The sequence below is a fragment of the Lysinibacillus sp. HST-98 genome, assembly GCF_016757845.1.
In the GTDB taxonomy this organism is placed as follows: Bacteria; Bacillota; Bacilli; order Bacillales_A; family Planococcaceae; genus Lysinibacillus; species Lysinibacillus capsici.
In genome coordinates, this window is sequence record NZ_JAENHX010000002.1 from 115,344 (window position 1) to 173,014 (window position 57,671).

A 57,671-nucleotide genomic window follows, 5' to 3' on the forward strand; every position below is an offset into this window, starting at 1 on the left:
CCAGCCATCCATCAAGCGTACTGCACGAGCAGGAAATGCTGAGGTAATATCTGGCGTTGTTGAAATGAGGATTGATGCGATATCATCAATGTCCACATTATTTGCTGCCACAACCTCACGCACTAATCTTGCTGTCTCATCCCATACAAGCTCTGGCTTGTCAGATTCAATTGTTATTGCTCCTCTAAGTCCACGAATCATACAAGCACCTCCGCTAATAACTGTCTATATTCAGCATCTATTTCTTGACATTCTTCTATATCAATAGCTTTGACGAAAGGATTTCCAATTTTCTCCAAAAGGATAAACTGTAAAATGCCATATTCCGCTTTTTTATCTTTCATTAGGTAGCTAGATAATTGTTCAAATGAATAATCACCCACAGCCTCAAAAGGATAGCCGTTTTTTATCGCAAACTCTAAAAAGGATCGGGTGAACGTTCGATCAAGTTCTCCATATCGTTCACTCAATAGAAGACAATAGACGAGTCCAATCATAACTGCCTCACCATGAGCCACTTTGCCATAACCCGCAGCTGCTTCAATGGCATGTCCATATGTATGGCCTAGGTTTAAAAATTTTCGAACGGATTGCTCTGTTTCGTCCTCAGCAACAATTTGTGCTTTCACTTCAATCCCTTTTTTTAGTTGCTTTGCTAGTTCATTTTGATTAAAATGGATCACCGAATCTCCTGCCATTAATTCCTCCAGCCAGTTCGGGTCAGAAATCATGGCATGCTTAATTAACTCTGCTGTTCCTGAACGTACCTCACGCTCTGATAAACTTTCTAAAAGAGCTGTATCATATATCACGCCTTCTGGCTGATAAAATGCACCAATCATATTTTTTCCTAGTGGATGATTAATGGCAGTTTTTCCACCAACTGCGGAATCATGCGCTAGAATAGTCGTTGGAATTTGAATAAACGGAATCCCTCGCATATAGGTTGCCGCAACAAAACCTGTTAAATCGCCAACTGCTCCTCCTCCAAAAGCAAAAATGAAGGATTTTCGGGAGCATTTTTGCTCTAATAAAAATGTTTGAGCAGCGTTGTATTGATCAAAGGTTTTGCATGCTTCTCCACCTGGCAAAATAAAGGCCTCAAAATGGTACGGGAAATTTGCTTTGAAATACTCTCCCTGTGCTGCCCAAACATTGACATCTGTAAACACAAAGAGCTTATCCGCTTTTTGAAGTTTATCAGCAAATGCCTCCACAGCTTCAGTTAGAAATTGATGCCCAAGAACAACTTCATATTGATGCGATTTTGTTGCTACTGGTACACGCATAACTTAGAACCCCTTTGTATATTGACGATGCTCGTCAATTTGAGCTTGTAATTGTGGTAGTTGATCACTATGGAATTGCTCTAAAATTGCATTCGCTATTTCCCAGGCAATAACATGTTCTGCAACTACAGACGCTGCTGGTACTGCACAGCTATCAGAGCGCTCAACACTCGCTTTAAACGGCTCTTTTGTTTCAATATCTACACTTTGTAATGGTTTATATAAAGTAGGAATTGGCTTCATCACACCACGTACAACAATTGGCATACCTGTTGACATACCGCCTTCTAAGCCACCAAGTCGATTGGTTGCACGAGTATAACCTTCTTCTTCAGACCAGATGATTTCATCGTGTACTTCAGAACCTTTTCGACGTGCCATTTCAAAGCCAAGTCCAAATTCTACTCCTTTAAATGCATTAATGGATAGCATAGCAGCAGCAAGTTTCGCATCCAACTTGCGATCATAATGTACATAAGACCCTACACCTGCTGGCATGCCTTCTACAATGACTTCTACAACACCACCGATCGAATCGCCGGCTTTTTTCGCTTCATCAATTGCCTCAACCATTTTCGCAGAGGCGATTGGATCTACACAGTAGCAAGGATCCGCTTCGACAATTGCACGAATTTCTTCCGTTGTTTTTCCTTCTATTAAAGATGTATCAGCTTTAATTCCCACTATCTCTGTAACATGCGCAACAATGGAAATGCCTAGTTCATTAAGTAACGCCTTTGCTACAGACCCAACTGCTACACGAACAGTTGTTTCACGCGCAGAGGAGCGCTCTAATACATTCCTTAAATCTCGGTGACCATATTTCATGCCTCCGACTAAATCTGCATGACCTGGTCGAGGACGTGAGATTTGACGCTTAATATCTTCAGGGTTGATATCATCAGCTAATGGCTCTGCTCCCATAATTTTAGTCCAGTGCTTCCAGTCATCATTTGTGACAACGAGTGCAACAGGAGATCCAAGTGTCTGACCATGACGAACACCAGCTACAATCTCCACAGTATCTGTTTCGATTTGCATGCGGCGCCCACGTCCATGACCTCCTTGGCGACGTTTTAAATCGTGATTAATTTTTTCTGCTGTAATGGGTAAGAGTGACGGTAAACCCTCAATAATTGTCGTTAATTGAGGTCCGTGTGACTCACCTGCTGTTAAGTAACGCATAAACACTTTCTCCCTTCAACTCGCTAAAGTATGTATTTTTCACTATAACATATATTCTTTAAAAAAACAGTCCTTTTACGAATGTCTTTTAAGTAGTTACCATTTTCATAGATCTAAATGTGAATATTCTGAATGAAAGTTATAAAAAACACCTCGCTAAATTTTATAAAAAATACGCCTTTGCTTATGATAAGCGAAAAGCGTATGAATTATCTATGTTTAATGCTTGGTCAACTTTATGTACAATTGTGTCATTTGTACAAAGCTTTTCATCCATATTATTAATTATTTTTACGATAGAAGAATGTGTCTTCTACATCAAATTCATAACGTGCTGGATTAAAAATTTGCTCTGTCGATCCAACAAATAAAACGCCATCCTTACGCAGTGCTTTACTAAAATTATTATAAATTTGATCTTTCGCTTCTTCTGTAAAATAAATCATGACATTGCGACAAACAATTAAATCATAATTGCTGTCATAAGAGTCATTCAATAAATTATGTTTCTTAAAGGTTACACAACGCTTAATCTCATCCTTCACGCGATAGAAGGAGCCTTCTTGTTCAAAATACTTTGCTTTAATATCACTTGGCACCTCTGCTAAAGAGCGTTCAGGGTAGACACCTAACTTCGCCTTTTGTATTACATTCTCATCTAAATCAGTGGCAATAATTTGAATTTGAGATAAAGGCACCAATTGAGATAATACCATTACTAATGAATATGGTTCTTCTCCTGTCGAACAAGCAGCACTCCAAATTTTTAAGCGCTTATTAGTTTGTAAAAGTTTCGGAAATATTTTCTTTTGTAATACTTCCCAGCGCTTTCCGTTGCGATAAAATTCAGAAACATTGATCGTCATACGATCTAAGAATTCATTCATTAAATCTCGATCTTGTTCGAGTGCCTTTAGAAAGTCTACAAAATTACGATAGCCCTTTTTCTCATAAAGAGAGGTTAATCGTCTTTTCATTTGCGCTTCTTTATATAACGCTAAATCTATTCCTGTTTTGCGCTTAATACCTTCTATAAACTGTTCATAATCAGACATATGGTCATCTTCCCCTCTAGCGTCGTATTACCATTATAGCGGAAAAGTCCCAATCCTGAAATAGTCTTTCTCCTGTATGCAAATCTACTTGCTTGCGTTTTGTTTTTCCTCTAAAAGTAATACTTTCGACTGTTCTAATTCAAGTCTCATTTTTTCTGTTTCAATCGTATAAGTTTCTAACCTAAGCTTTTCTAATTCTACTTCTTTTTCAACAGCTTTCAGTTTTATTTTTTGTTGTCTAGTATGAGCGTCTGTAAAAATTCCAGCTAGAGAAATAATGACGCCTCCAATTATCGCTACAATGGCAATTGACAATCCGTTCACTTCCTTTCGTTATTACGATTATACGGCAAAATGGAAAAAATAGTTTCATTTTTCAGGAATTTATTCCAATAAAAAATGAAGGTAGTTTTCACCACCCTCATTCTATCCATTATCGTTAGACTTGTATGCGATACTCTTTTAAATCTTCTCGTAATTTAGCCTTTAAGAATTTACCTACAGACGTTTTTGGTACTTCGTCAATGAAGACAATATCATCAGGAACCCATGTTTTATGGAATTGGTGCTGTAGACTCTCTAGTAACTCTTCTTTAGTAATCGAATCCTTAAACTCTGTCTTTGCTACGACACAAGCTAATGGTCGCTCCAACCACTTTTCATGTGGAATGGCAATAACAGCTGCCTCAAAGACCTTTGGATGGGACATTAATGCATTTTCAAGCTCTACTGAAGAAATCCATTCGCCACCACTCTTAATTAAATCCTTTGTACGGTCGGTGATTTTTATATAGCCATCTGTTGTCATCACAGCAATATCGCCTGTATAGAGCCAGCCGTCTTTAAAGGCCTCTTCCGTTCGTTCATCCTGATAATACTCGTTGGCAATCCATGGGCCTCTAATGGTAAGCTCTCCCATCGTTTTGCCATCCCAAGGTACTTCACCATTTTCATTGACAATCCTTGTATCAATAAGAGGCATTGTCATACCTTGTGTAATCCGAACATTCATTTTTTCATCAGCCGTATAGTCCTGCATATGTGTTAAATACGTGGATAGGCTTACAAGAGGTGAGGTTTCTGTCATACCGTAACCTGTCATGTATGGGATATTAAGTTCTTGCTCAAAGCCTCGAACAAGACCAATTGGTGAAGCAGAACCTCCACAAACAATTAATCGCATAGACGATAGGTCACGAGGGTTTTGACGCTGCTCCTGTAGAACGCCTAGCCATATAGTCGGTACCCCTGCTGTCAATGTAACTTTATATACATCAAATAATTCAAGCAATAGCTGTGGTGTAAACATAGGTCCCGGTAAGACCTGTGTAGAACCAAATGCGACACTGGCAAATGGTAATCCCCATGCATTCGCATGGAACATTGGTACAACAGGTAACACCACATCCGACTCACAAATCGCAATACTGTCAGCGAGACCAGCTGTTAAACTATGAAGTACAATACTGCGATGTGTATAGACTACTCCCTTTGGCATGCCCGTGGTTGCACTTGTATAGCACATGCCTGCGGGTGTATTTTCATCTAGATCTTCTGGGAATGTGAAATGTTCATCTGCCTCCGCAAGTAGCGATTCATAGGAAAGAGCATTTGGAATCGGTAAAGTTTCTACTGCAACAGCATCACCCATAATGATATAATGCTTTACCGTTTTCAGCTGAGAGACGATCGGTGCAATTAATGGCACCAGATTATCATCTATTAATAATATTTCATCCTCGGCATGATTGATGACATAGGCAATATGCTCGGGGGATAATCGAATATTAATCATATGCAATACTGCTCCTGCACATGGTACAGCAAAATAGGCTTCCAAATGGCGATGGTGATTCCAAGCAAATGTGCCCACCTTCATTCCTCGATCCATCCCTAGTTTCGTCAAAGCATCGGCTAATTGGCGAGTCCGTTTCACATATTCTTTATACGTAAATTCGTGAATAGTAGTGGGACTTGTTCGAGAATAGATTTTCTTTGAGTGAAAAAATCGTTCTGCACGATTCAAAAAACTTGTTAATAATAAAGGTGTATCCATCATATGCATGATACCGCTTCCCTTCATCTACGATTTTAGAAACAATCAAAACAAAAACTATTTGAACTAGATTTTGCCTTTACCTCGGTTGCATGCGAATGGCACCATCTAGTCGAATGACCTCTCCATTTAACAAGCCATTGTGGATAATACTTTCAACCAAAAGAGCATATTCCGAAGGTTTACCAAGTCGTTTAGGGAATGGTGTCATTTGAGCAAGAGCTGTTCGTGCAGGCTCAGGTAACGAAGCAAACATTGGTGTTTCAATTAATCCTGGCGCTATGGTCATCACTCGGACACCGATTTCCGCAAGCTCCCTTGCAATGGGCAACGTCATTGCTGCTACGCCACCTTTTGACGCGCTATAAGCAGCTTGTCCGATTTGCCCATCAAATGCAGCCACAGACGCGGTATTAATAATGACACCACGCTGTCCATCCTCATTTGGCTCATTATGTTGCATTTTTTCTGCCACTAGACGGATGACATTAAACGTGCCAACTAAATTAACAGCAATCACTTTTTCAAATAACGCAAGGGCATGTATACCACGCTTCGAAATAACTTTACTCGCATCTGCTATCCCAGCACAGTTCACTGCGACATTGATCTTGCCAAAAGCTGCAATAGCCTGCTCAAGGCCCGTCGCCACGTCCTCTTCCTTTGTGACGTCCACTCGTGCATAAAGGACATTTTGACCTAATTCCTCCACTAGAGCTTGTCCACGCTCATCATTGACATCAAAAATAATTGCTTTGCCACCCTGTCCTATTAATTTCCGAACGGTTGCCTCTCCTAAACCAGAGGCACCCCCTGTTACGACTGCCACCACTTCATGTTCTTTCATCAGACATATCCCCTTTTACATTTTTTCAATGATCGTGGCATTGGCCATTCCCATTCCCTCACAAATCGCCAACAAGCCGTAACGATAATTCTCTCGCTCCATTCGATAGAGCATAGTCGTTAACAATTTCGTACCTGTTGCCCCTAATGGATGTCCCAGCGCAATTGCTCCTCCATCAGGATTGAGCTTCTGTGGGTCTCCTCCTATTTCATGCAGCCATACAAGCGGCACAGGTGCAAAGGCTTCATTTACCTCATATGTGTCGATATCCTCTATGTTGAGACCTGACCGTTCTAATGCTTTTCTAGTAGCTTCGATTGGCCCTGTCAGCATTAATGTCGGATCAGAACCCACGACCACTCTTGTCACAATTTTAGCGAGTGGTTGAATGCCTAGTTCTCTTGCTTTATCCAATGCCATCACGACTACAGCTGAGGCCCCATCGCTCATTTGGCTCGCATTGCCTGCAGTAATCGCGCCATTCTCTTGAAAGACGGTTTTTAATCCATTTAAAATATCAACGGTAGTTTCTGCACGAGGACCCTCATCAACCGCAAATGTTGTCACTGAGCCATCCTCATGCGGAACTTGAATAGGTAGTATTTCAGCTTGGAAATGACCCGCTCTAATGGCGGAAATTGCTCGTTGATGGCTTTGATAAGCATAGCTATTTAGCTGTTCTTTCGATAAAGACCATTGGGAAGCGATTTTCTCTGCTGATAATCCTTGATGGATAATATCATAATTTTCCTGTAAGCGGTTACTAGTATGTGCATGTTGCATGTTTGAGCCCATTGGTACTCTTGACATGCTTTCTACCCCACCAGCAATGACAATGTCCATATCCCCCGCTAAAATTGCCTGTGCTGCAAAGTGCACGGCTTGTTGGCTTGAACCACACTGACGATCAATGGTTACTCCTGGCACACTCTCTGGGAAACCAGCCATTAATAATGAGGTCCTCGCAATATTTGCCCCTTGTTCAGCTGTTTGGGTCACACACCCCAAAATGACATCGTCTACTTGTTCCTTGCCAATGCCTGCACGCTTTACAACCTCCTGTAATACATCAGCTGCTAAATCATCTGCTCGAACTTGACTTAATGCGCCCTTACTTCTACCTACAGCAGTTCTCACAGCTGCTACAATCACCACTTCTCTCATGTCCATAACCCCTTTTCCTCGTCATCCTCATAGTTTATTGACGAGTCTACTAAACTATTCCTAACTTAATTATCAGAATATTACATTATTTATTGTACATGAGTAAGAAGTTTTTAACAATTCTATATGTATCTAGTAAGAAATTATTCGTCAGAATGATCCCTCCCTTTTTTTGCGCAATAAAAAAGCAATCTCAAAAATTGAGATTGCTTGATCTATTCGAAATTAAACTAAATCTTCACCGAAGAATAAGCCGATTTCGCGCTCTGCAGATGCAAGAGGTACTATGCTTTTACCTTCTTAGAACCAAAACATATAAAACTTCCGCAAATATTTAAACGATAAATCTCGTCTTATCCATCTAAATATTTTTTCTTTTTGTTACAGAAAGCGCTCCTATACATGGTCACCTTAAGGCAACAGGTCAATGCTAGTTTTCTGTATCTTCTGTCTCTTCCTCTTCTTTGTTCTTATTTTTATCAACATATGTTTCATATTCTTCTTTTACATCTGCTGGCATTGTGATTAAATATTCTTCAAATAGACTATTAAATTTAGAATATAAATCATTTGTTTTGCTGTTAAAAGATAATAGTGAACCTGTTGGTGACTGAGCTTGATCAGCAAATTCAACATATACTCCATACATTTCTTTTAAAACTCCGTATACCTCTTCATAACCTTCTGGAACGTCTTGTAGATACTTCATGCTATGTTGGATTTCGGTTTGAGTATCTGTTAATTCTTGCAATATGCCTTTTTCTTTATATGCATCTTTTAAATTGGCTAATTCAACATTAAAATCGTTACCATTATCAATCGCATCACTCCATGTTTCTGAGTACATAGAGATAACAATCGCATTTTCTAAGACTTCTAAATACATGTTAAAAGAGTTAATCGCCATTTCTTCAACATACTCTTGAACTCTTTTTTCTTCTTGTTTTTTCTGATAAACAAAAAAGGCTCCTATGCCACCAATTACTAATAATAATCCTAAAATAGTGCTAATAATTAATTTCTTTTTTGAACCTTTTTTTTCAGAAATATTTTTTTCATCTTCCTTTGTTCCAGTATCAGTAACTAAAGAACCTCCACACCCCGAACAAAACTTACTATCCTCGGGATTTTCACGTCCACATTGATTACAAAACAACTAATCACCTCATAATATAATAGTACTAATATAATACCATAGTAGACTATCTTACAGTTCTTATTTTTTACATTCTTCTACCAACATAGCCAAATACTATATTTTCACGGCCAAGTCTGAACGTCCTAGTGCTTTAGAAAATTACTGCAATACTTGCTCTTCTAACAGTTCAATTGTTTCGATATTGCCCGGTTTGATGATTTATTTGTATTCATTTATAAACGATTTTGCATGATAAAGAAATTAAAATATACATGAGGTCAATTCCCAGAAATAATTTGCCTCTTCATATTTTGGATGAGCAACCTCCATAGATTTCTACCTCTACATCCAGTGTAGTCTGTCAAAGATTCTTTTCGCTGTGACTGACTACACTGGATGTGGAACACTCCATAAATGGTGGTTGCCACAAAACAAAAACTAAACTATTATGTGTCTCAAGACGTGTTAACTTAATTGAATGATTTTGACAAATAAAAAACCCCCTAACATTTTTTGTTAGAAGGTAAAAGTTACATCGGAAAAATAGATGATTTTTTTATTGAGTTCTATTCGTAGTTATTTTCGCTACGCTTCTTAGATTCGAAATTAAACTAAATCTTCACCGAAGAATAAGCCGATTTCGCGCTCTGCAGAAGCAAGAGAGTCAGAACCGTGGATGATGTTGTGAGAAACAGTTGTTGCGTAGTCACCACGGATTGTACCTGGGTTAGATTCTTCAGGTTTTGTTGCACCCATCATTGTACGAGCAAGCTTGATTACGTTCTCGCCTTCCCATACCATAGCGAATACAGGACCAGAAGTGATGAAATCAACTAATTCACCAAAGAATGGACGCTCAGCATGCTCAGCATAGTGCTTTTCTGCTAATTCTTTAGGAATTACCATTAATTTAGCACCTTTCATTACAAAACCGCGACGTTCGAAACGATCAACGATGTCTCCAATTACTTGACGTTCAACGCCGTCAGGCTTAACCATTAAAAAAGTTTGTTCAATTGCCATGTTTAAAACACTCCTTAAATTCGTCTAACAGGTTTTACACCTACCGATAAATATTAACAAAAAATGAGCTTTTGTACAACAAAAAGCTAGAATTTGCGCTTACCCATGAACAATGCTACATCACGTAATTTTTTCTTAACGGGATGTTTTGGTAAAGCATCAATTTCCTGTAAGGCTTTTTTCAAATATTTATCACTCATACGATTAGCTTGCTCAATTGCATGAGATTTACGCACATATTGCAACATATTTTGACGTTCCGATTCTGTTAACGTGCCTGCAAACACTTTAACTAAGTATGGTTGCATCTCGGGATCATCTTTCAATAATAAAATCGGTAAAGTAATATTCCCCTGTAGTAAGTCACTACCTGCTGGCTTCCCTAGTTCTTTATCGGTTGCCATAATATCTAAAACATCATCGATAATTTGGAAGCTCATGCCTACAAAGTAGCCGAAGCGCTTTAAATGCCGAACTGTTTTAGTATCAACCCCCGCTGCCACAGCTCCAAGCTCACAGCTTGAGGAAATAAGTAATGCTGTTTTGCGTTTGATTCTTCTAAAATAATCTTTTAAACCTTGATCTAATCTAAATTTATCTTCAATTTGAATGACTTCACCGTTACAAATCTCCACCATCGTACGGGCTAAAATTTGATGTACAAGTGGGTCTTCTAACTTTGTTATATATTCCAGCGCACGTGCGAAAATAAAATCGCCTGTGTACATTGCTACCCTGTTATTCCACTGTGATTTGACAGTCGGGCGCCCTCTTCGCATATTGGAGTCGTCAATGACATCATCATGTACAAGCGATGCCATATGAATGAGTTCTAAAGGTACTGCTACATCCTTCATCTTCTCAATGTCATAATCACCAAATTTTGCGCCTAGTAACACAAAAATTGGTCTTATCCGTTTGCCACCAGCTTGTAATAAATGGAGAGAAGCATCGTTGATCAAATATGAAGACGAGTCCACCGCTTTTTCTAACTCTTGTTCAATGATTTCGATATCTGATTTCAAATCGGAATAGAGTAGTTTTAACTTCATCTTTTCCACGTGTGAAAACCTTCCCCCATTAACGTATCTTTTTAAAGCCCATATGCATTGCCGCAGCCCCGCCACTGTATGCTTTGTACGTTACTTTTTCTAATCCTGCCTGCTCAAACAATGCCGCTAACCTTTTCATACCTGGGAAATCATTCGCAGATTCCTGAAGCCAAGAATACTCCTTATAGCTTTTCGCAAATATTTTACCAAATATCGGCATTATATATTTAAAATAAAAACGGAACAGCTGACGATAACCAGGAATTTCAGATTGAGATGTTTCTAAACAAACAACCATTCCGCCTGGTTTAACAACGCGATGCATTTCCTTCAAAACTTGTAAATAATCAGGTACATTGCGAAGACCAAAGCCGATTGTCACATAATCAAACGTATCATCTGGAAAAGGCAACTCCATCGCATTTCCATGAACTAGTTCAATTTGTGGGTATGGCTCTACCTTTTTTTCGCCAACTTTCAGCATGTTTTGACTAAAGTCTAGCCCTTTTACTTCTCCACTTTCACCAACAGCCTCTGCCAGTGCGATTGTCCAGTCTGCGGTGCCACAGCATACATCAAGTGCTTTTGATCCAGGTTTTACAGCCATGTGCTTCATTGTATCGTTACGCCAGCCAACATGCATCTGGAAACTAATTACACCATTCATTTTATCGTAGTTTTCCGAAATACTTTCAAATACTTCGTGAACGTGTTCTTCTTTCGTTTTAGCCATTTTGAAAAACCTCTCTTATCCGTTAGTAGAAGCAATGGATGCCTCTACATGTGCATGTAAAGCTTGTTTGATATCACGTTGTAAAAAGGATGCCTGATTAATGATCTGTGATAGTTCTGTTTTTAAATGCACAATTTTCCCTTGGATGACGCTATTAAAGGTTGCGCCATTACGTCTGACACTTTCTTCTAGTGCCTTACCCATTAAAGACATTTGCCCACGTTGATAAGCTGTCCATTCTTTTTCTAAACGCAAGATTAATAAGCTTTTTTCTATAAGTGGTATATATTCACTGAAAGAATAAAGATCAAAAAATTGAGCAATTAACCCAGATTCTATCGTACTCATCGACGTATACCACTGTTCCATTGTTCGTTGTTTATTTTCATAAACTTTAATTTGGTTTTCACATCGTGCCACAATACCTTGTGACAAGTTTCGAATCAATGCGACATTCCCTGACATTGCTAAAATTTCATAATAACGACCACTATAAAAATCCCCAGCTAAAACGGTAAGCTGCTGTTCTTTTGATGTTGCGTCTAATTCTTTTATATGATCGTGAGCCGCTAATGCTGCGTACACTATGCCAACAGAAATTGCAGCCTCTTGTTGCTCTTGTTGCCACTCTTCACCATTCAAAAACGGGATTAACAAATAAAACAGTTGATTTTCATCTAGCACAGGTACACCTGTGTATTTTTGCAAAGTTCTATGACGAACATCCATGAAAATCTCTGTTTTTAACTGTGCAATTGAATTTTGAATGTATGTTGCATTCATAGACCTTACTCCATTTCACTTTCAGATACGTTAGCCCTGTACAAGGCTAAACGCTTGCTTACTGAGTCATTATAGCATACGCAACGATGCGGAATAAAAAAAATTTGCTTTCTTCATAGCACAGGCAGTAAAGCTCTCCCAAAATTAAATGTTGGAATGCTAACTGCCCATAGACCTTATACTAAGTTTTTCACATCTAGTGTTTTTATATGTGCTGTAGAACGTTGAACAGCATTAAAACTTATCGTAAGAAACAAAATCTCTTATTTTTTCGCTTCGCTATTGATCACGCCATGTGCTGTATGAATTTGCGCTTTACCGCGTATTTTCATGGCAGACGTATGTTCTGTAAATTGAGCAATCATTACTTCGCCGGCATCTAATTTCTCTGAATGATGGAATTTCGTATCTGTTCCACGTGTTAATCCAATGACATGTACACCATCTTCTTCTGCTTGAATAACAATATAATCTTGTGACATCTTTGTACACTCCTTAAATCCGACAAATTCTTAGTTCATCATAACATAATTAGACACGCAATTTAAGACATTTGAATAAATGACAGCACTTCTCTACGTTTCACTTCATCTTTCTCATAAATACCTCGTGCAACAGATGTCACCGTTTTGGAACCAGGTTTTTTCAATCCACGCATTGTCATACACATATGCTCTGCCTCGATCACAACATAAACACCTTTTGGCGAAAGCATCTCCATAATTGTGTCCGCTACTGAAGAGGTAATACGCTCTTGTAGTTGTGGTCTGCGGGCAATCGTCTCCACTGCACGTCCTAACTTACTCAGTCCTGCAACAACGCCGTCATTTGGTATGTATGCAACATGTGCTTTGCCATAGAAAGGTACCAGATGATGCTCACACATCGAATAAAAAGGTATATCTTTGACAAGCACTAGTTCTTCATGATCCTCATGAAACACCGTTTTAAAATAATCTTTAGCATCCTCATGCAAGCCGCTGAACATTTCTGCATACATTTTTGCTACACGCTTCGGCGTATCCAATAAACCTTCACGATTAACATCTTCACCTACCGCTTCTAAAATCATTTTTACCGCTTCCTCTATTTTCAATAAATCAATATTCGACATCAAAAAACCTCCTGCATATCAAAACATTACACATTTCCCTATGCATCGTAGCACATCCAAAAGGTAAGCGCAAAATGACTTACCTGATTCATCAGAAATTCGCTTCTAGATAAGCAAATCACTGTATATTATTATGTAAAATACAGAATTTGAAGCTGAAAAGAGCAGCCTTCATGTTCGTTAACATGAAGACTGCTCTATGTAACTACTAGACGTGTATTATTTTACCGCGTCTTTAAGCGCTTTACCTGGTTTGAAAGCAGGCACCTTGCTAGCAGCGATTTCGATTTCTTTACCAGTTTGTGGGTTACGACCTTTACGAGCCGCACGTTCACGTACTTCAAAGTTACCAAAACCAATTAATTGTACTTTGTCACCCTTTGCAAGAGCATCTTGAATTGTATCAAATACAGCTTCAACTGCTTTAGAAGCGTCTTTCTTAGAAAGACCTGCAGCTTCAGCAACAGAGTTTACTAATTCTGTTTTATTCACACCATTCACCTCCTCTCAAAGGGTCATGAACCAATTCTGTAAAAAGAGTAACACATAGAAAACCGCTACGCAACTGTATTCATACATGATTATAACCAAAAAATCAGTTTTTCACCCAAAAAACAAAAATAAAAGGACTTTTCGCATAAAAACGAAAAGCCCTGCGTATATTTTTTGCATTTTTTCTGAATTTTATCACTATAAAATAAATGTTACTAAACCACGATCCCCTTCATTAACCATACGTTCAATCGTCTGACGCATACGTTTTTTAGCAGTATGTGGAACTGCATCCATTTTGTAGCGAATCCCCTCTTTTAATACTTCGTGCAATGGTGTGCCAAATAATTGTGTATTCCATAATGCATCACGATCATGTAAATAAGCATGATTTAAATCTTTTAAAAGTTGCTGACTATGGAACTCTGAGCCAATTAACGGTGCAAATTCTGACTCCATATCAACTCGGATAATATGATAGGATGGTGCTTTTGCCTTCATTCGTACACCAAAGAAATTATTCTGTTTAATAAGCTCTGGGGCTGTTGGCTCAAATTCCTGCATCATTGGCAATGTCACCCCATAGCCTGTCGTATCAGCATCGTGAATAGCACTTTTAAAGCGTTTTTGGGCCTCTTTTGCCTCTGCCGCCTCTTTGATAAAGAGTAACCAATCTTTTTTCGTTTCAATTGGTTCTTCTAGCCATTCATTACAAACTGATTTATACAATTCACCCTGTAGGGACACCCGGATTACAGCTGTTCCTACACCTGCATCTACATGAACAACCTCACTTTGGTCAATAAAGTCAATCGCTTTGAAGGCATCTGATGCCTGTTGCACATCTCGAATTTTCATCACAGAAGAAAGGACTTCCTCCATCGAATCAATTAATGCAACGTTTAATGGATGTGTAGCATCTAATACATCCAGCCAGTCTGGTTTTTCCACTTCAATGGTACGAATTGGGAATTCAAATAACGCCTCTTGTAAAATATATTGAATATCCGCTTCTCTCATTTGATCAATGGACATCGCAATAACAGGTACATTGTAACGTTCAAACAATTCATTGCGAAGCTGAACTGTTTCTTCTCTCGCAGGCATTTGGCAATTGAGTAAGATGACAAATGGTTTGCCGATTTCTTTTAATTGCTCTACAATTTCCTCTTCTGCCTTCTCTGCTGCTCTTCGACTGATTCCGTTCACTGTACCATCAGTCGTTACGACAATACCAATATTCGCATGATCGCGAATCACCTTATCTGTGCCAATTTTAGCGGCTTCCTGAAACGGAATTGGCTCCGTATGCCAAGGAGTATGAACAAATTTAGGTCCATTTTCATCTTCATAGCCTTTTGTCCCATCGATAATATAACCCACACAATCTGCTAATCGAATTTGAAATGGCATTTCATCGTCACCGACCACAATACGGGTTGCTTGGGCAGGCACAAACTTCGGCTCAGCAGTCATAATGACTGGCCCCGGAGAACTTTGTGGCAACTCATCTTGTGCTCGCATTCTTTCCGTTTCATCCACAATGTTTGGTAACACGACTGATTCCATTACCTTTTTTACAAATGTTGATTTACCTACACGTACTGGACCGACAACACCAATATAAACATCGCCATTTGTGCGCTCTGCAATTTCTCTAAATACTGCTTCACTCAAGGTTTCTGCCTCCTTTATCTACGCTTTTTCACTATATGCGAGCCTGTAGACAAATATGAAAAAGCCCCTCACAAATGTAAGGAGCTTGTTTGCTAGTTTTCTTTTTTCTCGGCGGCTTCTGCCTCTTGTTTTTGTTGTTCTTTCGCCTTTTTAACATCCGCATTATATGTTTTCATATCATAGATAGGCTCTCCATTCTCGTCCACTGTATAGGGAATAGAATAGGCAGGGACCACTGGAAATTTGTCGACAAGCAGTTGGCGAATATCATCGCCTGGCTTTACATTTGGCTTATCTTCTTTTAATAGTTGTCCTAAATCCACAGCATAGTCTACATGTAATTCACCATCACCAGTCATGAAAAGCGGTAACTCGACGCCAGAATAGGGACTTTTTACAGTTACCTCTGTTTTATAACCCAAATCTTTATAGTTGATCTGATAAACATTATCTGATATTGACCCTTTTATTGGTAAATATTGTGTAGATAGTTTACGAATACCTATTTCACGTATACGCTCTGCCGCATTTAAATCTACTAATTTGACGGATGCCTCATTTTCAGGGTCCCAAATGATATATTGATATATACCACCTTTTTCATAGGCATTTCCAGGGATTGTCGCCAAATACTTCGGCATAAGTTTTTCAAAATCGATTAAATATTTGATATAGATATCCGTATCTAGCTCGCTATTTTTAATTGGTACTAGTCCACCTGTTGCTTCACGATATTCATCCACGGCACGTTGAACTGCAGCTAGTTGATCGACATCAGGCGTAACCTTAGCCCTTTTTTCGTCTTCTGGGTACGCACATCCTACTAACAGTATGGCGGTTGCAAATACCAACAGCAAAGCACTTAGTTTTTTCATGTTACTGACACCTCATTATTTTTTATGCTGGCCAAGTGGCAACTACAAGTACCATTAAAAATGTGCCAAGTCCAAACAGTATGTATGCACATAAATTTACGACTGTTCGTAAAAATACATTTGAAATCTTATTTCGCGCTAAATAAATTAAGCCGACTGATATAATCATAAATGCGATGCAATAAAACGACACCCACATTACATCAAGCGCAGGCATATGAGCTAACGGGCCCATTTCAAAAAACCACCTTTCTTTGAATGTCAAGACACAATCAAAGTATATTATACTATGTGCTTTTGCTAAAAAGAAATAGTTGTCCTATAACTATCAAGAAATGGACAACTCTTTTAGCATGTATTTCTATTCAACTAGTGGCACACAATAAGGCGTCTCAACAGATTCGCTGAGACACCTTATTTATGTCCATTTTATGACAAGTCTAATCAAAAAATTAATATTAATGCTTCATATCGTCTATTTCTCGTTTTTTCATACGCATCATTAAGGCATCTACTGCTACTTTCGGTTCAACATCATTAAATAGCACACTATAGAGCTCTGTGGAAATCGGCATGGCGACACCATATTTCTCTGCTAATTGATAGGCTGCCTTCGTGGTACGGACACCTTCAACGACCATGCCCATTTGATCCAGCACTTCTTGTAGCTTCATACCTTGCCCTAACATATTTCCTGCACGCCAGTTCCGCGAGTGAACACTTGTACAGGTTACAATTAAATCCCCCATACCTGTAAGCCCTGAGAACGTAAATGGATTACCGCCCATTTTTACTCCTAACCGTGAAATTTCTGCAAGACCTCGCGTGATAAGTGCCGCTTTCGCATTGTCTCCATAATTTAAGCCATCAGTAATACCTGCTGCTAAAGCGATAACGTTTTTCAACGCTCCTCCTATTTCCACACCAATGATATCTTCATTTGTATAGACGCGGAAGAACTGATTCATAAATAAATCCTGTACCTTTTCAGCAGCATCAATATTGGCACAAGCTGCAGTAACCGTTGTAGGATGATGCAGCACCACTTCTTCTGCATGACTTGGCCCAGAAAGAACAACAATTTCTTCCACATACATAGCTGGTAAGCTCTCTGCTAAAATTTCAGATATTCGTTTTAATGAGTCAGGCTCAATTCCTTTCGAAACATGGACAAACAACACTTTTTTTGTTAATTCAGCCGTTAGTTTCTCGCATACTTCACGAATCGCTTTTGTTGGAACAGCCACAACAATGGTTTCTGCATGAGTAGCTACCTTCGCCATATCACTCGTCGCATGTAAATTTTCAGGTAGAATGGTTTCTGGTAAATATTTTTTATTTGTATGCAGTTGATTGATTTCTTCTGCCTGTTCAGCTCTATGTGTCCATACAAGCGTATCATGTCCATTTTCCGCTAGTACCATTGCCAGTGCAGTACCCCATGAGCCTGCCCCTAACACACAAACTTTTTCCATAACAAAATCCTCCCTTTGCTGGGTTGTCTATTAAGTAAGTTCTTTTTTGTAAAAAGACGCCACCCAACAATAATGTCGGGTTGGCGTATTGTATGTGTATAGCTATTGCCTTAAGCACGCGCACGTGTAATTAAACGAATTGGCGTCCCTTCAAAGTCAAATGTTTCACGAATACGATTTTCTAAGAAGCGTTCGTATGAGAAATGCATAAGCTCAGGTTCATTCACAAAAATAACGAATGTTGGTGGCTTAATCGCTACCTGAGTAGCATAGTAAATACGTAAGCGACGACCTTTATCTGTCGGTGCAGGATTACGAGCCACTGAGTCCTCAATCACTTCATTTAAAATAGAGGATTGAATACGCATCGCATGATTCTCGCTGACACGTTGGATAATCGGTAAAATCTGATGCACACGCTGTTTTGTATTCGCCGACACAAATATGATTGGGGCATAATCTAAAAATAGGAAATGCTCACGAATTTGCTGTGTAAAGACATTCATTGTTTTTTCATCTTTTTCAATGGCATCCCATTTATTCACAACAATGATCACAGCTTTTCCAGCTTCATGTGCATAGCCAGCGATTTTTTTATCTTGCTCTTGAATACCTTCTTCTGCATTCAGCACTACTAAAACAACGTCTGAGCGTTCAATAGCACGTAGCGCACGTAACACAGAATATTTCTCGGTTGTTTCATAGATCTTTCCTTTTTTACGCATACCTGCCGTATCAATAATGACATATTCCTGTCCATCATATGCATAAGGCGTATCAATCGCATCACGTGTTGTCCCTGCAATATTACTAACAATAACACGTTCTTGCCCTAGGAAAGCATTCACTAAAGAGGATTTCCCAACATTCGGACGACCAATTAAAGAGAATTTAATGACATCATCACCATATTGTTCTTCATCTTCTTTCGGGAAATGTTTTGCACATTCGTCCAATAAATCCCCTAAACCTAAACCGTGGGAACCTGAGATTGGCCAAGGTTCACCGAAGCCAAGTGCATAAAAATCATAAATCATTTCACGCATATCAGGATTATCAATTTTATTAACCGCTAATACGACTGGTTTTTTTGTTTTGTATAGAATTTTAGCAACTTGCTCATCTGCTGCCGTTACCCCTTCACGACCATTTGTCATGAAAATAATAACGTCCGCTTCATCAATGGCAATTTCAGCTTGTTGACGAATCTGTTCTAAAAACGGCTCGTCCCCTATTTCAATGCCACCTGTATCAATAATATTAAAATCGTGTGTTAACCACTCTGCCGAACTATAAATACGGTCCCGTGTTACGCCTGGGATATCCTCCACAATCGAAACGCGTTCTCCAACGATACGATTAAAAATCGTCGACTTACCTACGTTCGGACGACCTACGATGGCTACTACTGGTTTCGTCATCTGTACTTCATCCTTCCAACTTCTTGTCTTTCGCTATTATACACGAAAAATGCCATTATATCATATCATATCCATAATGTAGAATGCTATGTATGGTGATAAACGGTGTTACCTCATTTTTTAAGCGTGCTATCAGATGTCATAAAGGTTTTATCGCCTTTTTAATTAACTATCCTTTATTTTAAGAATCTTACCCGCTGCTGCTAAAATCTTATCCTTTAATTCAAAGATTTTACATTCTTTAGTTGCTATCCTTCACTTTAGGATTCTTATCCGCTACTTTTAGAGTTTTATCCTTCATTTCAAAGATTTTATCCATTTCTTAATTGTTATCCTTCACTTTCATAATCCTATCAACCACAAAAATAGCGAGGATACATTTATGCATCCTCGCTGTATACATTATTTAAAGTTTTTTAGTTTATCGCCAATGACATCACCGAATGAGAAGCCTGTATTCTCTTCAGGTAATTCATAGTCGATTACTTCTTCTGCTTCTGGATTTTCTAGTAATTCTTTAATACTTAGGGCTAGACGGCCTTCGTCAGCATTGACATCAAGGACCTTCACCTGTACTTCTTGTCCCTCTTTCAATGCTTCATGAGGCGTGTTAATGTGCTTATGCGCAATTTGCGATATATGCACTAAACCCTCCACGCCCGGGAATACTTCCACAAATGCGCCGAATGAAGTAAGTCGCTTCACTCTACCGTCTAAAATAGTGCCTTTTGCGGCACGTTCTTCAATATTGGACCATGGTCCAGGAATAGTTTCCTTAATAGATAAAGAAATACGTTCATTTTCTGGGTCCACTGATAGTACTTTTACTTTTACATCTTGTCCTTCAGCTAAAACCTCACTCACATCACTCACATGCTCATGTGATACTTGCGAGATGTGTACAAGACCATCAATACCACCTAGATCGATAAATGCACCAAATGACGCGAGACGCTGTACTTTACCATCCAATACATCGCCAGCTTTTATTTGATTAATCACATTTTTCTTTTGTGAAGCTTTCTCTGCTTCAACCACTGCTCGATGAGATAAAATAAGGCGATTCTTACCCTTATCAAGCTCAACAATTTTAAAGCTTAATATTTGCCCTTTATAGCCTTCAAAATCATCAACGAAATAGTCCTCTACAAGCGATGCTGGTACAAAGCCACGTACACCTAAATCTACGACAAGACCACCTTTAACAATATCCTTTACTTCCGCTTCAAAAATTTCCTCAGCGGCAAATTGCTGCTCCAGTGTATCCCATGCTTTTAAAGCATCCACTTTACGTTTTGATAGGACAAAGTTTTCTTCTTCAACCTTTGTAATCATCAACTCTAATTCATCTCCAACTGAGATGACATCAGACGCTTTCTCAATGTGTAAGCTTGATAATTCACTAATCGGTACAATACCATCAAACGGTGCACCTGGAATTGATACAGATACTGCCTTTTCATCAACTTGCGCGGCAATGCCTTTGACGATATCACCCTCGTTAAACGTTTGTTCTGCATAGTTCATTTCTTCAGACATATGTAACCCTCCTTCGCATCTTCCCTTACTATTTTATTCGATATTGAAGACAAAGACAAAAATAAATCCTTTAAATTCAAAAAATGTCTGAAACTTTAGGATTTATAGCATTTTTTCTTCTGCTAATTTTAAAATAGCTTGTGCTGCATCATCAATGGACAATGCTGTTGTATCTAAAAAGATCGCATCTTCAGCTTGAATCAGTGGCGATGCTTCACGCTCACTATCCTTTTTATCACGTAGTGCAATTTCTTCCTGAAGTTTTTCAAGAGAGGAGTCAATTCCTCTTTTTTGATTATCAATCAAGCGACGTCTAGCACGTTCCTCTACTGTTGCAGACATGAAAATCTTTAGTTCTGCATCCTTTAAGACGTGTGTAGCAATATCGCGGCCATCCATGACAACACCACCATTAGCTGCAAGTTTTTGCTGTTGGGCAACTAATAGTTCACGAACCTTCGCATGGGCAGCTACTTGTGAGACTGATGAAGTGACCTCATTAGAGCGAATTTCCGCTGACACATTGTGACCATCTAAAAAAACAAGCTGTCCCTGAGGTGATGGTTTTAATTCAATTGTGCTTACTTCAAGCATCTCTGCTAATTTTGCTTCATCATCTAAATGTATGTTTTGTTGCATCGCTTTATACGTAACTGCTCGATACATTGCGCCTGTGTCAATGTATGTAAAGCCCAGTGCTTCAGCAACAATTTTCGCGATTGTACTTTTGCCAGCACCAGCAGGCCCATCTATCGCAATTTGAATGTTTTTCTTCATATTCTTCCCTACTTTCTGCACCTCTTATTGTATCATATAACCTCAAAAAAGCCCTCTACTAGGAGAGGGCTTCATCAAAATATTCATAAAGGAAATTAAACATTAAAAGGGTTCATTTCTTTACGACGATTGACTAATTGACGTTCAAAGCAAAAACGGACGATATGCTGTTGATCGACATCATCTGTATCTGTTAGTTGGATTGTTGCAATGCGTTTATCCTCTTTTTCGAAAATACGGACGATCAGCGCTTCTGTAATGACATACTTGACATCTCCATTGGCAAATGGCAATACAATGGTTAGTTTTACTTCATCACCCTCAGTGAAAGCTACTTGACCTTTCAACATGACAGCTAGGCCTCCTGCACTAACATCAACAGTTACAAGTTGATATTTATAGTCTTTCAACTGAACAGCAACGTCTACTTGTGTCTCTACACGAACGTATTCTCGTCGCTGAATTTTTATAAACTCCTCTGGTGTTGGACAATGCAACATAATCATTGGTATATTACCTGCTTTACGGCCAACTACCTCTGTATTAAAGGCAAAGGATTGCTTATCCTCAGTACGAAAAGTTGCTCTAAATTCTGAGCCATCTATTAAAAATGCCGTTTTCTTTGTTACCATATTAACCGGATAATCAATATATAGAATATTATCTTTTTGCTCTACAACTTTACAGCGGAATTTCTCCAACCGTTCTGTATAAGTTGGTTCAAGTTGTAATTGTGTACCAATTTTTATTTCCATGAGCATCTCCCCGTGCGAAAAATATAGTTTAATTATCTCATGAGAAGCTTATTTTGGCTATAAAAATTGGTAGTATTTTCATGTCAAGTTCATACAGAGCGGAGGCATCATTGATTAAGTTAGATATTCCACTTTTAATACATTATGGTTTTCCGCATCAATTACAATTCTAAATGTTTCCTGCGTATTACCATCACGCAATGCAATGACCTCATAGCAAAGACGTTGCTCAAATTGTCCATTATCTGTATAGATATTTTTTACCTCTTGTACTTGAATATCGTCTTGGAAGAACGTTTTCCAATCAATCGGCTTAGCTGTTTGCTTTTTAATATTTTCTTCTTGAATATATTCCATTGCATTTGCACCTAACAGCTCACCTGTATCTTTCGCTACTTTCAATTGAACACCATCAGCGTAGATTAACGCATTATCTCCAGGATGCACACGAGCAAATGTCACATGCCAAGCTTGATGATTTTCGCGTGATTCCACATAGGCTACATCTTTCATGCCTAATTTCTTCACATATTCCTGCGCTTTTTTCATAACTTCCTCTTGTGATAACTTGGCTTCATCCACAGGACGTTCTACTAAATAGGATAATAAATGTCCACCCTTTTCTGTTAGATCAACATAGCCTAATCGAATCCCTTGGTGAAATTGGATATGATAAAAAGGATATGGTGCTGTATCACTACTTTTTGTAACTGTAAATGTAGCATCTTTAATGACTGGGAATAAGTATTTCACTTTTTCTAGTGCTTCTTTTTCGGTAATAACCGCATCCTGTAATGCCTTTAACTCAATTTTTTTCTGCCAATCAGATTCAGATAAAGTTAACGGGAAATCCTTTTCTCCGTAGCCCTTTAATGTATCTTTTACAGTATCAAATTGGCTATTTGGATTTTTATTGTCCACTTGCTGTAGCCAAACATCCATTTTTCCATCATGCTTATAGAAATCGACGGTTGCAGCTGTCCATTCATCGGAAAGAGATTGTAAATTTGTTGAAACCTGGGGCATTTTTTCACGCCAAGCTTCATAATCCCCTGTTTTCGCTGTCCTTTTTGCTTCATCGCCAAGTCGACCTAGATAGTTCATCCATTCGCTTGATAGCTCTTGTCCTATTGGAATATTCGCAATAGAAGAACGAACTTCTGAGCTTAAACGCCAAACCGAATCTAGTTCATTGTGTATCGCCTGCTCATCTTGAAACAACAGGGATTGTGATACCGAGCGTTGAAGATGGGAAAGTTTTTCAGATGCATCCGTTAACTTATCTGTATATTGTGCTAGTACGGTACGTTGTAAATCTTCTTTATCTCCATACAAATCAATGCTGTAAGCCCCTAACCCAATAACGGCAATCGTTAAAACCACGAGCCAAGTTTTCATCTAGGTTCCTCCTTTCTATGAACAGAAAATATGCTCTCCAATTTGTTTGATTTGTGGACGTGACCAAATCCATTTGCTCGTTGCAGTTTTTGGATTGAAATAATACAATGCATTTTCTGAAGGGTCCCAGCCGTTCATGGCATCAATAACCGCTTCTTTTGCTCGCTCATTTGGCTCAAGCCAAATTTGTCCATCTGCAACGGCCGTAAATGCTAACGGTTGGAAAATGATACCCGAAATAGTATTCGGGAAATCTGGGCTTTCCAAACGATTCAAAATAACTGCAGCAACTGCTACTTGTCCTTCATATGGTTCTCCCCTTGCCTCTCCATATACCGCATTCGCCATTAGTTGTAAATCACGTTCTGTATATTTGGGAGGGACTTGTGTCTGTGTTCCATTATTATTACTACTTCCACTACTATTGCTAGTGCCACCACTAGTATTCTTTTTCACTTGCTGATCAAGAGGCTTCCCCCCATAATAAGTAAATTGATTCCCTGCATTTAATTGAGCTTTCACCCATTTTTCATCATAATCTGAATTGCCCGTTAATGCTTTCTTTGTCTTAGCGCCTGCAATTCCGTCTACTGGTAACCCATAATTTTCTTGGAAATTACGTAAAGCCCAGTATGTGTTGTAGCCAAATTTGCCATCAATTTTACTCTTATAAAAACCTAAGTATTGTAGCCTCGCTTGCAATTCAACGACATCATCTCCATAGGCACCCCGAGTAATTTGCTGATCGCTAAATGCATTCGCATCATTTTGAGGAATCGCAATTATACTAATTCCTAATATCAAAGCAAAAAGTATGCTTACTAAACGCACTTTTATCACTCCTTTTTTTTATAGCTTGAAACAAAAGGAGTAATTTATACATGATAAAAATGAAATAAAGCGTAGAAATCTTTGACGATTTCTACGCTTTATATTTTCTTTTGCATATGCAAATGCTGCACCAGATGATAATGTGCAAGCTTCACTTTGCGCAAGCCAAACCACCATAAAAACAACATAAAAGGAATCATTAAATAAACCCAGTGACCTTTGAATGATAATATTGTATTGTATAGAATGTGAAGTACGACTGGTGCACAAAGCGCCATAGCAATCATTTCTTTTGTCTTAACAAGTTTCGAAAACTTAGCCCGTCCATAATAATAGCCCATTACGACACCGAACAAAGCATGACTTGATACTGGTAATAAGGCTCGCATAAATGCCGTGTCTAAGCCAAATGAAAGTAGATAAAGAACATTTTCAATTGTAGCAAAGCCGAGCGAAATGCTTGCCCCATACAATATACCATCGTAAGGGTCATCAAATTCTATATGATTATAGATGGCAATTAATAGCACAAACCATTTAAAAAATTCTTCAATGACACTTGAAAATAGTACGTCTTGAAGATAAAGATATCGAAAAACCCCTTCCTCTGTTAATACATACTGTAAAAACATGATTGGGAACGTTAAAAATGCGCCGTATAAAAACGTTTGTAGTAAAGTTCTTCTTGGCTCCGTAGCCATCTGATTGCGCAAATAGAAATAACTAAAAAGCGCTAGACCGGGAGCAATGGCAGCAGATAATAAAATGATCATGATGCCGGCTCCTTTCAACAATAGACTGCTATTATTATACCATGTAATGACAAAAAAACTTTTTAAAAGGAGATTTATTTTTTATGAAAAAAACAATTTTATTAATTCATACTGGCGGCACAATCTCCATGGCAATGAGTGCTGAAGGAGCGGTCATGCCAAATAAGGAAAATCCTCTAATGAAGGAAAGTAATAAACTGGCTTCACTAGCAAGCATTATAGAAATAGAAGCTTTTAATCTTCCTTCTCCACATATTACACCGAAAGAGATGCTTTTATTGCGTAACTTGATTTTGGAACAAATTGACGCACAGCCAATTGACGGTGTGGTCATCACACACGGTACAGATACATTGGAAGAAACCGCCTATTTCTTAGAGCTAACAACGAATTTAGCCATTCCTATTGTGCTAACAGGAGCTATGCGTTCATCTAACGAACTTGGAGCAGATGGGATTTATAATTTAGTGGAGGCAGTCCGAGTAGCTGTTGATGAAGAAGCCCGTGATAAAGGTGTGCTTGTTGTGATGAATGATGAGGTTCATCTTGCTGTAAATACAACAAAAACAAGCACAAGTTCAGTAAATACTTTCCAATCTCCACAATATGGACCGATTGGACTTATTACTAAATCCCGAATCTTATTCCATCACGCACCAATTCGTCGACAATATGTAGATGTTAACAATTTATCCAAGCGTGTCGCAATGCTAAAAGTGTATGCCGGTATGGAAGAAGATTTATTGGATGTCGTGCTTGCATGTAAATATGATGGTGTTGTGCTAGAAGGACTAGGTCAAGGGAATGTCCCGCCATCTGTTGTAAAGGGAATTGAAAGCCTTATACAGCGAGACATCCCAGTTGTACTTGTTTCCCGCTGCTTTAATGGAATCGCAGAAGGTGTTTATGGCTATGTGGGTGGTGGTAAAATGCTAGAAGATTTAGGCGCCATATTCGCCACAGGTATTAATGGCCAAAAGGCACGCTTAAAATTATTAATAGGCCTAAACACAACTGGCTCGCCTTTAAATTTAAAGGACTTTTTCCTGTAATATTTTCCTCACATCTCGATCACCTGTTCATAATAGCTCAGTATCTCGCTAAGTCGAGCACAAGCTTCATCAAAATCTGGTTGTATTACAGAAAATTGAATGAAATTCTTTTGGCGTAAATACTGGCTTTCACCATGAACGAATAGTCCGTTTAATGCTAAATCAATAAGTAGGTTAGCATAAGTATTAGGCAATTGAACCGTTATCAGCATCGGATATTGAATTGTTGGATATTGAAATTGCATGATTGGTAGCTGCAGCAGTGATTGAAAGCGCTGCTGTAGCTGCTCATAACGTGCTGGATAGGCTTGCAATGCCTTCTCCACATTACTTAATAATACAGCAGGTAATGTAAATGGTACGGTACCTTGCTGATAATTTGCTAAATCAAGATAAGCAGGTAGAGCGGCAGATGAGGGTACAAGTGATTGCGAAAATACAAATGCTAGCCCACTTAACGCACCAATGGCCTTACCACTCACAGCCGTAGCTAAATAGCAGTCCTGTAAAGAAAACGGCATGGCACCGAACGAACTAATACAATCTATACATAACTTTACATTGTATTGTATAGCAAGCTTTTTAAGAATATCTAAGTTATTACAAGTTCCCGTGGAAGTCTCACCATGCACTGCCAACATCCACTGATAAGACCCCGTATCAAGCTTTGAAGCCAGTTCTTTGTCATCAAATACCGTTCCCCACTCTTTTTCTACCACCTCAAACTGTAATGACCAACGAGCGGCTTGCTTCCGTAAACGCTCACCGAATTCTCCATTTGTTAGAATAAGCCCTTTTCCTAATTGCTGTGCCTTTAGTTGTGCAAGCATTACTTCATTTGCTAGCGTTCCCGTCCCTACAATTACACCAACATGATTTGCCTTCGATAAATGCAGCAACTTCTTCTGCACGCGTTCATAAAGTGCATAAAAAGCTAATGAACGATGTGATACATCTGAATAAGCAATTGTCTCTAATTGCTTCACTGGTCCAGGATAAAATGTAGAGGGTTCCGTCGTTAGTCTATGTTGTAATGATTGTTCAAATTCATGCCTAGTGAGCACCATCGGTAAAAACATCGCACCCTCTTCCCCGACAGCTGGTGCAAACTGCTTAAAACCCATCTGCTTATATAGTTTTTCCTCTCTCGTTGTACCTGAAATCACTGCCGCAGAATAGCCTTTTTCGTAGGCAAATGTAGTTAAGGCCTGAGTAAGCTTTAATAGAACTCGACCCGTTCGATAACCTTTCTTCACGGAAAGCAAACGAATTTCACAAAGCTTCTCACAATTTTCCTTTGATAAATACTGCTCGACCTTACCAATCTTTTCATCAATAGAAAATGGTCGTTGATCTCTGAACGCCACCATGCCAATTAATTCTGTTTGCTTATAAACAACGACATAGGTATTCTCTTGATGAAATCGGTCAACTTTTTTTCGCGATGCATTCACCTCATGCTGAGGAATTTCTTCAACAAATGTTTCATAATTCAATCGAGCAATCGCCTCAAATTCCTCATTTGTCTTGGCAATTTTACACCAATACATTTCCTTCACTTCCCTCTTTTCAATGATTCCTGAATATTAGACATATGCTTAATAAGCATACACACGATTGCCATGATTAAAAGTCCATATGGCTCTAATTTCCCTGCTTGTATAATTGCGGCTATATAAAAAACAAAGCCACCAACCATGCCAAGTGTCAGACTTCTAGTAAATGCAGATATAAGTGCTGTACCAATGATCATCCATAAAAAAAGACTTGGCGATAAGGCAAGACCCACACCAATAAAAGTAGCTACACCTTTTCCTCCGTTCCATTTCAGCCAGATCGGAAATAGATGCCCTATTATCACCCATGCAGCTCCGCCAATAACGACCCATTCTTCCAATTGCCACATGCGTCCTAATCCGACAACAAGTACACCTTTTAATGAATCGCCAAGAAGCGTCAAAATAAATGCTGTTTTCCCAATCACACTTCCTGCATTACGTGCGCCTAAATTTTTACTCCGCTCTTCCTGCAAATTGACACCGTATATCTTACCAACGAAATAAGCCGTCAAGATGTTGCCTATTAAATAACTCAAGAGCCAATACAAGCCAATCATTGAGTTGCCTCCTTGCTAAAAAGGCTGTATAAGCTACATGCCTATACAGCCTCGATCGTTATTTTTTTCTCTGCTCAATAGTTCGGGCGATACATTCGCCATGGAAACGACCATTTTCAATAAAAATTTCATTGGCATTATTTCCTGCTGCAATAACACCTGCAATGAATAGTCCTTCAACATTGGTTTCCATTGTTTCAGGCGTAACATATGGACGACCCGTTTCTTCCTCTATCTCCACTCCCATCGCTTTGATAAAGGAGTGATCAGGATGATAGCCAGTCATAGCAAAAACGAAATCATTTTTTACTACTTTCTCTTGGCCCTCTACTTCTAAAACTACTTCGTGCTCTCGTATTTCCAATACATTTGTATTAAAAAGCATGTCAACTTCTCCAGTTTTGACTACCCCTTCAAATTCGGGTAATACCCATGGCTTGATGCTTGAAGAGTATTCGCTACCACGATAGGCTACGGTTACACGAGCACCGGCTTTATTTAATTCTAACGCGGCATCTATCGCTGAATTTTTGCCACCTATAACTAGAACATCCGTATCAAAAAATTCATGGCCCTCTTTAAAGTAATGGAAAACTTTAGGTAACTGCTCACCATGGATATTTAAATAATTCGGATGATCATAATAACCTGTTGCAATGACAACATAGGGCGTTTCATATATTTCCTTATCGGAGGTAACCGTGAACAAATCATTATTTTTTACAACATTTTGTACTTTTTCGAAGCGATTAACTTGTATATTTTTTAAACGGACGACCTCGCGGTAGTAGACAAGGGCTTGATTGCGTTTTGGCTTACGTCCTTCAATAATAAATGGTACATCACCAATGGCTAACCGTTCACTCGTACTAAAAAATGTTTGATGTGTAGGGTAATGATAGATGGCATTGACGATATTTCCTTTTTCAATCACAATAGGTTGTAAACCAATATTTTGCAAAGCTATTGCTGCTGCTAAGCCACATGGGCCTCCTCCAACAATAATTGCATCTGCTTGCTGCATTTCTTGACACTCCAATCGAATTTGAACAGCAAAAATTGCTGTTCCATGCTTTCACATTATCATAGAATAAACGATACCTTTTTATTATACGCCTTCTCACACGTTTTGGTTGTTTATTTACTCGAAATATCAATGTCAATTATATGACATTGGGGCTTTGCACCAAATCGAAAAGGTACTAATGTCGTCCCATAGCCATTGCTTACTAATGTCATGACACCATCACGCTGACGGTAGGAACCATTTGGATGGACACCATATGGGCCGAATCGGATTTGCCCTCCGTGTAAATGTCCCCCCATCATTAAATCCGCACGGAACTTAGCCCGAACTTTCGCAAAAACCTCTGGATTATGAGCGATGAAAACAACGAAATCCTGCTCTCCTATCTTTGCAAAAGCTTTTTCAAAACTATATTCTTTTACGGTTGTATCCTCAATGGCGCTTAACCAAAAGCAATTTTTAAGCGGCAGGTGTACGGCATCATTGACAATAATTTGAACATGGTATGCCTGTAAAATGTCCTTCAGTCTTTCTTCCCCAATTTCTCTGTCATTATTGCCCCAAATAAAATAGGTTGGCCCAAGGGACGTTAATAATGATAAATTTTCATGAATACGATCAATCGGTGTACGGCTATCCGCAAAATCACCGCCAATAATTACTGCATCAAAATGATGTCCCTGTATCTGTGCAATCATTTTCTTACTTATTTTACGTAAATGAACATCTGAAATAAAAAATAATCGTACCTTCTCCTGTTCACCCTGTAATGAAAGCTGGTGAGACAATACATTATTTTCATGTGCCACCTTCCACATATAAAGTAGAAGGGCGGTGACTACCAAAAGAAATAGCCCTAAATATAGCATTTTCTCACTTCTCCTTACGACAGCAAAAAGGCGATTCTTCTAAAAAAACGAATCGCCTTTTTGCTAAATCAGACGTACGTTTTGGTGTGAACGTTTGTCTGTAATTTTATACTAGAAAAACTATATAACGAAAAAAATTCTATTAAGGTAACTTAATGACTTGCCCCACCATTACAGTATTAGAGGACATCCCATTAGCAGCACGAATTTTAGCTAAAGTCGCTTCACTGCCATCGCCATAGTGATTTAATGCAATTCGGTATAAGTTCTCATTTGCTTTTACAGTATGTGTCGTTGCTTTAGCATTTTGTTTTGCTTCTTCCGCTTTTCTAGCCTCTTCTGCTTTTCTTGCTGCCTCTGCTTGTTGTTGAGCTATTCTTGCTTCTTCAGCTTTTCGAGCTTCTTCGGCTTTTTTTGCTTCCTCTGCCTTTTTCGCCTCTTGAGCCTTTTTCGCTTCTTCAGCAGCTTTTTGCTCAGCTGCTAATTTATCAGCATCTTTTTGAGATTGCTCTTGAGCCTTCTTATCCCCCTGAGCGTCTTGACCCTTATCATCTTTATCCTTATCTTTATCCTTATCTGACGCAGATGCTTCTGAAGGATCTAATTCGACAACCTGTTCAGCTGTATCCTTTTCGGCTTGTTCAATTGTTTTTCCAGGTTCATAAAATTTCCAAAAATAAATAAGAATTGTTAATGGTATCAAGATAAAAATAACAAAAAGAATCGTCATTAATGGTGTCTTACGTTTCGAATTTTTGGGCTTTTTGTTTTTATTACCGTTTTTATTCATTCTGGAAACTCTTGATAAGGATTGCTGTTCTTTTTGCTCATCTTCAAATGATTGACGATGCTCTTCTATTTTATCGCGATAATCTTCTTTATTCATTCGCCTTTCCCCCAACCTTACTACGCTTTCTATCATCTCTATTATGACGAATTTTACGAAAAAAGTAAATGACCGTCAGTTCTAGTCTAATTACCCATTAATAGTTGTTGCAATCGACTTTCCCACGTTGCCATTTCTACTTTCTTTTTCTCTTTTAAGCGTACTTTCTTGATTACATCATAATGGATTCCACAATTTTCACAACAGTTTTCCGGCTTTTTCTGCAATTTTTGCCCAAAATACCCGACTAAATGTTCACGAATACAGTCTTTTGTCTGTATGATTTGAAGCATTTCATTCACTGCATTGTATTTCTCTAGTGCTAAATGATTTAATCGGACCTTCACTTGTTCCGAAGACTCTCGCTGCAGCCAATAGTCTAACACACGGAAGGCTGTCTCACTTAACTCCCCATTTTTCAGCATTTGGATTGGCTGTATTTGCTGAGATAGCAGCTCCTGATAGCGGTCAACATGATGTAAAGTTGGTAAATCGCCTGTCACAACAAATTTAGCCAGCTCCTCATCACCTTCAGCATACAGTAATATAGCAAGTGCAGAGTGACCATCCCGCCCTGCACGTCCAATCTCCTGCATATAATTCGCTATATTGGCAGGCATGGATTCATGAATGACCTGCCGTATATCAAGCTTATTAATGCCCATGCCAAAAGCATTTGTTGCAACAATCCAATCAAGTTCACCAGCTATAAATTGCTGTTGAATAAATTGACGGTCCTCCACCCCATAGCCAGCATGATACGCAGCAACACGAACGCCCGCTTGTAATAAGGCTTCGCTATATTGTTGCGCTCGTTTACGTGAGGAAACATATAAAATACCAGGTCCTGCCGTTTCCGTAACATGGCGCATGAGCCATCTAGCTTTATCAGCCTTATCCTCCACTACTACACGACCTAGATGAATATTTGGGCGGTCAACATTATACATAAACTCGAATGGAGCTTTGAGAGATAAAGTTTCCCGTATATCTCGAACAACCTTCTTTGTTGCTGTGGCAGATAATGCCAAAATTGGCGGACGATTCTCTCTCGATAGCCAGTCACCTATTCGTAAATAATCTGGTCGAAAATCAAAGCCCCATTGTGAGATACAATGTGCCTCATCTACTACGATTAAACCTAGCTTCATCTGCGTCAGTTTCTCTTGTACCTGTTGCTGGAGCAGCATCTCTGGGGAAGTAAAAATAAAACGATATTGCTCTAAATAATGTAATACATAACGTTTCTCTGTTAGCGATAAAAAGGAATTTAAAGCTACCACCCTCTTTTCCCCAAAACGCTTCAGCTCTTCTACTTGATCCTGCATTAATGAGAGTAATGGTGAAACAATTAGTACAGGCTTCTCTAGTGTATAGGCTGGTAGCTGATAGCAGAGTGATTTTCCCATTCCCGTTGGCAATAACGCAATAACATCTTGTTCTTGCAGTAAGGCCTCAATGACTTCTTTCTGTCCTGGTCGAAATGATGAATAACCAAAATGCTTATACAATAATTGTTCAAGTTCCATTTATACTTCTCCTTTCGCAAGGACAAGCCTTAATTGAAAATAGCTCATATCGTTTAAAGCTTCATGTAATATTTTCAATTTTTTTGTTTGATACTGCTTCGATGCCTGCCACACTTTTTGAGCTTCATCATAGGAGACGAATGGGCCAATAGAAAAGTTCGGTTCATACATAGCTAATTCCACAAAATGATCCTCAATTGTACTTTGCTTTAGTTTTCTCACATGAACAATTTGCTCCATCGAATAACCTTGTTCATATAATTGTGCGGTTTGTTGTGCAGAATCTGTTAGCAATATTTTAACTTTTAATCCTTCTGCCACATGCCCTAGTAATGGGTAATCATCGATTTTTGCATGCACTTCATTTAATAATATATGTAGGGTTTCAATAAAAGCTAATTGACTATCCAATACAGTTTCCTTCCGTTCATCTGCAAGTTGTTGCCACGTCCATCCTGGTAATTGATAACCACTTAAACGATACAGAACAAGCTGTTTGCTTGCATCTGACACAGGAAGAATAGTTAGCAAATGATTACATTCTGTCAATAATTGCTGCTGTAAATGACCTTCCTTATAATGATATGCCTGTAAAAAAGTTCGCACCCACGCTTGAATCATTGTATCTCTACTAATCGGTGAAAAGGTACGAACGGCTGCGGCTTGATATGACAAACTTTGTACAATGAGAGAGAGCCTCGAAAAAAACACATGCTCATTTCCCCGATAGTGCCAACCATCAAAGAAAAAGGTTGGCGTTTGTTGTGCACGTTGTAATCCTAGCGTTTCCATGTAAAAATGACCAGATTCCTGCACATTTAACCAACTATTCTGCACAAATAAGTTTACAGCCTCATCAAATGTAGTACGAGAGAGTTTTGGCAATAGGCCAAAATATTGATGCAGTTGAAAAAGACCAATATCTTGAATCGTCTGGCCTGAACGCTTCCCTCTTAGGACATGATAGGCAGCCGAAATCGTCCGCTCTTTATTGAGTTTTTGAAAGATTTGCAATAAAATTTGATGAAACATTGACGCAAATTCCTCCAATTTAATAGTATTTAAGTTGAAATGTAAGATAAACATCTTTAAAATGAGTATGAAGCTTTATAGGAACATCTAAAGGAGAGAATAAAATGGCTAAATACACAATAGTTGATAAAGATACATGCATCGCTTGTGGCGCATGTGGAGCCGCAGCGCCAGACATTTATGATTATGATGATGAAGGCATTGCCTTCGTTATTTTAGATGATAACATGGGAACTGCTGAAGTTCCAGAGGATCTATTGGAAGATATGCAAGACGCTTTTGAAGGTTGTCCAACAGACTCTATCAAAGTAGCAGATGAAACATTCGATGGTGACTCATTAAAATTTGAATAGTCTTCAGTTGATGTATATCTTAAAAGGCATCCTTTAGGGGATGCCTTCTATTGATTAAAAAATTGCTATCTTTTGCATCAAGATAATAGGCATATGGTCCATTGCTATACATACCAATCTATTGGAGGAATGTGAATGTTTGAGCAGTTACAAGTTGAGCATAGTTTATTTTATATTGATCAAGACCATATGAATAGATTTAAAAATCTAGCTGCAAAGTGGCAATCAATATTTCCAGATGTTTGTGCGAAATGTTTGAATTCTGTGGACGCATGGGCAAACGTGTTAAATAACTGGGTTTTCTTAAAATCGCAACAGACCGATGAGCTCATTTTCAATCCCTCTAAAGCCATCTCTTATTCCATCAATACATTCTTATTAGATGAGCTTCAAAAAATTCGGATAATTCAAAAAATAAAAGAATGTGAGAATGATGATTTTCAGTATTTTGCGGCCTTCCACTTAGGAAATGCCATCGATTTATGGGTGTACAATACACTTGAAAAAAGTGCAGAATCTGATTTGTTAAAACCACAAAACCGAATACCTTATTATCTTGCCTTTTTAGACGATGATTTTCAAACTGACAATGCTTTATTCCATAAAAATCAAACAAGAGCAATCAAAATATTGGCACAGGTCATTCGGTCAAAAAATTGCTTTCGAATCACTGTCAGTAGTGCTGTTAATCGAGCAGTAGATATGTATAATCATTATGTAACAAAATAAAATAGCATACTTTTCAATTCGTCTCTACTGTAAAGAGATGAATTTTTTTTGCACCCTAAACTACTTCTCTTTTCATCTTGTTATTGCAACGATATTTTATGTATGATAAGATTTTAGTAGTTGGTACTAATAACAGATATTATCTCACAAAGGAGTTCTTCATAATGATGGATAATTTATTACAATTAAAAGATAAGAACATTGTTGTCATGGGCGTAGCAAATGATCGCAGTATTGCTTGGGGCATTGCAAAACGTTTATTTGACGTTGGTGCAAATGTCATCTTTACGTATCGTCAAGAACGTTCATTAAAAAAATTGCAAAAACAATTAGAAAATATCGGACAATCCGATTCTCTTGTTGTTCAATGTGATGTGAATAGTGACGACAGCACAAAAGCAGCTTTTGAAGAAATCGGCTCAAAGGTTGGCGTTATTCATGGGATTGTCCATTCAGTGGCTTTTGCGCATGCAGAAGATTTACACAACCGCTTCCTTGAAACAACTCGAGAAGGTTATGCATTCGCACAAGATACAAGCGCCTATTCACTTATTTCCACAGCAAAAGCAGCTCATCCATACATGACAGAGGGTGGCTCTATCGTTACAATGAGTTACTTAGGTGCAGAACGCGTACTTGATGGCTACAATGTGATGGGCGTTGCAAAAGCTGCATTAGAGGCTTCTATGCGCTACCTTGCTGCTGATATTGGCCAAGATAATATTCGCGTCAATGCTATCTCAGCTGGTGCTATTCGTACACTTGCTGCAAAAGGTGTTCCTTCCTTTAACACAATTTTACACAAAATTGAAGAAACAGCTCCTTTAAAACGTAATGTTCAACAAGATGAAGTAGCAGATATGACGATTGTTATGCTATCTCACCTATCACGTGGTGTGACTGGTGAGACGATCTACATCGACGCTGGCTACAATATTATGGGTTAACAATAAAGAAGTATGGGAGGATGTTTCATCCTTCCATACTTCTTTTTGTTGTTTAGAGCATTGACCATAAACTTTGGATCAACAAAATTAAGCCTGCTGCTACTAATAGAAAATAAATTAAGATTTTAAACAATTTTTGATTTAATCGAGTAAATAGCATTTGGCCAAAAATAAGTCCTAAGAAAACAATTGGTAAAGCATACATACTATATACCCAAACCATTTTACTTGTACCCTCAAAAATGACTTGAGAAAGTAAGCTAATAAGATAGATAAATATATAGTAGGCTAGTGAAACAGCTCTAATGGTTTCTTTATTTCTATGTGTGCTCGCAAAATAGAGCAACAGTGGTGGTCCAGCCATCCCAATACTTGTTGTGAACATACCTGATATAAAACCAACGCCATAATCTCTACTCCTTGTTTGTTGAATAGAGAGATTTTTAATCAACAGAAACGTAAGCCCTATAAGAAGGATGGCGATGAGCAGCTTAAATGTCGTCACATCGACTAAGGCAAAGAGTATACTACCAAAAGGAGCACCTGCAACACTACCGATCATCACCTTTTTAAGCAACGCTACATCAATATCATGTCTCACCTTCCATATGAGAGAAAACGAAATAACAAGGGACAGCATTATATTTATTTGCATCGCCTCTTGTGGTGTAAAAAGCAACAATAAAAAAGGCGTAGCCATAACGGAAAAACCAAATCCTGTACTGGTTTGTAAAATAGAAGCTGCTAGGATAATGAAAAAATATAAAAGTAATTCCTGCAAAACGACACCTCACATCATGTTGTGATACGTTGTCTAACAATCAATCTTTTTAACAAAAATGATAGGATACAAGCAATGAATAAAAACAGAGCAATCATCACGATAACACCCATCCACCCATATTTCATCCAAAAAACGCCTCCTACTGTTCCTCCAACACTTGAACCAAAATAATAGAAAAATAAATAGAGAGAAGATGCTTGTGCTTTATCATGGGATGCACGCTTGCTCACCCAGCCACTTGCGATTGAATGAGCTGCAAAAAAGCCAAAGGTAAAAACTGTTATTCCTATAATCTTTAAGGTAAGAAGCCCGTTAAGCGTTACTATAGCTCCAGCTAACATAATGGCAATAGCCAGTAAGAGCATTCGTTGGCGACCATAACGATCAGCTAAACTGCCAAACCATGCTGAACTAAATGTTCCAACTAAATAAATGACAAATATCCAACCTACAATTGTAGCACTTAAATTATAGGGAGGCGCCATTAGTTTAAAGCCAATATAATTATAAAGTGTGACAAAGCTTCCCATTAAAAGAAACCCCATCCCATAAAGACACAGCATAGAAGGATCTCTTAAATGTTGCAGTAGGGTTTTGGTCAATGCTTTTAATTGTAAAGGTCGCGCGCTGAAATGTTTGGAGCTTGGTAACATCCAGACAAACAATAAACTAACTAGCAGGCTGATTCCTCCTAGCACCATCATGCCTGTATGCCAGTTATAATGGTCCGTTAAGGTACCAATAATAACTCGTCCACTAAGTCCCCCTACTGAATTACCGCTAATATATAAGCCCATGGCAACCCCTAAACTCGCTGGTTCCATTTCTTCTCCCAAATAAGCCATAGCGATGGCAGGTAAACCCGCAAAAACGATGCCTTGTACAACACGCAAAACTAAAATTGTTTCAAAGTTAGGTGAAAATGCAAGAGCTAGGGTCAGGACAGAAGCTGCAAAAATAGAAATCGTCATCAATGATTTTCGTCCCCATGCTTCTGATAACGAACTGACAATGATTAAACTCACCGCTAATGCAAAGGTGGTTACTGAAAGAGATAAACTTGCTACAGCTGGTGAGACGTGAAATGCTTCTGAAAATGTTGGTAGTAATGGCTGCGTTACATATAGGTTTGCAAACGTAATAAAGCCTGCTAAAAATAAGGCCCAATTCGCTTTATGAAACGCTCTCGTGCCCTTTTGTATATAGTCCATGAAACTCTCTCCTTCACTTCTTCCACATGCTACTATTATTCTAATACAATATTTCGCAAAACACACTTCTCCTTGTCAAAATTTAGACAAAAAAACCTACTTTTCCACCTATGAATCACAAAAAATAATTGACAAATAAAAGCATATTAAATTTATTTAAACGTCTTTTAATAAAAAATAAATAGTTATTTTGACTTGGCAAATATTGTGCTACAGTAAAAGTAATCATCTAGAACCATTGTCACAATGAAGACAGATGACACAACCATTTTCATTGACGAGACTTGGAGGAATTTTTATGAAAATTATTGAAGCTTTAGCCCTCGCAACACCTTATATTCATCTAGCATTAAAGCAAGAAGCCATTGTAGCTGTTGTTGAAAAGGAAAGTGAAACAGTCGTTAAATATTTAGCAGGTAAACGTGTAGATTCCGGCTACCATGATGGACAAAAAGTTAACGCTAATGACCAAAATGTTTTCATCGCCTTTAATGGACAAAATGCAGATGTGGTGATACCAGAGGATGTTTACGGTGTAGCAATCAATGCTTTTTCATTCCCCATTCGTGAAAATGGTCAAGTAGTAGGTGCATTAGCTTTTGGCTTACCAATAGATAATGAGCTCAAACTTGAAGATTATATGGCTACGATGGATAAAATCGTCAACAGTCTACAGGATAAAGTACATACCATCGCTTCTCATTCTGAGGAATTAGCGGCCACTAGTGAGGAAATTAATAAGCAGGCACAGCATGCCCTAGAGGACTCTGAAAAAACAAATGCCGTGACAGATTTAATTAAAAGTATATCTCGCCAAACTAATTTACTAGGTTTAAATGCATCCATCGAGGCTGCACGTGCTGGACAGCATGGGGCTGGCTTTAATATTGTGGCACAAGAAGTTCGAAAACTGTCCTTTGAGACATCTAGTGCTACCGAAAATATAGAATCATCATTACGAAATATCAATAGAAATCTTGATAATCTCAAGCAAAATATGGGACAAATCAATGATGCAACAAATGAGCAAGCACAGCTCGTACAGGATTTCAGCGAAATTATAGAAGAATTAACTTTACTTAGCCGAGAAATGAAAGGCTTTATGCACAATGCATTAAAATAAAAATGAGGTGAACAATAATGCAGATTACCATGAACCAAGATTTAGTTTTACGGATGATCACACCTGAGGATGCAGAGAAGGTTTTTGCATTAACGGATGCCTCGAGGGAATATCTGAAAGAATGGCTACCATGGCTGGATTTCACGAAAGAACTGGCGGATACAAAAGCCTATATTGATGGCTGTATTAAGGGGCATGAAGCGAACAGTAGCCTCTCCCTGGTCATTCTCTTTAAAAATGAAATTGTTGGCATTGCAGGCTTTAACGCGATTAACCCGAGCAATAAAATAGGCACTATTGGCTATTGGTTGAGCGAAGGAGCACAAGGGCATGGCATCATGACGAAAACGGTAAAAGCTTTATTAGAATATGCCTTTCAAACATTGAAGCTTCATAAGGTTGAAATTCGTGTTGCCGAAGCCAACCACAAAAGTCGCGCAATCCCAGAACGTCTTGGGTTCATGCAAGAAGGAACCATTCGAGCTGCAGAATGGCTCTACGATCATTATGTAAATCACGTTATTTATGGCATGCTTGTAAGTGAATGGCAGCAACAACAATAAAAAAACGACCTGATGATCTCATCAGGTCGTTTTTTGTTAGGATTGTTCTACCGCTTCTTTTGTTTCTACAGGTGCTTGCTTTTTTTCAAGTCCTAAAGCAATCTGCTCTAATTCTGGACGTAATGTGTGCTTCCCAGCATAGCTTTCGATCAGCTCTTTTACATCAAGACCAGAAGTTTCCTTTAATGTTTCTTGAAGTGTAGACATTAAATTGGTTGCATAAGACGTCACCTTATTTGCTCCGCTACCTTCTCCACCACCAGTATCGACCACTGTAATCTTATCGATATTGCCAAGTGGGCTTGCAAGCTCTTTTGCATACTCTGGCATCATGCGCACAACCATATCCAGCACAGCTGCTTGACCATAGTATTCAAAGGCTTCGGCAATCTTACGTTTAGCTTCAGCTTCTGCCAGACCGCGTAAACGAATGATATCTGCCTCCGTTTCCCCTTGTGCTCGCTCTGCATCTGCTTTGGCAAGACCATCCAAACGAATTTTCTCTGCCTCTGCTTTTGCTAATGATTCAATACGATATTTCTCAGCATCAGCCTGTGCAAGCTCGCGCATCTTTTCAGCTGCGGCATTTTGCTCCACTGCATAGCGGTCTGCATCTGCTTTCTTTTTAACCTCAGAATCATATTGCTTTTCTCTACGCAAAATCTCTTTTTCTTCTAATTCAATTTGCTTTTGACGCTCGATAATGCGAATTTGCATTTCTTGCTCTGTTACTTCCTGCTTGGCACGAGCAGTTTCAAGCTCATACGCTTGGTCAGCACGGGCTTTCGCAATATCCTGCTCACGTCGGAACTCAGCTACTTTTAACTGATTTTCTTTTTCTGCTTCTGCAATTTCCGTCGCACGCTCAAGTTCTGCCTTTTGTGCTTCCTTAGACGCTTCTGCACGTTTAATACGTGTTTCTTTTTCTGCATCTGCTGTCGCAATATCAGCATCTCGCTTTACCTGTGCGATTCTCGGTTTCCCTAGTGAGTCTAAGTAGCCATTTTTATCTCGTACATCCTTGATCGTGAAGGATACAATGACAAGACCCATCTTTGCTAAATCTTGTGAAGCAACACGTTGAACTTCCTGTGAGAATTTATCGCGGTTTTTGTAGATTTCTTCAACCGTCATAGACCCTAAAATGGAACGTAAATGACCTTCTAATACTTCACGTGCTTCCCCTTCGCGCTCCGCTTTTTGCTTTCCTAAAAACTGCTCTGCTGCTGTCGCAATTTCTGAAATGGAACCGCCAATTTTAATAATGGCTGTACCATCTGCCATAACAGGAACACCTTGCTCTGTATATACCTCAGGCGTTGTCACTTCTAGTTTACTAGAAAGTAAGCTTAACGGCTGTGCTTGTTGGAAAATAGGGAATACAAATGTACCGCCCCCACGTATGATTTTAATGCGATTTCCCGACTCATCCTTATGTACATTTTTAGAGCCGAGATAGCTACCTGTCACAATCAGTGCTTCATCAGGACCCGCCGTACGATACTTTGTCACATATAAGCCGACTAGGGCAATTAATACAAATGCTACAATTCCTAAAACAATTAAGATATCGGTTGACATAGACATATCTCTCCTTTAAACAAATTTTTTCTCATACGTTCTAACAAAAAGTGTTCCGTCCTTCACATCCACAACAAGAACCGTTTCATCATAGTCAATGGCTTCATTATCATAGCCCGTTGCCCGTTTTGAAATCATGCCACTTGTCGTTTCGATAACAACCTCGCCAAAACCATCTACTGGAATTGGCACAATAACTCTTCCTAATTGCCCGCCTAGCGATTCCTCTGTGTAAGCTAAAGAAACATCAGCGGAGCGTAGCGGAACGAGAACAAATAAATAAAAGATGGAACTTAAAATAGCACCGATGATACATGCAGCAATAATGTTCCAAACGCTAGAGAACCAGGCTAGTTTTTCTAAAATAAAACCTGCTGCTGACATCAACGTAATGAAAGATAGAATGACACTCGGATTAAAAATGGGTAGTCCTTCCCCAATACCTTCGACTGCATCACCAAAAAACATAACCAATACTGTGGCAAGGCCAGCGAAAATCAAAACCACCAAAAAGATCTGCTCGAGTGAATAGCCAAATAGCGTCAAGTTGCTCACCCCTTTTCATCATATTACCTACTATACGGATGTACCTCAGGAAAAGTTTCAAAATTTTTCAAACTCTTCTTTAAAGTATTATTTTTTGCTTTCATTAGAACCATGTTACAATAGAAAAGTATTCTGACAACTAAGGAGAAACGGCATGAAGCTTTCGACAATCTTAAATTTTGTAATTCTAGTATTTTTCACGTTATTATTCGTTAATGATTTCTTCCCTGATACAGCTATTGCTGCGATGCTGACTAAAAAAATAATATTGCTTATATTAGTTGTGCTTGTCATCATTCAGCTAGCCTTCGACAAGGGTAGATATAAAAGATTATCCAAAAAGGCTTATATTGGATTAACATTGTATACAGTTGGATTATGGATTGTTTTAACATTACTTGGCGGTCAATCACAAATTGGCCTATCGTTCACAAGTCCTCTATTCTATATCATTGTTGTGCTTCTTGGATTGGATTTAATCCGCCTTTCACGCCAAACTAAGCGGGATCAAACAGAGGAGAAAGCGAAGTAAAGCACAGCTATCCACCACTTTCGCACTGTTAACCGTCACTTTTGTCCTTCTATCCGACAACAACATAAAAAGCATGTCTCCGATTTTGACAGAGACATGCTTTTTTTATGATTCTAATACATTTAAAATGGCATCCAGTTCATGGACAGCTAGATCTAAGCGTTCCTTCGCTTCGATATTTTGCTGTTTTAAGTGACTAAACTCTAGTAAATTTTTCTCATGCTTTAGCTTAATAGAAGATAAACGTTCGATTCGAGCTTCTACTTTTTCTATTGCTTGCTCACAGACTGTTGTCCAGAGCTTTTCTGATTGTTGCATTTCCGTAGTAGATGGGTTGTGTTGACGCATAATTCGCGCGTAAACCATTTCAATTTGTTCAATTAGCTCCGAATAAAAATGGCGCTCCACGCGTGTTGTTTGGAATGTTGGATGCTCTACCTCTTTGGCATATGGCGTTATTTGACGAAGTAGCTTGCCAGCATTTTCTCCAAAAGCATGGGATAAATTCAAGACATTCATTAATTGCAATAATAAGCGTATTTCTTCTAGATTAATAAGTTGTGAATCAATGCTTTCCTTTAACTTTAATGACTCCATATAGCGTCGATCAAAATGTTCAATTTCACCGTTGCGCTGCTCTACTAAATGGACACTTGCATTGTCTTTCAAGCTTTTAATATAGCGAATGGCATGGCTTTTTAGCTCCTCTTTTGACAGCAAGTTATCATTGTCTTGTTGTGGTTTTCCTCGTTGAACATACGCAAATGCATCCATTTTTTTGGGCCATTGTGCTGCTGGGGTTTCATCTAAGACATTATAGCGTATATAAATTCCGTGCATTTCATATCCTCCAAGTCCATTAAACAAGTATCTCTAAAGACAATAAATCGAATACGGCATTTTTTCAAGTAAAAAACTTTTAATAATTGAAAATCCTTCTTTTTAACAATAAAACAAAAATCCCGAATAGTCGATACTATTCAGGATTTTACTAGTTTTCATTTATTCCTACTTATCCTTTAACACCTATCCACCTGCTCCAACGAAGCCATGTATAATTGCATCTCGCAAATTCATATCAAAGCGATAGATGACAATGGATAAACAATGCTGTTAACTGAGACCTGAGGAATTTGATGTCGTAATGAGCAGCTATCATGCTACAGGAGCAGGAAATAATTTTTTGCTCATTATATTTTAAAGCATCCCTTCATCAAAGCAACTTGTACTCAAAATTGGCAAGTACAGTTCTAAAAAATCTTGGTGATCTTTTATGTGTAGCTAGTTAAGCCTGTTGGCGGATATCTTGAATACTCTTTCCTTCAGTAAACGCATGAATCGATGCAATGGAGCCCACCGATTTAAAATTTGCCTTCTCATAGACTTTGGCAACCTGTTCACTAATTGGTAATATCCAAAGATCATCCAATCCCAGCTTGACTGATTGCTGTTGGATATGTTGCAGCATATAGCCGATTAAACCACGACCACGATAGCTTTCAGTTGTTGCAACACTTTCAATCCTACCTTGATTTTCTGACACAAAAATAGTTGCTGAGCAGCACGCCACCCCATCTAGTCTTAATAGATAATACGTAAAATGTGACGAATGATAGGTTTGCTCAAATGCCTTTTTTATTAATGAAGGCTCCCCAAATGCAGAAATGCTCATTTCTACTGCTAATGCTTCCTCCCTATTTGCATCCGTTACACGCTCAATTTGAATGGCAGGATTAGGTGGAAGTATCGCATATTCACCGTCCCAATACTGAATTTCATTGACAAAATGCTCATATTGAAAGCCATGCGTCTCTAATGCCTCTATACATAGCTGATTTTCTTCCAGATTATATAAATAAATCCGCGGAATCAGGGACTTTGATTGGTAGAAATCTTTGATGTCTTGTAAAAATAAATCAGGTTGTTCAATCTTTCTCCAAATCTGTGCATGATTTGCATCATAATAGGTTGGGATAGCCTTGTTATAAAATAAGATCCCCTCCTTACAAACCTCCACTTCACTGAAACTCTTCAAATACTCTATATCAAGCTGCATAGTGCGTTCTAAATTAAACATACTCTGTGCCCCCTTCTAACCATCTTTCATATAAATTTTCTAATTGAAGTTCAAGCTTCTGCCGTTGTTCTTTAGCAAGCGATGGTTGTTGTAGTTTTATCTCTAATTTTTCAATTTGTTGTTCAATCGGTAATTCTTTTTTAGCTGGCTGCGTTTTATTTACTGGTTGTTTTTCAACCATTTTCATTGCAAGTTCCTGTCGTTTTTCTCTAGCCCACTTATAATCTCCCTCAAAAACTTGAATAGTCTTGTTTTCAATCCACGCAGTTTTGGTAAAAATTTTCTGTAAGAAATAGCGGTCATGTGACACCCCAATAATCGTGCCTTCAAAGGATTCCAGTGTCTCTTCCAATACTTCTCTTGCTTCAATATCTAAATGATTCGTTGGCTCATCTAAGATTAAGACATTGATATCCTCATGCATTAATTGTGCTAAACGAAGACGCATTTTTTCTCCACCACTTAAGTCCTTCACTTTTTTAAAGACATCATAGCCATAGAACAAAAATCGTGCGAGTATATGGCGCGCTTCCGCCTCTGACACGGCAACACGTTCACGAAAGGCATCGATTAATCGAATAGCAGGATTTGGATGTTCAAATTGCTGGGAAAGGTAGCCAAATTTCACATTGCTTCCTATCTGACACACTCCCTGATTAGGAATGATTTCCCCTAACATCATTTTTAATAATGTTGATTTTCCACTACCATTGCTCCCAACAATCGCTAATCTTTCGCCAAAATAAATAGCTAGATTACTGTCCTTCAATAAAGGCTTATCAAAGCCATGATCAATGGCTTGCAATAGCACAACCTCTTTACCACTACGTTCAGCCATCGTTAACGCTAAATTCATTTTCTTTTTAGTGAGGGGCTTCTTTACTCTCTCGATACGTGCTAATGCTTTTTCCATACTCTTAGCACGTCGATGCATCGATGCGTTTGGTGGATTCGCCTCATTTGCCCACTGCTTTAATCGTTTAATTGTTTCTTGCATCTTTTTAATTTTCTTTTGCTGCTCTTCATAATTTGCAAACTGTTGCTCAATTTTTGCTTCTTTTTGTGCGATAAAAGCATCATAATGGCCGTTATACGTAAAAGCCTCCCCATCCTCAATTTCAATAATCTTCTGGGCTACTTGGTTCATGAATTGACGATCATGGGATACGACAATGACAATTCCCTCAAAGTTTCGCACATAATGTTCAAGCCACTCAATGGCTTGCATATCCAGATGGTTCGTTGGTTCATCCAATAACAAAATAGAGGGCTTTTTCAATAAAATTTGTCCAAGCATAACCTTTGTTTTTTCCCCACCACTTAAACTACTAAATGGCTGCTCTAGCATATCTGAAATACCTAGTCCATTTGCTATCATTGCTAGCTGCGCATCTACTTCATAGCCCCCTAATAGCATAAATTGCTCCTGCAATTGCCCATATTGCAGTAATATTTTATCCGTGACCGTCGACTGCATCTCTTGCTCAAGTGCTGTCATTTTTGCCTTTATTGCATAAATATCCGCAAATGCTTCCTCCAGCACTTCTTTCACAGCATGCAGTGGATAATGTGGAATCTGATGTAAATAGCCAATCGTCGCTTCTTTACTTTTAATTATTCGTCCCTTGTCAGGTATCTCTATCCCTGCAAGCAGTTGTAATAAAGTCGTTTTACCACTGCCATTTACACCAACAATCGCCACGTGTTCGCCACTATTTACCTCTAGCTGTAAGTTCTCGAATAATATATTGCCACCCATAATTTTTTGGATTTGTTCAGCTTTCATTTGCATCGTTTTTTCCTCCAATGAAACGTGCGAAAACATCTTTAGAACACAAAAAAGACTGCTCATTAACAAGCAGTCCTCTTCTCAATTAAATGTGTGAAAAAGAATGGTTAATTCGCTACGTTTGTTATTTGATTTTGCTTAAAAATGGACAGACCTATCCCGTTGTTCGCAAAATCGAAAGTAATCACACGTGCAAAATACATAGCCGTATCCACTTTTACACATGTTTTCGTAGCGTTTTTATTCATTCCTTCTCACCTCCGTTCATAGTAGTTATGGCTATCATAACATTATTCGGATTATTTGGAAAGGGAAAATTTAACGTTCATTTATCATTTTTCAAAAGTTCTATTTGATCGAAATTTGCACAAAGAAAAACATGAGAGGTTGATTCATAGTCCCCTCATGTTTTCACTTTTTTCACAAATATTTTTACCACAGGCACAAGGAAAATCGAGACAACTAGTACACGAAAAAGCTGAAAGGCCGTGACAATCGTGACATTTGCATGGACCGAAGCGGCAATAATCCCCATTTGATCAAGACCACCAGGAACAATACTTAAAAAGCTTGTCCTAAAATCAAGGCTGTACAACGCTGCCATCACAAATGTTAAACCATAGGCTGCCCCAATAAAAATGCCCGCTGAAACAAACGCATAAAAGATATGCTTTTTCGATAAATGTAAATCCTCTTTTTTCAACAATAATCCGATATAAATTCCTAGCATGAGTTGGGCAATATGCAGAAGTGATAATGGTAATTTTGGTACTTCTATCCCTGCCATATTAACGCCCATTAGTAAAAACACTGGGCCTAGCATATAGCCTGTTGGAATTTTCAGCTTTTGTGCTAGCCACCCTGCGCCACCACATACCACAAGTATGCCAACAAGGTTCCATGTATATGTGCCATCAATCATAGAACTATTGCCCCCTGCTCCTGCTACCATTAAAGGAACAAAGCCAACGATTAAAAGAACGCGGAGGATTTGAAAGAATGTGATGACTACCATATCCATCTCTTGTTGCTCTTCCGCAAATGCCACAACCTGCGACATGCCCCCAGGAACACAACACGTTAAGGCAGTCGCAAAATCCAAATCTGTACGCTTAGCAACAAGGAAACTTACCGCAAAAAATAACAAAATAAATATGATATTTAACACGACCATGCTTCCTAAAAAAAGCTTGATGTCCTGTACAGCTTCTGGTGTAAAGGCATAGCCGATAGAATAACCCGCTACGACTAAACCAAAATTGCGGAGAGAATAATGCCATTTTAATTGGACATTGGTGGATAGCTGCACGATGAGCACCGCTGTAATCGCTCCTAACAGCCAAGGCATCGGTATATGGAAAAATTGAAAAACTACAGCACCTATTAAACCAATGCATAATGTGATGAACATATGCTTATCAAAAACAAACATGGTAGCAACCCCTTCAACTCGATAAGCCTATTATGACCTTTATAAACCGCTTTTTCTACTGGACCGTCTTTTGAGCTGTTTGCTATCGCTGAAAAAGAACCTGTTATCCAACAAATAAAACCTCTTATCGAACAATTTATCCTTGCTAAAATTTTCTATGCTACATTAGTAATACCTGATTCAGCGTTTTTAAAGGAGGCCTCCTATGAAAATTCATTTAACCATCAATCATGAGCTCGAGGAAACTGAGGTTCATATTCATGCCAAGGAATATAATGAGCAAATTGAAAGATTGATGAGACAGCTTCAAGCGTCCCAAACTACGATGCTAGATGGGTATGACCAACAAGAAATTCATCTCTTAAAAATTTCCGATATTTATTCCATTTACGCAGAGGATGCCAAAGTATTTTTACAGACAGATGAGCAAGAGTTTGAGTCCAAGCGAAAATTATATGAGCTTGAGGCTCAGCTAGCCAAAGATTTTGTGCGTGTGAGTAAGTCTACACTCGTCAATATCCATAAAATATCCTCTATTCAAATGGGCAAAATCGGCACTACACAGCTATTACTTGAAAATGACGTAGCCATTCATGTCAGCCGAAAATATTTAAAAGAATTAAAGAGACACTTAGGTATAGGGAGGGATTCATAGCATGAAGTATTTACGTATGATGATTATCGGTCTACTCATTTCCCTTAGCTCTTCTTATGTCTTAGTGACACTTAGCCTCCTATCAAATAATGCGGTGGCGTCAGGAACAGAATTATTGGAGCAAATTGTGATCGCGGCCATTCTTGGTATTGCCATCGGTTTGCTATCCGTCATTTTTGATATGGAGCAATTGCCTTTTACAGTTCAGCTTCTTCTACACTTAGTAGCGGTGACAGCATGTGTATTAACAGCAGGCTATTTTGGTAGTTGGTTTGATTCAGGTGTATGGTATGTACTTATTGCGGAAGCCATTATTTACTTGATTGTTTGGTGTATTCTATATGTTTTTCAATTAAATGATATTGAAAAAATCAATAAAGAAATTCAAAAGAGAAGGGATTAAACACTTATGACGTTTGCAATAAAAGTTGAAAATTTATGTAAACAATATGGAAAACAGCAAGCTGTCAAAGGTATTTCTTTTACAGTCGAACAAGGCACCCTATTCGCTTTTTTAGGTGAAAACGGTGCAGGTAAATCTACAACGATTGAAATACTTTGTACTTTACTAAAAAAATCGAGTGGTCAAGTAACTATTAATGGTTTCACACTCGACGCAAGCAATGATAACGCGGATATCCGTAAATCTATTGGTGTCGTTTTCCAGCAAAGTCTATTAGATGAGCGCTTAACTGTACGTGAAAATATCCTCCATCGAGGGAAAACATATGGTTTATCGAAAACACAGCTTACCGATAACTATCAATTTGTTTCCACCTATTTGCATTTAGAGGATATTGAAAAGAAAAAATATGGAACATTATCAGGTGGACAAAAAAGGCGAGCAGATATTGCTCGGGCACTGATTCATCGTCCAAGTATTTTATTTCTGGATGAACCTACAACGGGTTTAGATCCACAAACACGTCAATTTGTTTGGCAGGCAATTAAGCAGCTTCAACTGGAAACCAATATGACTGTTTTTTTAACGACCCATTATATGGAGGAAGCGGCAGTCGCTCACCAAGTCACTGTCATAAAGCAAGGAAACATTGTCGCACAGGGATCGCCCGATGCACTAAAAACAAAATATGCCTATGATTCAATGGCTCTCGTTTTTCAAAATGCACAGGAGGGGGTAAAGTTTCTTGAGGAAAATGCGATCTCCTACACAGAGAAACAAGGGATATACACCATCCGTTTATCTTCTACCTTACAAGCACTCCCCCTTTTAAAAAAAGCTGAACCACTTATCGCCTCCTTTGAAGTCATTAAAGGATCAATGGACGATGTCTTTCTTCATATTATGGCAGAGGAGGAGGTTGCATAGTGGAAGCATTAATTAGTTTAGTTCTGCGTAATAACAAAATATTTAGACGGGATAAAACACAGGTGTTCTTCTCCCTACTGTCAGTCATTATTGTCATTGTGCTGTACGCTGTTTTCCTCCAAAAAATGCAGGTAGATGCCATTGAACAACTAACAGAAGCTACACCTGGATTGATCACCATGGTCAATGAATGGCTAGTAGCAGGCTTACTCTCCATGATTGCTGTTTCGACTACTCTTGGTGCCTATGGTATCGCTGTTAAAGACCAAGAATCCAAGGTACAAGCCGACTTTTTAACAGCTCCCCTTTCTCGTGCAACCATTCAGTTGAGCTATGTGCTCAATGCATTTATTATCGGCTGTATTTTTTCCTTAATCGCGCTCATTGGCTGTGAAATCTTTATTGTCACAACGGGAGGTAAGCTTCTAAGTTTCGGAGATTTTGTTCTTGTATTGAGCATATTGTTTTTATCTGTCTTGCTTGCGAGTGTTTTTAATTTATTTCTTTCGTTATTTGTGTCGACCCAAAATGCTTTCTCAACACTCGGCACAATTGTTGGTACATTGCTTGGATTTTTATGTGGTGTTTATGTACCTCTTGGAGCTTTACCAAGCTTTGCACAACATGTAATCATGTACTTCCCAATTAGCCATACAACACTATTATTACGCAATGCATTTATGGAGAGCTCTATTGCAAATGTTTTTGATGGTGTGCCCGTTTCTTATGTGGAAGATTATAAAATGAATTATGGCATTGTTTATGAACTAAATGGATATATACTTAGCTCCACAACAAGTCTAATTGTGATTGCCTGCACAATTGTAGCTCTTTCTCTAGCATCTCTGATCTTATTTAAGAGAAAATATAACTAAATATGAGCCAACCATTTTACACATCGTTTAGAATACGATGTGTTTTTTATTGCATTAAAACAAACAATTTGTTATTTTAAATATTAAATAGCAAACAAATTTAAAATTCGTTTGTTTTATCAAGGAGGGGTTGCAATGGATGTAAATGAATTATTTTGGCAAGCTCCTATCGATGATCTGAAAAAGGGATATATCGATCAAGCGGTACACTTCACCTGCCTACTATGCGGTGAAAAAGTAGAAAAAGGCATTATTTATCCTCAAGAGGGCTTATTATATGAAGCAGAGAAAATGATGCAACACCATATTACATTGGCTCACCATTCTGTTTTTCATTATTTAAACGGTCTCAATAAAAAAATGACAGGCTTAACAGAACATCAAAGTCATATTTTACGCTTATTTTATGAGGGAAAATCAGATCAGGAGATAAAAGAAGAATTAGAGATTGGCAGCGCCACAACGATTCGCCATCACCGTTTTGCTTTAAAAGAAAAGGAACGCCAAGCCAAAACATTGATGGTGATGATGGAGTTACTAAAAGAACAAGATCAGAAGGAGGAACCATTTGTGCCTATTCATAAAACAGCTACTATGGTCGACGATCGCTATAACGTAACCCTCACGGAAGAACAGCAATTATTAGAGAAGCTATTCCCAAACGGTGTTGGCAAGGAACTGGTACGCTTTCCAAAGCGCGAAAAACAGAAAATTGTAGTACTGCGTGCCATTGCAAATCTTTTTGACGAGGAAAAGCATTATACTGAAAAAGAATTAAATGAAGTGATTAAACCGATGTATGAAGACTATGTTCATATACGTCGTTACTTAATTGAATACGGTTTTCTTGACCGGAAAGCAGATGGCAGTGCCTATTGGGTAAAAAAATAAGAAAGTAGGTTACTAATAATGGATCATAAAAAAGAGTTAAAAGAAATGTATAAAGAGATGCAAATTGAAGCGGGCGTTTTTACAATGACCAATACACAAACAGGCAAAGTTTTTGTGGGGAGCTTTAATAATTTAAAGCGTTTAAATGGCTTTCAATTTATGCTAAAAACCAATACACATACGAACAAGGAGCTTCAGGCAGATTACAATTTATATGGTCAAGAAGCTTTTGAGGTGGAAATCGTTGAATATTTAAAGAAAAAAGAAGAAGGCTATTTCGATGAAAAAAAAGAACTTGAAAAGCTGGAGCAAAAATGGCTTGAGACACTAAAGCCTTATGGTGAGCGTGGTTATAATTAGCCATTAGCGCATTTGCCAAAAAGGTAAATGCGCTATTCATTACTTGTTTGATGCATTGCCAATCAATTGAATTTCCTGCTGTGCTTTCTTCGTTAGTTTATTGAAAACAAGCTCATAGGAATGTTGGATAAGATTCTCTACCAAATCCATCGGGACATCCTCAGCATCCATATAAATGGAATTCCAATGGGTTTTATTCATATAGTAACCAGGTATAATGCTTGCATAGGCTTCTCGTAATTCTTCCGCTCGAGAAGGCTCACATTTCAATGTAAGAACAGGCTTACCTGTTCTATTTCCTCCAAGCATGGCATACATTTTTCCGCCGATATGATAGCGATCTGCTTGCCAGTCCTCTTGATAGTCATACGTTGTTCCATGAAGCTGTCTACAGTAAGCATGAATTATTTCTTTTTCCATCTTTACGTTCCCCTTCCTCAAATAAAAACACACGTTCGATTATGGTAAGTATAACCTAAAACGTGTGTAGAGAATAGCTTTATTTAGTTGTACCACGATCAAACATCCCGATTACTTCCGTCGTCTGTAAAATATTCACAAACGACTTTGGATCAGTTTCCTTAATCGTGCTTTTCACATCAGCTAGTTGGTAACGCGTAATAACAGTAATTAATACTTTCCGACCCTCGCCTGAATACGCTCCCTTTGCATCGATAATCGTTACCCCTCGATGTAGCTTTTCTAATAGCTGCTGTTTGACCTCGTCCCCTTTACTCGTAATAATCATCAGCGTTAATTTAATATGGCTCGTATGAATTGTATCCACTACTTTTCCAGTTGCATAAATGGACACAAGGGTTAACAACGCCGCATCCCAGCTAAAGACAAAGCCAGAAGCAGCCACTACGATTCCATTCATAGCGGCAATTAACGTACCGAGCGGAAAATCACGTTTCCGACTAAGTAGCATAGCAATAATATCAAAGCCCCCTGAGGAGCCAGCTGCTCGGAAAATCATGCCCATTGCAAACCCTACAATAACACCGCCAAATAAGGACGCGAGGATCGGCTCTTGTGTCGCTTTGTGTATGGGCATAATATATAAACTCACTGACAACACAGCCACAGAAAGAATGGTGTAGCTAATAAATCGCTTGCCCAGCTTCATCACACCTAAAATCAGTAAAGGCAGGTTAAGCAGTAAATTTAACACGCCTGTATTCAAAGGGGTAATAATCCCAAGCATGATGGCAATACCACTCAACCCACCACTCAAAATTTCATGGGGAATCAATAAATAATTATAGGCAAAGGCCACTAAAATGGAAGAAAGTGTAATTATAATCACATTTCGCATAATGCTATCCCCTATCAATCAACGACCAAATTTTGATACATCTTTGTCATAGACTACCCATTTTACTCTCCTAAAAAACCTATCCTCTTACTTTTTCTTCTGTTCTTCCTTTAAAGGCATATTTTGTTTATATTCCCCAGTATCCGCAACTTTATAGATTCGCTCAAGCATCGGTGGATGTGTATAACGGAACCACTTCACTAAGAGTGGCGGATTCACTTCACTTAAGCCTGAAATCGTTAGCTTTTGAAATGCTGTTACAGCCGCTTCTCGATCATTCATAAGGTTAATCGCATATTGATCGGCTCTTGTTTCCTGATATCTCGATATAAAATTGGATACTGGATTGGAAGCAAATAGTAAAATAGAAGTAATGAGTAAAAATAATGGATAGGAACGAATACTACTGATTTTATTAATTTTTAAAACCTGTCCATATCGTAAAATCAAGCGACGCATAATTTTCGCTGTTAGCCATAGCCCTATTAACATGAAGAATAAATAGCCTGCAATGCCAAAATAAATATGCTTTTCTACATAATGTCCCATTTCATGTGCCATGATAAATAAAATTTCATTGTCCGTTAGTCTATTTAATGTAGTATCCCATAGCACAATTCTCGAATTGCTCCCAATTCCTGTCACATAAGCATTTAAGGCATTGGTCTTTTCTGCCATGTTGACCTCATAAACATGCTCTGCTGGAATATTCGCCTGTGTAGCAAGTGTAAGTATCTTTGTTTCCAGCTCTTTATTTTTTAGTGGATAAAAATCATTGTATAAAGGATCAATGACAACAGGCTGAATGAACATCACAAAGATTGTAAAAGGGATAGTTAAAAGCCAAGCATAGAGCCACCATCTTTTTTCGCTCTTTTTAATGAGCCAATAAATCACTGTAACAATAATCAAGCTAGTGCCAAAATTCACCCAAAAATCAATGACACCATCCTTCATCCAAGATGCAAATGCTTGTGTACTAATGCCATAGCTTTTGCTAAGATGATAGCGATAATAATCAAGCGGGAATAGCACAATATACAGCAATAAAGATAATAAAAATAAGTAACCTGCATTTTGCAACAGCTTCCACTTCGTTTGGGAGGTCGTCACTTTTTCGAAATAACGAGATATGCCCAATAGTAAAATCAAGAAGTAGATCAGCCATTCTAAAGGTGTGGCTACAAAGAATACAAAGTTCCGTATTTTTGAATATTCACCACTTAAAAAAAGCTCCTTGCCAGACATAAACATCACGGGATCTGCCGCCGTTCCTTGTAAGGCACTTGGTATTTTACCACCACCGCTGTGGAATATATACCAGTACATACAAAGCACGTAAACACCGAAAAGTAATAGTGTAACAATGCCCATTTTTTTCGCTATGTTATTTCCCCCTCATATCACCCAAAGTTCGTCCTATAGTAAGTGTAAGCGAAATTATCAAAGTTAGAACAAACATGACCTACTTTTTTAATCTCTCTGTTGCCAAAGAAAAATTTCGCCTCATTTCTATATGAGGCGAAATCATTGTCTTCCTATTCATTTATCCATAACAAATGCCGTTTTACCTCGTTGATCCGCGCTTAAATAGCCAGTGGATAATAGTTGCTCATACCATTGCTTTTCTATAGTAGCTACTTGAGCCGCATCATCTACCTTCGTAGAAAGTTCAACCATAATGTCTCCTTTGTACTGCCATACCTCTATATCCGCTTCATGTCCTAAAAAGCTTCCTTTATAGGTCATAGTATTAGCAGGCCCATATACAACAACTTGAGACAACGTATTTTTATACCATGCTTCGGAATTCCAATTTACAATTTTCTTTGGCGCATTTTCAAGAATGAGTTTTTTCGCAACATTTGTAGCAACTGAATCATAAGAGACCTCAGCAGAAGTCTTCAAGGATTCCTTCCGGCTAATCGTAAATGTACGATGGTCTCCCTTAATATCTAGCTCAAACTTATAATTTGACTCAGAACCAGTAAAACCATGATTCATTGTTTCTGCTATTGCTTCACTTAAGGGTGTGTTTAAAAAACGCTTTTTGTAGGTTATATCCATTTTATTACTACCCTTATATACACGTAAGCGATGTATATAATCCTTATGGAGAAACGATTGGCCAAGCGTATCATAAAAATAAACTTTTACATCATCCTTTTTAGTTGCTTGAAAAACCTGGAAAATAGTTGATTCCTTAAAAATCTCAGGTTTAATATTGAATTTAATTTCATGGCCTGGCTCAATGGCTGCTTGCGCTTGTGTTGTATTCACACTTATCATACTAATCAACATCAAGCCCAAGACATACAGATAAAATGCCCATTTTTTTAGTTTAGTCACGCTTTAATTCCTCCTTCGGAAATGTTGTTGTTAATTTTGTATGTGTACTGTGAAAATAGATCGTTTGTCGTGCACGAAGTCTCTGCGACAGTGCCACTATATCCCAATAGTCTGGATGTGTTTTATAGAAGAACTCCTCAGAGATATGCTTTAAGCTAGCTAGGTTGTAAGCATGACGAGAATAGCCTGTATGAACAAAAATTGCCGTCGGATCATCCTTTGCAAGCTCCTCCACTTGAGCTACATCCTGCTCTGAGACAAAATACAGTACATGGTCACTGTCCTGTTTTTGCTTGAGTCGTTCTAAAAGCATCACTTTATTTGGCCAAATATTTTCATGTTCTTCATCATAATGCCCCAATAAAGGTTGTAGCTTGGCATCTACCCTAATCGCTCGAGTTGTATGTTCGGAAAGATACGTCATAATATCGACTGTTTTGCCCGAAAAAGAGGAGGGGAATATAAATGAATGATTGGGATGAGCCTTTACATACATAGCCATTTGCTCTAACACCTCAAGATTTCGAATGCATTTTTCCGCATGTCCACTATCAATAAACGCTACATCATAAACCGTTCCATCCTCCTCTGGCAAGGTCGCCTTTAATAAATACGAATCGACTACATAATCACCAGAGAAAAAAATCATTTCCTCAAAGAAACGAATTTTGTACCACACGCTTCCAATTAAATGCCCGCTATATCCCCATTGAAAGGCAAGATATTCATTGACCTCTATCCATTTTCCAATCGTATCTGGATAGAAAGTTCGGACTTGTGGGATAAGCAGTGGAAGCTGCTGAGCCGTTGTATGACTCATTAGTATCGGTCCCGTATAGCCCATGTTCTGTAGTATTGGCAATGCCCCTACATGATCAATATGCGAATGAGAAATAAAGACAGCAGCTAGCTTTTCAATATGATTAAATGTAATATTTGGTGGCGTTTTTTGTGTATTTTTCATAATACCACAATCCAATAAAATGGCCTGCCTCTGATTTTCTATATAAAAACAATTGCGCCCATATTCGCCTACACCACCTAAAATTTCAACACTAAGCATTGGCCTGCCCTCCTCGTTTTTGCAGCCAACCCAATAGGAACATAAAAATAACAGTCATAAGGACGGTTATAACAGCTACTGCCATTCCAACCCCTACATTACCTTGCTCAAATTGGCTATAGATAAAGGTTGCCCCTGTCTCTACGGATGGTGGCAAAATTAAAAGGCCAGCTACAAGCTCTCGCATTGAAATAATAAAAGTCATCATCATTCCTGTTAAAATACCCTGCATCAAAAGTGGTAGGATAATGCGACGATAAACCGCAATGTTACTACGACCAAAAATAGCAGCTGATTGAAAAATAGAGGCATCCAATTGTGAAAAAGAAGACTTTATATACTGCACCGAATAAGGTAAAAACAGTACACAGTATGTGACTATTACCATTGCCTTTGTGTTATAAATTGTTGCGGGAAGCCAAGGAGCATTCCAAAACATAATTAAACCTACAACAAAGACAATTCCCGGAATAATATTAGGCATTAAACTAAAGAAGTCTAATATTTGCTGCTTTCTGGTTTCTCCTTTTTTAATATAAAGAGCGATGAATAAACCTATTATGGCGGTTATCAAGGCCGTCATGATAGAAAAAACGATGCTATTTAAGAATGCTGTCAATCCTGCACTTCCACTAGTGAAGACCTCTTGATAAGAAGCCAAACTGAAATTCCCAGCCTGTAAACCATCTCCCCGTACCTTTTGCAAAGAGGTCACGATAATAGAGAAATAGGGAATACCGATCGATAATAATAGGACAAGCCCTACAAAAGTCCACGAAGCTGTTCTTATATACCACTTGTCCTTGATCTCACGTCTAGCAGGTGTTTTTCCTGATAGCACACCATATGTATATTTGCGTCCAATGAGATTTTGGAAATACCAAATGACTAAGCAAACTGACAATAAGAATAAGGATAGCGAGGTTGCCATGCGAATATCAACTGGCCATCTTGATAAATAGGCATGAATTTCGGTTGTAAACACTTGAAACCCAATCCGACTGCCGAATGTAGCTGGCGTTCCAAATTCAGCAAGCGTCTTAATAAAAATAAGGAGACTTCCCAAAACATAGCTTGAAAGTAAAAGAGGTAACACAACCTTTAGCCAATTTTGCAAAGAATTTCGCCCAAAAATCAGCGCTGCATCTAAAAATGAGCCATTTATGCGAAGCAATGTATTTTTCAGCATTAAATACAAAA

62 protein-coding genes (2 of these 62 cut by a window edge) are annotated in these 57,671 nt (G+C 38.4%); 13 read left to right on the forward strand and 49 right to left on the reverse strand.

Going from position 1 to position 57,671, the window contains the following annotated elements:
* The 27 genes from aroH to prsW form a co-directional block, all read right to left on the reverse strand.
* A protein-coding gene (gene aroH / locus JIN86_RS06055) for a chorismate mutase (protein ID WP_202341471.1) crosses the window boundary here: on the reverse strand, positions 1-201 show its 5' portion. The gene continues 168 nt to the left of window position 1, outside the view; 201 of the gene's 369 nt are visible here — the first part of the coding sequence; it begins with the start codon at positions 199-201; its stop codon lies off the left edge, out of view.
* Positions 198-1,289, reverse strand: coding sequence for a 3-dehydroquinate synthase (aroB, locus tag JIN86_RS06060; RefSeq protein WP_202341472.1), 1,092 nt, complete (start codon positions 1,287-1,289; stop codon positions 198-200). Before aroB ends, aroH begins: the two co-directional genes overlap by 4 nt.
* Positions 1,290-1,292: 3 nt before the next feature.
* The gene (aroC, locus tag JIN86_RS06065) at positions 1,293-2,474 is read right to left on the reverse strand and encodes a chorismate synthase (RefSeq protein WP_004232644.1); all 1,182 of its coding nucleotides are present in this window, start codon (positions 2,472-2,474) and stop codon (positions 1,293-1,295) included.
* 281 nt (positions 2,475-2,755) lie between these two features.
* Positions 2,756-3,529, reverse strand: a complete 774-nt coding sequence (locus JIN86_RS06070) for a CheR family methyltransferase (RefSeq protein WP_004232643.1) — start codon at positions 3,527-3,529, stop codon at positions 2,756-2,758.
* Positions 3,530-3,613: 84 nt separating this feature from the next.
* The gene (locus JIN86_RS06075) at positions 3,614-3,844 is read right to left on the reverse strand and encodes a hypothetical protein (RefSeq protein WP_004232641.1); all 231 of its coding nucleotides are present in this window, start codon (positions 3,842-3,844) and stop codon (positions 3,614-3,616) included.
* Between the two features lie 124 nt (positions 3,845-3,968).
* Complete coding sequence (locus JIN86_RS06080; protein WP_202341473.1) at positions 3,969-5,594, reverse strand: long-chain fatty acid--CoA ligase; 1,626 nt, start codon at positions 5,592-5,594, stop codon at positions 3,969-3,971.
* 70 nt (positions 5,595-5,664) lie between these two features.
* Complete coding sequence (locus JIN86_RS06085; protein ID WP_009370827.1) at positions 5,665-6,432, reverse strand: 3-hydroxyacyl-CoA dehydrogenase; 768 nt, start codon at positions 6,430-6,432, stop codon at positions 5,665-5,667.
* Positions 6,433-6,447: 15 nt separating this feature from the next.
* Positions 6,448-7,596: a thiolase family protein gene (locus JIN86_RS06090; protein ID WP_202341678.1), complete on the reverse strand. Its 1,149-nt coding sequence runs from the start codon at positions 7,594-7,596 to the stop codon at positions 6,448-6,450.
* Between the two features lie 430 nt (positions 7,597-8,026).
* Complete coding sequence (locus JIN86_RS06095) at positions 8,027-8,752, reverse strand: zinc-ribbon domain-containing protein (protein ID WP_004232633.1); 726 nt, start codon at positions 8,750-8,752, stop codon at positions 8,027-8,029.
* 588 nt (positions 8,753-9,340) lie between these two features.
* Positions 9,341-9,757, reverse strand: coding sequence for a nucleoside-diphosphate kinase (gene ndk, locus JIN86_RS06100; protein ID WP_004232627.1), 417 nt, complete (start codon positions 9,755-9,757; stop codon positions 9,341-9,343).
* An 86-nt stretch (positions 9,758-9,843) separates the two neighbouring features.
* Positions 9,844-10,818 carry a heptaprenyl diphosphate synthase component II gene (gene hepT / locus JIN86_RS06105; protein WP_004232625.1) on the reverse strand — a complete coding sequence of 325 codons (975 nt, stop codon included), beginning with the start codon at positions 10,816-10,818 and terminating at the stop codon, positions 9,844-9,846.
* 19 nt (positions 10,819-10,837) lie between these two features.
* Complete coding sequence (locus JIN86_RS06110; protein WP_004232623.1) at positions 10,838-11,542, reverse strand: demethylmenaquinone methyltransferase; 705 nt, start codon at positions 11,540-11,542, stop codon at positions 10,838-10,840.
* A gap of 15 nt (positions 11,543-11,557) precedes the next feature.
* A complete protein-coding gene (locus tag JIN86_RS06115; protein WP_202341474.1) occupies positions 11,558-12,325 on the reverse strand; it encodes a heptaprenyl diphosphate synthase component 1 in 768 nt (255 codons plus the stop codon).
* A 263-nt stretch (positions 12,326-12,588) separates the two neighbouring features.
* Complete coding sequence (mtrB, locus tag JIN86_RS06120) at positions 12,589-12,807, reverse strand: trp RNA-binding attenuation protein MtrB (RefSeq protein WP_004232621.1); 219 nt, start codon at positions 12,805-12,807, stop codon at positions 12,589-12,591.
* 62 nt (positions 12,808-12,869) lie between these two features.
* Complete coding sequence (folE, locus tag JIN86_RS06125; protein WP_004232620.1) at positions 12,870-13,439, reverse strand: GTP cyclohydrolase I FolE; 570 nt, start codon at positions 13,437-13,439, stop codon at positions 12,870-12,872.
* Positions 13,440-13,658: 219 nt separating this feature from the next.
* Entirely contained in the window at positions 13,659-13,931 is a 273-nt protein-coding gene (locus JIN86_RS06130; RefSeq protein ID WP_004232618.1) for an HU family DNA-binding protein, read from the reverse strand.
* Positions 13,932-14,129: 198 nt separating this feature from the next.
* A complete protein-coding gene (gene spoIVA, locus JIN86_RS06135; protein ID WP_004232609.1) occupies positions 14,130-15,608 on the reverse strand; it encodes a stage IV sporulation protein A in 1,479 nt (492 codons plus the stop codon).
* Positions 15,609-15,700: 92 nt separating this feature from the next.
* The gene (locus JIN86_RS06140; RefSeq protein ID WP_009370806.1) at positions 15,701-16,483 is read right to left on the reverse strand and encodes a hypothetical protein; all 783 of its coding nucleotides are present in this window, start codon (positions 16,481-16,483) and stop codon (positions 15,701-15,703) included.
* A gap of 22 nt (positions 16,484-16,505) precedes the next feature.
* The gene (locus JIN86_RS06145; protein ID WP_004232605.1) at positions 16,506-16,718 is read right to left on the reverse strand and encodes a DUF2768 domain-containing protein; all 213 of its coding nucleotides are present in this window, start codon (positions 16,716-16,718) and stop codon (positions 16,506-16,508) included.
* Positions 16,719-16,941: 223 nt separating this feature from the next.
* A complete protein-coding gene (locus JIN86_RS06150) occupies positions 16,942-17,958 on the reverse strand; it encodes an NAD(P)H-dependent glycerol-3-phosphate dehydrogenase (protein ID WP_004232602.1) in 1,017 nt (338 codons plus the stop codon).
* A gap of 110 nt (positions 17,959-18,068) precedes the next feature.
* Positions 18,069-19,379, reverse strand: coding sequence for a ribosome biogenesis GTPase Der (gene der, locus JIN86_RS06155; protein WP_004232601.1), 1,311 nt, complete (start codon positions 19,377-19,379; stop codon positions 18,069-18,071).
* A gap of 402 nt (positions 19,380-19,781) precedes the next feature.
* On the reverse strand, positions 19,782-20,918 hold the full coding sequence (rpsA, locus tag JIN86_RS06160; protein WP_004232600.1) for a 30S ribosomal protein S1: 1,137 nt from the start codon (positions 20,916-20,918) through the stop codon (positions 19,782-19,784).
* 102 nt (positions 20,919-21,020) lie between these two features.
* Positions 21,021-21,695, reverse strand: a complete 675-nt coding sequence (cmk, locus tag JIN86_RS06165; protein ID WP_004232599.1) for a (d)CMP kinase — start codon at positions 21,693-21,695, stop codon at positions 21,021-21,023.
* 95 nt (positions 21,696-21,790) lie between these two features.
* The gene (locus JIN86_RS06170; RefSeq protein WP_004232598.1) at positions 21,791-22,450 is read right to left on the reverse strand and encodes a flagellar brake protein; all 660 of its coding nucleotides are present in this window, start codon (positions 22,448-22,450) and stop codon (positions 21,791-21,793) included.
* Positions 22,451-22,564: 114 nt separating this feature from the next.
* Positions 22,565-23,848, reverse strand: coding sequence for a PepSY1/2 domain-containing protein (locus JIN86_RS06175; protein WP_202341475.1), 1,284 nt, complete (start codon positions 23,846-23,848; stop codon positions 22,565-22,567).
* Between the two features lie 15 nt (positions 23,849-23,863).
* Positions 23,864-24,679, reverse strand: coding sequence for a spore cortex-lytic enzyme (gene sleB, locus JIN86_RS06180; RefSeq protein ID WP_004232594.1), 816 nt, complete (start codon positions 24,677-24,679; stop codon positions 23,864-23,866).
* A gap of 98 nt (positions 24,680-24,777) precedes the next feature.
* On the reverse strand, positions 24,778-25,452 hold the full coding sequence (gene prsW / locus JIN86_RS06185) for a glutamic-type intramembrane protease PrsW (RefSeq protein WP_004232588.1): 675 nt from the start codon (positions 25,450-25,452) through the stop codon (positions 24,778-24,780).
* 83 nt (positions 25,453-25,535) lie between these two features.
* On the opposite strand from prsW, the gene JIN86_RS06190 reads away from it, so the two are divergent.
* Positions 25,536-26,504 carry an asparaginase gene (locus tag JIN86_RS06190; protein WP_009370799.1) on the forward strand — a complete coding sequence of 323 codons (969 nt, stop codon included), beginning with the start codon at positions 25,536-25,538 and terminating at the stop codon, positions 26,502-26,504.
* Positions 26,505-26,512: 8 nt separating this feature from the next.
* Here JIN86_RS06190 and JIN86_RS06195 read toward each other — a convergent pair whose 3' ends face one another.
* The 7 genes from JIN86_RS06195 to JIN86_RS06225 all read right to left on the reverse strand — a co-directional run bounded on the left by JIN86_RS06195 (position 26,513) and on the right by JIN86_RS06225 (position 33,963).
* A complete protein-coding gene (locus JIN86_RS06195) occupies positions 26,513-28,054 on the reverse strand; it encodes a GNAT family N-acetyltransferase (RefSeq protein ID WP_202341476.1) in 1,542 nt (513 codons plus the stop codon).
* Between the two features lie 5 nt (positions 28,055-28,059).
* The gene (locus tag JIN86_RS06200; RefSeq protein WP_004232578.1) at positions 28,060-28,620 is read right to left on the reverse strand and encodes a glycerol-3-phosphate acyltransferase; all 561 of its coding nucleotides are present in this window, start codon (positions 28,618-28,620) and stop codon (positions 28,060-28,062) included.
* A gap of 58 nt (positions 28,621-28,678) precedes the next feature.
* Positions 28,679-29,644, reverse strand: a complete 966-nt coding sequence (locus JIN86_RS06205; protein WP_004232575.1) for a YpdA family putative bacillithiol disulfide reductase — start codon at positions 29,642-29,644, stop codon at positions 28,679-28,681.
* 113 nt (positions 29,645-29,757) lie between these two features.
* Positions 29,758-30,516 (reverse strand): metallophosphoesterase, encoded by a 759-nt coding sequence (locus tag JIN86_RS06210; RefSeq protein ID WP_202341477.1) that lies wholly within the window; start codon positions 30,514-30,516, stop codon positions 29,758-29,760.
* A 142-nt stretch (positions 30,517-30,658) separates the two neighbouring features.
* Positions 30,659-31,402, reverse strand: coding sequence for a LysM peptidoglycan-binding domain-containing protein (locus JIN86_RS06215; RefSeq protein WP_202341478.1), 744 nt, complete (start codon positions 31,400-31,402; stop codon positions 30,659-30,661).
* Positions 31,403-31,488: 86 nt separating this feature from the next.
* Entirely contained in the window at positions 31,489-32,931 is a 1,443-nt protein-coding gene (locus JIN86_RS06220) for a RecQ family ATP-dependent DNA helicase (protein WP_004232568.1), read from the reverse strand.
* Complete coding sequence (locus JIN86_RS06225) at positions 32,932-33,963, reverse strand: YpbB family protein (protein WP_004232566.1); 1,032 nt, start codon at positions 33,961-33,963, stop codon at positions 32,932-32,934. It lies immediately after the preceding gene.
* Positions 33,964-34,067: 104 nt separating this feature from the next.
* Between JIN86_RS06225 and JIN86_RS06230 the strand changes: the two genes are divergently transcribed.
* The 3 genes from JIN86_RS06230 (at position 34,068) to JIN86_RS06240 (ending at position 35,992) form a co-directional block, all read left to right on the forward strand.
* Positions 34,068-34,316, forward strand: a complete 249-nt coding sequence (locus tag JIN86_RS06230) for a ferredoxin (RefSeq protein WP_004232564.1) — start codon at positions 34,068-34,070, stop codon at positions 34,314-34,316.
* A 135-nt stretch (positions 34,317-34,451) separates the two neighbouring features.
* Positions 34,452-35,045, forward strand: coding sequence for a hypothetical protein (locus tag JIN86_RS06235; RefSeq protein WP_202341479.1), 594 nt, complete (start codon positions 34,452-34,454; stop codon positions 35,043-35,045).
* Positions 35,046-35,209: 164 nt separating this feature from the next.
* Positions 35,210-35,992: an enoyl-ACP reductase FabI gene (locus JIN86_RS06240; RefSeq protein ID WP_004232559.1), complete on the forward strand. Its 783-nt coding sequence runs from the start codon at positions 35,210-35,212 to the stop codon at positions 35,990-35,992.
* Between the two features lie 52 nt (positions 35,993-36,044).
* Here JIN86_RS06240 and JIN86_RS06245 read toward each other — a convergent pair whose 3' ends face one another.
* Both JIN86_RS06245 and JIN86_RS06250 read right to left on the reverse strand, forming a co-directional pair.
* Positions 36,045-36,773 (reverse strand): sulfite exporter TauE/SafE family protein, encoded by a 729-nt coding sequence (locus JIN86_RS06245; protein ID WP_004232556.1) that lies wholly within the window; start codon positions 36,771-36,773, stop codon positions 36,045-36,047.
* Between the two features lie 14 nt (positions 36,774-36,787).
* The gene (locus JIN86_RS06250; RefSeq protein ID WP_004232553.1) at positions 36,788-37,987 is read right to left on the reverse strand and encodes an MFS transporter; all 1,200 of its coding nucleotides are present in this window, start codon (positions 37,985-37,987) and stop codon (positions 36,788-36,790) included.
* Between the two features lie 298 nt (positions 37,988-38,285).
* Between JIN86_RS06250 and JIN86_RS06255 the strand changes: the two genes are divergently transcribed.
* Entirely contained in the window at positions 38,286-39,110 is an 825-nt protein-coding gene (locus JIN86_RS06255; RefSeq protein ID WP_004232551.1) for a methyl-accepting chemotaxis protein, read from the forward strand.
* Positions 39,111-39,127: 17 nt separating this feature from the next.
* Complete coding sequence (locus JIN86_RS06260; RefSeq protein WP_202341480.1) at positions 39,128-39,673, forward strand: GNAT family N-acetyltransferase; 546 nt, start codon at positions 39,128-39,130, stop codon at positions 39,671-39,673.
* A gap of 36 nt (positions 39,674-39,709) precedes the next feature.
* On the opposite strand, the gene JIN86_RS06265 is transcribed toward JIN86_RS06260, so the two are convergent.
* Both JIN86_RS06265 and JIN86_RS06270 read right to left on the reverse strand, forming a co-directional pair.
* Positions 39,710-41,254 (reverse strand): flotillin lipid rafts scaffold protein FloT, encoded by a 1,545-nt coding sequence (locus JIN86_RS06265; RefSeq protein ID WP_202341481.1) that lies wholly within the window; start codon positions 41,252-41,254, stop codon positions 39,710-39,712.
* Between the two features lie 15 nt (positions 41,255-41,269).
* Positions 41,270-41,800, reverse strand: a complete 531-nt coding sequence (locus JIN86_RS06270; protein ID WP_004232545.1) for an NfeD family membrane protein — start codon at positions 41,798-41,800, stop codon at positions 41,270-41,272.
* A 154-nt stretch (positions 41,801-41,954) separates the two neighbouring features.
* On the opposite strand from JIN86_RS06270, the gene JIN86_RS06275 reads away from it, so the two are divergent.
* Positions 41,955-42,332 carry a hypothetical protein gene (locus tag JIN86_RS06275; RefSeq protein WP_004232543.1) on the forward strand — a complete coding sequence of 126 codons (378 nt, stop codon included), beginning with the start codon at positions 41,955-41,957 and terminating at the stop codon, positions 42,330-42,332.
* Positions 42,333-42,437: 105 nt separating this feature from the next.
* Here JIN86_RS06275 and JIN86_RS06280 read toward each other — a convergent pair whose 3' ends face one another.
* The 5 genes from JIN86_RS06280 to JIN86_RS06300 all read right to left on the reverse strand — a co-directional run bounded on the left by JIN86_RS06280 (position 42,438) and on the right by JIN86_RS06300 (position 47,630).
* Positions 42,438-43,172 (reverse strand): hypothetical protein, encoded by a 735-nt coding sequence (locus JIN86_RS06280; protein WP_004232542.1) that lies wholly within the window; start codon positions 43,170-43,172, stop codon positions 42,438-42,440.
* 445 nt (positions 43,173-43,617) lie between these two features.
* Positions 43,618-44,409 (reverse strand): GNAT family N-acetyltransferase, encoded by a 792-nt coding sequence (locus tag JIN86_RS06285; protein ID WP_202341482.1) that lies wholly within the window; start codon positions 44,407-44,409, stop codon positions 43,618-43,620.
* Positions 44,402-46,201, reverse strand: coding sequence for a ribosomal protection-like ABC-F family protein (gene abc-f, locus JIN86_RS06290; protein ID WP_202341483.1), 1,800 nt, complete (start codon positions 46,199-46,201; stop codon positions 44,402-44,404). Before abc-f ends, JIN86_RS06285 begins: the two co-directional genes overlap by 8 nt.
* A gap of 104 nt (positions 46,202-46,305) precedes the next feature.
* A complete protein-coding gene (locus tag JIN86_RS06295) occupies positions 46,306-46,446 on the reverse strand; it encodes an RAxF-45 family protein (RefSeq protein ID WP_004232534.1) in 141 nt (46 codons plus the stop codon).
* A 155-nt stretch (positions 46,447-46,601) separates the two neighbouring features.
* Complete coding sequence (locus tag JIN86_RS06300; protein ID WP_202341484.1) at positions 46,602-47,630, reverse strand: AbrB family transcriptional regulator; 1,029 nt, start codon at positions 47,628-47,630, stop codon at positions 46,602-46,604.
* Positions 47,631-47,835: 205 nt separating this feature from the next.
* On the opposite strand from JIN86_RS06300, the gene JIN86_RS06305 reads away from it, so the two are divergent.
* The 6 genes from JIN86_RS06305 to JIN86_RS06330 all read left to right on the forward strand — a co-directional run bounded on the left by JIN86_RS06305 (position 47,836) and on the right by JIN86_RS06330 (position 51,741).
* Entirely contained in the window at positions 47,836-48,285 is a 450-nt protein-coding gene (locus tag JIN86_RS06305) for a LytTR family DNA-binding domain-containing protein (protein WP_048389715.1), read from the forward strand.
* A gap of 1 nt (position 48,286) precedes the next feature.
* Positions 48,287-48,688 carry a DUF3021 domain-containing protein gene (locus JIN86_RS06310; RefSeq protein ID WP_009370791.1) on the forward strand — a complete coding sequence of 134 codons (402 nt, stop codon included), beginning with the start codon at positions 48,287-48,289 and terminating at the stop codon, positions 48,686-48,688.
* Positions 48,689-48,694: 6 nt separating this feature from the next.
* Entirely contained in the window at positions 48,695-49,615 is a 921-nt protein-coding gene (locus JIN86_RS06315) for an ABC transporter ATP-binding protein (RefSeq protein WP_004232524.1), read from the forward strand.
* Complete coding sequence (locus tag JIN86_RS06320; RefSeq protein WP_202341485.1) at positions 49,615-50,490, forward strand: ABC transporter permease; 876 nt, start codon at positions 49,615-49,617, stop codon at positions 50,488-50,490. Before JIN86_RS06315 ends, JIN86_RS06320 begins: the two co-directional genes overlap by 1 nt.
* Positions 50,491-50,625: 135 nt before the next feature.
* Positions 50,626-51,381: a DUF2087 domain-containing protein gene (locus tag JIN86_RS06325; protein ID WP_004232522.1), complete on the forward strand. Its 756-nt coding sequence runs from the start codon at positions 50,626-50,628 to the stop codon at positions 51,379-51,381.
* A gap of 18 nt (positions 51,382-51,399) precedes the next feature.
* Positions 51,400-51,741, forward strand: coding sequence for a GIY-YIG nuclease family protein (locus JIN86_RS06330; RefSeq protein ID WP_202341486.1), 342 nt, complete (start codon positions 51,400-51,402; stop codon positions 51,739-51,741).
* 39 nt (positions 51,742-51,780) lie between these two features.
* On the opposite strand, the gene JIN86_RS06335 is transcribed toward JIN86_RS06330, so the two are convergent.
* From JIN86_RS06335 to JIN86_RS06360, 6 genes are all read right to left on the reverse strand, one after another.
* Entirely contained in the window at positions 51,781-52,161 is a 381-nt protein-coding gene (locus JIN86_RS06335) for an MmcQ/YjbR family DNA-binding protein (protein WP_202341487.1), read from the reverse strand.
* 79 nt (positions 52,162-52,240) lie between these two features.
* Complete coding sequence (locus JIN86_RS06340) at positions 52,241-53,059, reverse strand: YitT family protein (protein ID WP_009370788.1); 819 nt, start codon at positions 53,057-53,059, stop codon at positions 52,241-52,243.
* A gap of 87 nt (positions 53,060-53,146) precedes the next feature.
* A complete protein-coding gene (locus JIN86_RS06345) occupies positions 53,147-54,445 on the reverse strand; it encodes a M48 family metallopeptidase (protein WP_036218926.1) in 1,299 nt (432 codons plus the stop codon).
* 156 nt (positions 54,446-54,601) lie between these two features.
* Positions 54,602-55,408, reverse strand: a complete 807-nt coding sequence (locus tag JIN86_RS06350) for a hypothetical protein (RefSeq protein WP_009370786.1) — start codon at positions 55,406-55,408, stop codon at positions 54,602-54,604.
* On the reverse strand, positions 55,401-56,471 hold the full coding sequence (locus tag JIN86_RS06355) for an MBL fold metallo-hydrolase (protein WP_009370785.1): 1,071 nt from the start codon (positions 56,469-56,471) through the stop codon (positions 55,401-55,403). The genes JIN86_RS06350 and JIN86_RS06355 overlap by 8 nt, the downstream gene beginning before the upstream one ends.
* Positions 56,464-57,671, reverse strand: partial view of an ABC transporter permease gene (locus JIN86_RS06360; RefSeq protein WP_202341488.1) — the 3' portion only. Its footprint extends 454 nt past the window's final position; only the last 1,208 of its 1,662 coding nucleotides appear in the window; its start codon lies off the right edge, out of view; its stop codon occupies positions 56,464-56,466. The genes JIN86_RS06355 and JIN86_RS06360 overlap by 8 nt, the downstream gene beginning before the upstream one ends.

Bases quoted from the DNA above. Each gene is read 5' to 3' on its own strand.
- aroB (WP_202341472.1), bottom strand. From the start codon at position 1,289: ATGCGTGTACCAGTAGCAACAAAATCGCATCAATATGAAGTTGTTCTT.
- aroC (WP_004232644.1), bottom strand. From the start codon at position 2,474: ATGCGTTACTTAACAGCAGGTGAGTCACACGGACCTCAATTAACGACA.
- JIN86_RS06070 (WP_004232643.1), bottom strand. From the start codon at position 3,529: ATGTCTGATTATGAACAGTTTATAGAAGGTATTAAGCGCAAAACAGGA.
- JIN86_RS06080 (WP_202341473.1), bottom strand. From the start codon at position 5,594: ATGCATATGATGGATACACCTTTATTATTAACAAGTTTTTTGAATCGT.
- JIN86_RS06085 (WP_009370827.1), bottom strand. From the start codon at position 6,432: ATGAAAGAACATGAAGTGGTGGCAGTCGTAACAGGGGGTGCCTCTGGT.
- JIN86_RS06090 (WP_202341678.1), bottom strand. From the start codon at position 7,596: ATGAGAGAAGTGGTGATTGTAGCAGCTGTGAGAACTGCTGTAGGTAGA.
- ndk (WP_004232627.1), bottom strand. From the start codon at position 9,757: ATGGCAATTGAACAAACTTTTTTAATGGTTAAGCCTGACGGCGTTGAA.
- JIN86_RS06110 (WP_004232623.1), bottom strand. From the start codon at position 11,542: ATGGCTAAAACGAAAGAAGAACACGTTCACGAAGTATTTGAAAGTATT.
- JIN86_RS06115 (WP_202341474.1), bottom strand. From the start codon at position 12,325: ATGAATGCAACATACATTCAAAATTCAATTGCACAGTTAAAAACAGAG.
- mtrB (WP_004232621.1), bottom strand. From the start codon at position 12,807: ATGTCACAAGATTATATTGTTATTCAAGCAGAAGAAGATGGTGTACAT.
- folE (WP_004232620.1), bottom strand. From the start codon at position 13,439: ATGTCGAATATTGATTTATTGAAAATAGAGGAAGCGGTAAAAATGATT.
- JIN86_RS06140 (WP_009370806.1), bottom strand. From the start codon at position 16,483: ATGAAAAAACTAAGTGCTTTGCTGTTGGTATTTGCAACCGCCATACTG.
- JIN86_RS06145 (WP_004232605.1), bottom strand. From the start codon at position 16,718: ATGGGCCCGTTAGCTCATATGCCTGCGCTTGATGTAATGTGGGTGTCG.
- JIN86_RS06150 (WP_004232602.1), bottom strand. From the start codon at position 17,958: ATGGAAAAAGTTTGTGTGTTAGGGGCAGGCTCATGGGGTACTGCACTG.
- der (WP_004232601.1), bottom strand. From the start codon at position 19,379: ATGACGAAACCAGTAGTAGCCATCGTAGGTCGTCCGAACGTAGGTAAG.
- rpsA (WP_004232600.1), bottom strand. From the start codon at position 20,918: ATGTCTGAAGAAATGAACTATGCAGAACAAACGTTTAACGAGGGTGAT.
- cmk (WP_004232599.1), bottom strand. From the start codon at position 21,695: ATGAAGAAAAACATTCAAATTGCGATAGATGGGCCTGCTGGTGCTGGC.
- JIN86_RS06170 (WP_004232598.1), bottom strand. From the start codon at position 22,450: ATGGAAATAAAAATTGGTACACAATTACAACTTGAACCAACTTATACA.
- JIN86_RS06175 (WP_202341475.1), bottom strand. From the start codon at position 23,848: ATGAAAACTTGGCTCGTGGTTTTAACGATTGCCGTTATTGGGTTAGGG.
- prsW (WP_004232588.1), bottom strand. From the start codon at position 25,452: ATGATCATTTTATTATCTGCTGCCATTGCTCCCGGTCTAGCGCTTTTT.
- JIN86_RS06190 (WP_009370799.1), top strand. From the start codon at position 25,536: ATGAAAAAAACAATTTTATTAATTCATACTGGCGGCACAATCTCCATG.
- JIN86_RS06195 (WP_202341476.1), bottom strand. From the start codon at position 28,054: ATGTATTGGTGTAAAATTGCCAAGACAAATGAGGAATTTGAGGCGATT.
- JIN86_RS06200 (WP_004232578.1), bottom strand. From the start codon at position 28,620: ATGATTGGCTTGTATTGGCTCTTGAGTTATTTAATAGGCAACATCTTG.
- JIN86_RS06205 (WP_004232575.1), bottom strand. From the start codon at position 29,644: ATGCAGCAAGCAGATGCAATTATTGTTGGAGGAGGCCCATGTGGCTTA.
- JIN86_RS06210 (WP_202341477.1), bottom strand. From the start codon at position 30,516: ATGCTATATTTAGGGCTATTTCTTTTGGTAGTCACCGCCCTTCTACTT.
- JIN86_RS06215 (WP_202341478.1), bottom strand. From the start codon at position 31,402: ATGAATAAAGAAGATTATCGCGATAAAATAGAAGAGCATCGTCAATCA.
- JIN86_RS06220 (WP_004232568.1), bottom strand. From the start codon at position 32,931: ATGGAACTTGAACAATTATTGTATAAGCATTTTGGTTATTCATCATTT.
- JIN86_RS06225 (WP_004232566.1), bottom strand. From the start codon at position 33,963: ATGTTTCATCAAATTTTATTGCAAATCTTTCAAAAACTCAATAAAGAG.
- JIN86_RS06230 (WP_004232564.1), top strand. From the start codon at position 34,068: ATGGCTAAATACACAATAGTTGATAAAGATACATGCATCGCTTGTGGC.
- JIN86_RS06235 (WP_202341479.1), top strand. From the start codon at position 34,452: ATGTTTGAGCAGTTACAAGTTGAGCATAGTTTATTTTATATTGATCAA.
- JIN86_RS06240 (WP_004232559.1), top strand. From the start codon at position 35,210: ATGATGGATAATTTATTACAATTAAAAGATAAGAACATTGTTGTCATG.
- JIN86_RS06250 (WP_004232553.1), bottom strand. From the start codon at position 37,987: ATGGACTATATACAAAAGGGCACGAGAGCGTTTCATAAAGCGAATTGG.
- JIN86_RS06255 (WP_004232551.1), top strand. From the start codon at position 38,286: ATGAAAATTATTGAAGCTTTAGCCCTCGCAACACCTTATATTCATCTA.
- JIN86_RS06260 (WP_202341480.1), top strand. From the start codon at position 39,128: ATGCAGATTACCATGAACCAAGATTTAGTTTTACGGATGATCACACCT.
- JIN86_RS06265 (WP_202341481.1), bottom strand. From the start codon at position 41,254: ATGTCAACCGATATCTTAATTGTTTTAGGAATTGTAGCATTTGTATTA.
- JIN86_RS06275 (WP_004232543.1), top strand. From the start codon at position 41,955: ATGAAGCTTTCGACAATCTTAAATTTTGTAATTCTAGTATTTTTCACG.
- JIN86_RS06280 (WP_004232542.1), bottom strand. From the start codon at position 43,172: ATGCACGGAATTTATATACGCTATAATGTCTTAGATGAAACCCCAGCA.
- JIN86_RS06285 (WP_202341482.1), bottom strand. From the start codon at position 44,409: ATGTTTAATTTAGAACGCACTATGCAGCTTGATATAGAGTATTTGAAG.
- abc-f (WP_202341483.1), bottom strand. From the start codon at position 46,201: ATGCAAATGAAAGCTGAACAAATCCAAAAAATTATGGGTGGCAATATA.
- JIN86_RS06295 (WP_004232534.1), bottom strand. From the start codon at position 46,446: ATGAATAAAAACGCTACGAAAACATGTGTAAAAGTGGATACGGCTATG.
- JIN86_RS06300 (WP_202341484.1), bottom strand. From the start codon at position 47,630: ATGTTTGTTTTTGATAAGCATATGTTCATCACATTATGCATTGGTTTA.
- JIN86_RS06305 (WP_048389715.1), top strand. From the start codon at position 47,836: ATGAAAATTCATTTAACCATCAATCATGAGCTCGAGGAAACTGAGGTT.
- JIN86_RS06310 (WP_009370791.1), top strand. From the start codon at position 48,287: ATGAAGTATTTACGTATGATGATTATCGGTCTACTCATTTCCCTTAGC.
- JIN86_RS06315 (WP_004232524.1), top strand. From the start codon at position 48,695: ATGACGTTTGCAATAAAAGTTGAAAATTTATGTAAACAATATGGAAAA.
- JIN86_RS06325 (WP_004232522.1), top strand. From the start codon at position 50,626: ATGGATGTAAATGAATTATTTTGGCAAGCTCCTATCGATGATCTGAAA.
- JIN86_RS06330 (WP_202341486.1), top strand. From the start codon at position 51,400: ATGGATCATAAAAAAGAGTTAAAAGAAATGTATAAAGAGATGCAAATT.
- JIN86_RS06335 (WP_202341487.1), bottom strand. From the start codon at position 52,161: ATGGAAAAAGAAATAATTCATGCTTACTGTAGACAGCTTCATGGAACA.
- JIN86_RS06340 (WP_009370788.1), bottom strand. From the start codon at position 53,059: ATGCGAAATGTGATTATAATTACACTTTCTTCCATTTTAGTGGCCTTT.
- JIN86_RS06355 (WP_009370785.1), bottom strand. From the start codon at position 56,471: ATGCTTAGTGTTGAAATTTTAGGTGGTGTAGGCGAATATGGGCGCAAT.